A 50,736-nucleotide genomic window follows, 5' to 3' on the forward strand; every position below is an offset into this window, starting at 1 on the left:
AACACTCCCGCGCACAGGAGCGCGATCAGCATCAGGGTGGAGGCGAGCATCGTCGCGGTGCGGCGTGGCATGACACGACAGTACGGGACCGGGCTGTCGGCGCACCGTCAGGGCCGCCGCGGGGTCCGGTCAGGTGCCGGAGGTGGACCGCTCCATGGCCTCGCGGAACCGGGCGTAGCCGTCCAGTTCGGGCCCGTCGCTGCGGATTCTGCGGGTCCGGTTCGCCCAGCTCCCCCACAGCCCGGCGGCTATCCCCGCCACCACCGGTATCAGCAACCAGGCGAGTGCTCCCACGCCGACCTCCCTACCCCGATCGACCGATCCCGACCGACTGATCAGCAGATTAACCATCCGCACTGACAACGCTCGGGCCAGGGGGCCGGTTACGCAAGCGGGGCCGGGCGCGGGAGCGACGCCGGGGCCGAGGGGGTCTCCGGTTGCGGCGCTCCGGGCTCAGCAGGCGCCGACCCACTCCTCGGTGCCGTCGGAGAACCGCTGGTGCTTCCAGATCGGCACCTCGTGCTTGAGGTCGTCGATCAGCTTCCGGCAGGCGGCGAACGCCTCGGCGCGGTGCGGGCACGACACGCCGACGACCACGGCGAGGTCCCCGATCCCCAGATCGCCCACCCGGTGCACGGCGGCCAGGGCCCGCACCGGGTACTCGGCCACCACTTTCTCGGCGACGCGCCGGATCTCCTCCTCGGCGCTGGGGTGGCAGGAGTACCCCAGCCCGTCGACGTCGGCGCCCCCGTCGTGGTTGCGCACGGTCCCCACGAACAGCGCCGTCCCCCCGGCCGCCGCGTCGCCGAGCGCCCGGAAGACCTCGTCCAGGGAGAGCGCGGTGTCCCGGACGCCGATGAGCTTGATGGGGTCGTCGGCGGTGTACTCGCCGGGGTGATCGGTGGTGGGTGCCATGCTCTCCATCGTGCCGCACGCGCGCGAGGACGCGGAATAGCGTGATCGCCCGGCACGCGCGCGTGGAGGTTGGAGCCTCCTACGACCGGCCGACGGCCCGCCCGGCCGGGCGCGGGTCGCTCAGATGCGGCGGCGGGCCTTGCGTGCCCGCCGCACCACCGCCGCGGCGCCCAGCAGCGCGACCGTCGCGCCCGCGGCCCCGGCCGCCGTCGCGTCCTTGCGCCCGAGCCGCCGCCCGGCCACCGTGTGCCGCCCGGCGACCTCCTCCAGCAGCTCCGCGAGGACCTCCTCGTTGGTCCACTTCGGCCGCCATCCGGCGTCGTGCAGGCGGCTGCCGCTCACCACCCAGGGGTACATCGTGTACGCCAGGTCACCGGCCGGGGACGGGGTGAGCCCGATCCGGTGCAGCCGGGCCGCCGCGCCCAGCGCGACCGCCGACGGCAGCTCCATGCGCCGGATCCCGCTCAGCTCCTCGACCTCCTCCTGCTCCAGCCAGCCGTCACAGCCCACGGCCAGCTCGCCGTCGGCCTTCTCCAGCACGGCGTACTCCAGCGCGCTGCACAGGTCCTCGACATGGCAGAACTGCCAGGCCGGCCGGGACCCGGCCACCACCAGCAGCCGCGGCGACTCGAAGTACCTGGTCAGCGCGGTGTCGGTGCCGCCGACCAGGACGGCCGGGCGCATCACGGTCACATTGAGGCCGGGGTGCGCGCGGGGGGCGCGCCGGGCCAGCCGCTCGATCTCCAGCAGGTCGCCGACACCGGTGGCCTCGGCGGTCGCGCGCAGCTCGGCGTCCTCGGACAGCGGCAGCTCGTTCTCCGGCAGCGCCCCGTAGACCATCGCGGAGGTGCACAGCACCACCCGGTGCACCCCGGCCGCCGCAGCGGCCGTCAGCACCGTCTGCGTGCCCCGGACGTTGTAGGCGCTGCGGGCGGCGGGGTCGCTCTCCAGATCGAGGTCGAGCGCCAGGTGCACCACGACGTCGGCGCCGCGCAGCCGCTCCGCGATGGCGGGGTCGCGCACGTCCAGGACGTGCCACTGCGCCTGCGCGCACTCCCCGCGCCGTTCGTCGATGGCGATGACCTGCCGGACCTCGGCGGAGGCGGCCAGCCGCTCGGTGAGCAGGGCGCCGACACCGCTCGCGGCTCCGGTGACCGCGACGACGGGCCCGCGCGCGGCGGGCGTGTTCTCATGGTTTCGCGCTGCGCGAACCTGTGGATCTGGGGAACTCACCGGGCGTCTCCAGCGGTTGTCTTCCATACGGGCGCGAATGACGCGTACGTACCAGGTGGCATCCATCCTGCCGCAGGCGTTCTGTCGGCGAAGCACCGAGGCCCGAACCGCTCGCGGTGTCTAGGCTGGGTGGTGTTGTCGGGCAGCCGCGCCGCCGGAGAGAACCGGTGGCCTTACCAGCCGAGGAACCCCGTGAGTGACACCCCATTCGGATTCGGCCTTCCGCCGGAGGAGCCGGACGACGGCGACGAGGGCAAGAAGAAGGACCAGGAGAGCGGTGGTGGGCAGGGACCGGCCAACCCGTTCGGTTTCGGGCTGCCCGGAGCCGGAGGCTTTGGCGGGCCCGGCGCCGACAATCCGCTCGCGGCGATGTTCGGGTCGCTGAACCCCACCGACCTGGGCGCCGCCTTCCAGCAGCTCGGCCAGATGCTCTCCTACGAGGGCGGCCCGGTGAACTGGGACATGGCCAAGCAGATCGCCCGCCAGACGGTCGCCCAGGGCACGTCGGACGGCACCAAGGACGCCAGCGTCGGCCCCGCCGAGCGCACCGCCGTCCAGGAGGCCGTCCGCCTGGCCGACCTGTGGCTGGACGACGCCACCTCCCTGCCCTCCGGTGCCGCCTCCACGGTGGCCTGGTCCCGCGCGGAGTGGGTCGAGGCGACCCTCCCGGCGTGGCAGGAGCTGGTCGACCCGGTCGCCGAGCGCGTCGGCAACGCCATGGGCGAGGTGCTGCCCGAGGAGATGCAGGCCATGGCCGGTCCGCTGATCGGCATGATGCGCTCCATGGGCGGCGCCATGTTCGGTACGCAGATCGGGCAGGCCGTGGGCGTGCTGGCCGGCGAGGTCGTCGGCTCGACCGACATCGGTCTGCCGCTCGCCCCGGCCGGCAAGGCCGCGCTGCTCCCGGTGAACGTCGAGAAGTTCGGCAAGGACCTCGGCGTGCCCCAGGAGGAGGTGCGCCTGTACCTGGCGCTGCGCGAGGCCGCCCACCAGCGCCTGTTCGCGCACGTCCCGTGGCTGCGCTCGCACCTGTTCGGCGCGGTCGACGGGTACGCGCGCGGGATCAAGGTCGACACCGCCAAGCTGGAGGACGTGGTCGGCCAGTTCGACCCGCAGAACCCGGAGCAGTTGCAGGACGCCCTCCAGCAGGGCATGTTCCAGCCGGAGGACACGCCGGAGCAGAAGGCCGCCCTGGCGCGGCTGGAGACCGCTCTGGCGCTCGTGGAGGGCTGGGTGGACGCGGTGGTGCACGCCGCCGCCAAGCCCCGTCTGTCGTCCGCGGACGCGCTGCGCGAGACGCTGCGCCGCCGCCGCGCCTCGGGCGGCCCCGCCGAACAGACGTTCGCCACGCTGATCGGTCTCGAACTGCGTCCGCGCCGCCTGCGCGACGCCTCCCGCCTGTGGGCCTCGCTCACGGACGCGCGCGGGGTCGAGGGCCGGGACGCCCTGTGGGCCCACCCGGACATGCTCCCGACCGCCGCCGACCTGGACGACCCGGACGGCTTCGTCCACCGCGAGCAGCTGGACTTCTCCGAGCTGGACAAGATGCTCGGCGAGGCGGCGAGCGGCAAGCCCGACCTGCACAAGAAGGACCCGGGCGAGGGCAGGGCCCCCGAGGACGGCGACGGCGACGGCAAGGACGACGGCACCGAGTGAGCCTCTTCGACGACACGGTCCTCGTGCTGAAGGGCTACGAGGACCAGACGGAGCTGCGCCAGATCTATCTGGACCATCTGGCCGCTCACCCGGACGGCCTGTGGAAGGCGTGCGGGGACGGGCACATCACGGCGAGCGCGCTGGTGGTCGACCCCGGACGCGGCCGGGTGCTGCTGACCCTGCACAAGAAGCTGCGGATGTGGCTCCAGATGGGCGGCCACTGCGAGCCGGAGGACGCCACCCTGGCACAGGCCGCGCTGCGGGAGGGGACCGAGGAGTCGGGCATCCCGGGGCTCTCCCTGCTGCCCGGCGGCCCGGTCCGCCTGGACCGGCACCTCACCCCGTGCGCCTGGCACCTCGACGTGCAGTACGCCGCGATCGCCCCGCCCGGGGCCGTCGAGGCGATCAGCGAGGAATCGCTGGACCTGCGCTGGTTCGCCTACGACGAGGTGGGCGGCGTCGCGGACGATTCGGTCGTCCGGCTGCTGGAGGCCACGCGCGCCCGGCTCTGAGGCGGAGACGCAGGTAAGGGGCGACCACTAGGGTGGTCGCCCCTTACCTGCGTTCACTCTTCTGTCCGACGCTCGGGCTTGTCCGACGCTCGGGCCGGGCTCAGCTCCAGGCGTTGCCCTGGTTCTGCCCCCGGGCGCCCTGCTGCCCCATGCCGAACTGCGCGGCGAGGCCCTGCCCGATCGCCGCGTTCTGCGGCGGCAGCAGCTCACTGGGCTGGACGAGCGCGTAGCCGCTGCCCATGAAGCTCAGCTCCCAGCCCTCGCCGGTGTTGCCGCGGCGCCGCCACACCCCCGAGGAGTGCGTCTGGGCCTGCATCTGCACGCGCAGCCCGGTGGACCAGGCGACGATCGCGTCGGCGTCGCAGTTGACGTACTTGTCGGGCGTCACCTGCATCATCAGCGGCGCCCCGGAGGTCATCAGGGCCACCTTGCCGTGTCCGGTGATGTTGAGCTGGTACTTCCCGGAGCCGGAGATGCCGTACATGCTGTCGACGGCGATCACCTCGTGGTGCAGCGAGGAGTCCATCGCCAGGACATAGCTGCTGTCGACGGTGAGGCCGTCCTGCTCGATGTCCATGATGTGCACGTACTGGCCGAGATTGGCCAGGTAGACGGTGCCCTGCCCGTGGCAGCGCATCAGGTCGAGGCCCTCGCCCGTGTAGGCACGCGCGTGCCCCTGGTTGCTGCTCTGGTACTCGGCGTCGAACTCGACCATGCCCTGGTAGGCGACCATCGTGCCCTTGCGGGCGAGGATGTCGTCGTGGCCCTCCATGACGACACGCAGCATCTGCTTGTTCTGGAGGCCCCAGCGGTCCTGGGTCTGGACGTCGTTGAAGGCGAAAAGCGGGCTCTGCATTGTCCTTCTCTCCCCCTCAGCCCCGGACCCGGAGGCGGTCCGTGCTGTCCTCGCTGGGCTGCACGACGACGATGCCCTGCCCGGAGAACGCCATCTGGTACGCCTCACCGCTGCCCCGTCCGATCAGGGACTGCGCCTTGAAGCTGCGCTTGCCCTTCACCTTGAGGTTCGGCGACCAGGCGACCAGGGCGTCCGGGTCGACGTAGGTCTCGTTCTCCCCGCCGCCGCAGTCGACGACGATCGGCTTGCCCCGGGAGGTGAGCGCGACCCAGCCCTGCCCGGAGATCTTGGTGTTCCACAGGCCCTGTCCGGCGAACTTCGCCAGCCCCTTGACCCGCTCGACGCCCCACTGGAGGTGCGCGTCGAAGGCGAGCAGGTTGGTGGCGTTGACGGAGATCGCGTCGCCGCCCAGGTTGATGACGACGACGTCGGCGCCGTAGTCGGCGAGGTAGAGCAGACCGTCGCCGGTGCACTTCATCAGGGGCGCGCCCTCGCCGGTGATCCAGTCACGGGCGATCTGGCGCACGGCCGGCGGGTTGGGCTCGTACTGCACGAACCCCTCGTAGGCGACCATCGAGCCCACGCGCGCGAAGAGGTCGTTGCCGGTCTGCATGGCGACCTTCAGCATGTGGCTGCCGTGGTTCTCCATGCGGGCGGTGACGGGTGCGGGGGCGTAGCCCGCGAGCGGCTGGTTCATGACGGGCTCCCTCAGACCTCGTAGGGCTGGACGACGACGAAGTTGCCGGGCGCGGCCCGGAACTGGAGGTTGACGCCCTCCCCGGTGTGGCCCGGGTAGGCGTTGCGGCGCATGCGCACCTGGCTGGAGACGATCACCTGCGCAGCGGCGGACCAGGCGACGACGGCGTTGGAGTCGACGAACGTCGTCGGGGTGACCGGCAGGACGACCGGCGTGCCGTGCGTCTTGACGACCACGGTGCCGGTGCCCTGGAACTGCATGGTGAACAGGGCACCGCCGGGGATGCCGTGCCCTTCGATGCGGCGGACCTCGTACTGGAGGCTCTCGTCGAAGGCGAGGACGTTCTCCGCGGAGACGCAGATCGCGTCGCCCTGGAGCTCGACCGGGTGCAGATGGGCGGAGTTCTCGGCGAGGAACACCTGTCCCTGGCCGGTGCAGCGCATGAGCTGCATCTCCTGGCCGGTGGCGTTGCCGACGATACGGCCCGCGAAACCCGCGCCCTTGTAGCTGAAGTCGACCTTGCCCTGATAGAGGACCATGCTGCCCTGCCGGGCCAGGACGGGCTGGCCGCCCGTGCCGAGGTCGGCGCGGATCAGCTTGCCGTTCTGGAGGGTCCAGCGCTGGCCGGTGGGCGTCTCCTTGAACTGCTGGAGCGCGGCGGCCACCCCGGCGCCCTGCGGAGCCTGCGCGGCGGCCTGCGGTGCGCCGTAGGGCGCGGGCTGGCCGGGCACCTGCCCGAACGGCGGCTGCTGTCCGTAGGGGGGCTGCTGCCCGTAGCCGGGCGGCATCGGGGGCTGGCCGTATCCGGGCGGCGCGACCGGCGCGTGGGCGGCCGGGGGCTGGCCGTAGCCCGGGACCTGCTGGCCGTACGGCGGCTGCTGGCCGGGGTGCCCGTACGGCGCGGGGGCCGGGGCCGGCGGCGGGACAGTGCCTCCGGGCGGGGCCATGGGCGCGATGATGGTCGGCGCGGCGTGCACCGAGGGGGCGGGCGCCGGAGCCGGGGGGCCGGGGGGCGGCGGGGTCGAGCCCGGGGGCGGCGCGAAGCCCTGGGCGGCGGGCTGCGGCATGGGGGCCGGAGCGGGCGCGGGGGCCGGAGCGGGCGCGGGGGCCGGAGCGGGCGCCGGTGGGGCGGGTGCGGGCGCCGGTGCGGGAGCCGCGGGTGCCGGTGCCGCGCCGGGGGCTCCGAAGGCGGGCGGGGCGGCGGACTGGGCGGGCGGGGCGAAGCCCGGGGCCGCGGCCGGCGGTGCCTGCTGCGGGGCCGGTGCCGGGGCCGGGGCGGGTGCCTCTTCCTCCAGCACCTCACCGCCGAAGTTCTTCAGCAGCGCTTCCAGGCCGCCGTCGAACCCCTGTCCGACCGCGGCGAACCGCCAGACGTCCTTGAGGTAGATGTCGCCCAGCATCACGGCCCGCTCGGTGGAGAACTCGGCACCGGTGAAGGAGTACCGGCCCACCTCCTCGCCGCCCGCCACGATGCGCAGGTAACCGGGGGCCACCTGCGACATCTGCCCGGCGCCGTCGAGGGTCGCCGTGAAGGACAGCTTCTGGATCCCCGGCGGGATCCGGTCGAGCGTGACCCTGAAGGACTCCGTGTCACCGGCCTGCGCGCCCAGCAGCTGGATGGCCTCCTCCGGGGACTTCGGCTGGTTGAAGAAGACGAAGTACCGGTCGTCCGAGAGCCTCTCCTCGGCGTCGAGGCCGAAGCAGCTGATGTCGAAGGTCAGTCCGGGGCCGGAGATCTGTACGCCCACGTACAGATCCGTGCCCGCGGTCAGGTCACTGATCCTGGCCTTGTGGCCGCGTTGGAATTCCCTGGGCATACGTAACGACCGTCCCCCATCCCGAGTGCGAGTGCGTCGCGCCAGGCTAACGGCAAACTCCGACACCCGACCAAGCCGGTACAGACCCGGTACACAATCCCCGCCCGGCCGTGGCGCACGGTGCCGCGCCGCCCGGAGGGATCACGTGCCGCGCGCCCGACGGGGGCGGCCGGTCACTCGTCCCGGTCGCCCGGCGGGTGCGGCAGGCGGGCGGCCGCGGCGACCCCTTCGAGGTAGCCGCGCGCCCGCTCGGTGCGCGGATAGGCGTCCAGGAGCCGCCAGAAGTCGGGGCCGTGGCCCGGCACCAGCAGATGGGCCAGCTCGTGCAGCAGCACGTAGTCGACGACGTACTCGGGCATCCCCTGGAGGCGGTGCGAGAGCCGGATGCTGCCCTCCGCCGGGGTGCACGAGCCCCAGCGCGTGTTCTGGTTGGTGACCCAGCGGACCGAGACCGGCCGGGCCCGGCCGTCGTAGTACTGCGCCGAGAGCCGCCCGGCGCGCTCGGCCAGCTCGGTGTCGCCGAGCGAGCGGCGGCTCTCCTGGGCGGCCAGCTTGTCGAGCATGACGTTCACCCAGCGCCGCTCCTCCGCCTCGGACATCCGAGCGGGGATGAGCACGACGGTGCGGTCGCCCTCGCGGTACGCGGAGACGGTCCGGCGGCGGCGGGCGCTCCTGCGGACCTCGATCGGACTCGCCGCCGAGCCGCTCGGCGGCGGGCTCGTCTTGCTGCGCTGCGGCGCTCCGGCACGGTGCAGTGGGTCGGCGGACACGCCCCGACGTTACCGGGTGCGCACGGCGGAAGTCCCGGGTCCGGGACGGTTCCGCGCCGATCCCCCACCGACGGTCCGATTCGTATGACGAATACCCCCTGCCTGTGGACAACTTTCCGCACCGCCGGGCCGGACCGGGCATGCTGGCACTCGTCGGCGGAGCACCGACCGGCTCCACCGACCCGCCTGCTTTCTCCTCTCTCATCTCTCTCGTCGCACTCATCTCTCTCATCGCACTCGTTCACCTTTGTCCATCCGGTTTGTCCATCCGGCTACGGGGGCCGCTCATGCATCCGATGGTGAAACCCGCGCTGCGGCGCGGCTGGCGTGATCTCAACACCGTGCAGTTCGGGATGTCACCCGCGCACGCGCTGACCCTGGGGCCGGTCGACACCGCCACGGGCAGCTTCCTCGAACTGCTCAACGGCACCCGGGGGCTGCCGCTGCTCCGCGAGGAGGCCCACCGCATGGATCTGCCCGAGGGGCACGTCGACCTCCTCGTGCGGCGGCTGTCCCGCGCGGGCCTGCTGGACGACGCCCGGGGCGGCGGCGCGGCGGCAGCGGAGCTGCGGGCGAAGCAGGAGGTCATGGACCGGCTGGCACCCGATCTCGCCGCGCTGTCCGTGGTGGCCAGGGAGCCGGACGGGGCGATCGAGCGGCTGGCCGCCCGGCGCGGTATGCGGGTGCGGGTGCGCGGCGCCGGCCGGGTGGGCGCCGTGCTGGCCGCGCTGCTGTCCGGCGCGGGGGTCGGCGAGGTCGAGGTGCTGGACGGAGGATGCGTCGAGCCGTGGGACGTGGCCCCGGGCGGGCTGCCCGCCGAGGCCGTCGGCGAGCGCCGGGACGCCGCCGCCCGTCGTGCCGTGCGCCGCGCCGCCCCCGGCCGTCCGGAACGCCGCACCGCCGGGACGCCGTCCGGGGCGGACGAGGCCGGGCACGCGCTGGTCGTCATCGCCCCGCGCGACGACGTCGCCGTGCACGCGCCCGACCCAGCCGTGGCGGCTCCGCTGATCGCGTCGGGCACTCCCCATCTGTACGCCGGGATCGTGGAGGCCACGGGAGTCGTGGGCCCGCTGGTCCTGCCCGGACAGACCGGCTGCGCCGAGTGCCTGCACCACGGGCGCACCGACCGGGACGAGACCTGGCCGCGCCTGGTGGCGCAGTGGCGGTCCGGGCGGCAGCGCCGGGTGCGCCCCTGCGACCTGGCCCTCGCCGCCACCGTGGCCGGGCTGGCGGCGGCCCACGCGCTCGCCTTCCTGGACGGGGAGACACCCTCCAGCACCGGTGCCCGCTGGGAGGTGTCCGCGCCCGCGCTGAACTGGCACGGGCGCCCGGTGTGGCCGCATCCGGACTGTCCGTGCGGGGCGGCGCGGAAATCCGTGGTGGAAGACACCTCAAAGGAGGGCGGCGCACGCGCGACAATGGCTGAGCAACGGCCGTCGTCCGCACCTCGCCGTCAGGCGGAAGCGACGCGGCCTGCTGGGACTTGGAGGGCGCATGTCTGATCTTCCCCGGAAGGCGGTCACCCGGACCGCCAAGCTCGCCGCGCTCCCGCTCGGTTTCGCCGGGAGGGCGACCTGGGGACTCGGCAAACGGATCGTCGGCGAGTCCGCCGAGATCGTCGGCCGGGAGCTCCAGCAGCGCACCGCCGATCAGCTGTTCAAGGTGCTCGGGGAGCTGAAGGGCGGGGCGATGAAGTTCGGGCAGGCCCTGTCCGTCTTCGAGTCCGCCCTGCCCGAGGAGGTCGCGGGTCCCTACCGGGCGGCGCTGACCAAGCTCCAGGAAGCCGCCCCGCCGATGCCGACGCGCACCGTGCACGCGGTGCTGGAGGAGCGGCTCGGCACGGACTGGCGTGCGCTGTTCGAGGAGTTCGAGGACAAGCCGGCCGCTGCGGCGTCCATCGGGCAGGTGCACCGGGCGGTGTGGCACGACGGCCGCGAGGTGGCGGTCAAAGTGCAGTACCCGGGCGCGGGCGAGGCCCTCCTGTCCGACCTGGGCCAGCTGAGCAGGTTCGCCCGGCTGCTGGGACCGCTGATCCCCGGCATGGACATCAAGCCCCTGATCACCGAACTGCGCGACCGCGTCTCCGAGGAACTGGACTACGGCCTGGAGGCCCAGGCCCAGCAGGCGCACGCGGAGGAGTTCGCGCAGGATCCCGACGTCCTGGTCCCGGCGGTGATCCACCAGTGCGAGCAGGTCCTGGTCACCGAGTGGATCGACGGTGTCCCGCTGGCCGAGGTGATCGCGGACGGCACCCAGGAGCAGCGCGACCGCGCCGGGCAGTTGCTCGCCCGTTTCCTGTTCTCCGGCCCGGCCCGCACCGGACTGCTGCACGCCGACCCGCATCCGGGCAACTTCCGCCTGCTCCCCGGCGGCCCGGACGGTGCGGAGGACTGGCGGCTCGGCGTCCTGGACTTCGGCACCGTCGACCGGCTGCCCGGCGGCCTGCCGGAGCCGATCGGCGCCTCCCTGCGGATGACCCTGGACGGCGAGGCCGAGGCCGTCTACGACATGCTGCGCGCGGAGGGCTTCGTCAAGGAGACGGTCGACCTGGATCCGGACGCCGTGCTGGACTACCTGCTGCCGATCATCGAGCCGGCCCAGGCGGACGAGTTCACCTTCACCCACGGCTGGATGCGCAGCCAGGCGGCCCGTGTCGCCGACATCCGCTCGCCCGCCTACCAGTTGGGCAAGCGGCTCAATCTGCCCCCGTCCTACCTGCTGATCCACCGGGTGACGCTCAGCACGATCGGTGTGCTGTGCCAGCTGGGCGCCACCGTCCGGCTGCGGGACGAGCTGGAGGAGTGGCTGCCGGGCTTCGTCACCGCGATGGAGGACGAGGAGGCCGCCGCCGAGGTGTGACCGGTCAGGTCCCGGCGGGCCCGGGTCAGGTCCGCGCGGGAGGGCGGCCGGTGTCCGCGGTCACCACCGGGCGGAGTCGAGCCGTCCCTCGATCGACCTGAGGTGTGCGCGGGAGCAGGCGTCGCAGAAGTAGCGGCGGACACCGTCCTCGACGGAGCAGGTCCAGGTGGGAGGCGGTTCGTCCGCCGGGGTGCCGCAGTGCGCACAGCTCACGGACGGGCGCGGTGCGTGCCCGCCGCCGTGGTCGGGGTCTCCGGGAGGACGCGTCACCCGGCGACGATACCTCCGCTCCGGCAGAGCGCGGGGACAACGCACCGCGGGGGCCGGTCCGTACGGACGGACCGGCCCCCGCGGGCATCGAGCTCACCTCCCGGCCGGGAGGTCACCGCCGCGCGGTGTGGGCGGATCAGTGCATGACCGCCATGGCGAGCGCGCGACGGGCACGCCGTGAGGCGCGCTCGGCACGGCGCTGCATCCGGCGGGCGGCCACCACGCGCAGGGCGTGGCGCTCGCGGTCCGCCTCGTGCAGCCGCTCCTGCATATGCGCACGAGCCATGGCTTCTGGGATGAGTTGCATCTCGCGGGTCCTGTTCTGACGCGAGTCGTTCGCGCCGGTGGTGGTGACGTCTTCGGTGGCGGAGCCTGCGGGCTCGCTGGGGACGGACGGCTTCATCGGGGCCTGCTTCTGGGGGTCGTGCGTGAGGGGGCGATCGATCGTTCCTGGGATGTTCATGCCGCAACCGGGTTCTTGCGCGGACGGCCACGGGGCCGCTTCCGGGCGACGACAACGCCCTGGACGAACAGCTCTCCACCCCAGACGCCCCAGGGCTCGCGCCGCTCCTTGGCGCCCGCGAGGCAGGCTTCCATCAGCGGGCAGGTGCGGCACAGGGACTTGGCGTACTCCACGTCCGCCGGCGACTCGGCGAAGAAGACCTCCGGGTCGTAGGAGCGGCAGGGGACGGGCACGCCGAGGTTCTCGATGGCGTCGTCGAGCGCGGTGAGCGCGGTGAGGGGGATCAAGGCGGGGTCCTCCGTGAGACCAGGCTTGGGGATCGTGTCGGAAGGCGGTACGGACGGGGCGTGCGCTTCGAGTTGCACGGTTGGTGTTTCCTCGTCTGGTCGGTCCGGCCGGGTCGGCCGGGTGTCGGCTGGGTACCGGGTTCTTTTCTTGTCCCGAGGCCCCTTCGGTCCGTCGTCCCCGTTCGGGGAAAACAGAAGGGCCGCGGATCCCGGGTGGGGTTCCGCGGCCCTGAAGGCGCCGGCCTGATCGACGATCAGGCTGGATCACTCCAGGGTTCTGGCCCACGGAAGGCCCACATCTGGTGGTGGTGCGTCGTCTGCTTCCGGATACCGGCACCGGCCGCCGTAAAGGCATAGGCGCGGGCCTGTGCCACTACTGCTTCCAGTGCCTCGGTCGGTCGCTCATTGCCCTCGCGGACAGGGAGACCCGCGAGAGACAGGGAGGACGCCGGACGCGCGGCGCGAACGCCGGACACACCGGTGCCCTGGTCCGAGACGCCGAGCATGCACAGGGAAGCGACCGAGCGATCGGTCATTTTGGCGGTGCTGAAGAAGCTGCTCTTGATGCTGATCACTGGACTCGCCTCCTCTCGGCGTCTGGGGGACTGGGGTGAACCAGCCCGTACGGATATGCAAGTACAACACGGAATCAGGGCCTCAGGAAGGCCGCTGTCCCCGTGACCAAGAACCTATGGGGATTGCCGGGGCATGCGCAAACTATTTTTCCGACGAGTTCGTATCAGTTGTCGATCTCTTCGTCCGTGGGCTCCTGGCCTGCGCAGATGGCGAGAACATCGGCCCCGTGGCGGCGCAGCTTGCGCGTCCCCACACCGGGGATGCGTGCCAGCTCGCGCGCGTCCTCGGGCGCGGTCTCGGCGATCGCCATCAGCGTCCGGTCGGTGAAGACGCAGAAGGCGGGCTGCCCGCTGAGCCGCGCCTGCTCCTCCCGCCACTCGCGCAGCCGCTCGTACAGGCCCTCGTCCATGTCGGAGGGGCAGTCGTCGCAGCGCATCAGCTTCATCTCACCGGCGTCGGTGAGGGTGCGGCCGCAGACCCGGCAGCGGGCCGGGACGCGCTGGGTGCGCCGGGGGACGGCGCCCGCCGCACGGGCCGCCCCCGCGGCCGGGGCGGTCCCGCGCTCGATCCCCCCGACGGCGCCCGCGGCGCCCTGCCCGGTCGCGCCGGCCGTGCCCGGACGCAGTCCGTCCAGGAAGCGGCTCGGGCGGCGGTTGGGGCGGCCGCCGGGCGTGCGGGTCAGCGACCAGGAGACGAACAGCCGCGCACGGGCGCGGGTGACGCCCACGTAGAGCAGGCGGCGCTCCTCCTCGATCTGCTCGTCGGTCCTGGCGTGGGTGATCGGCATCATGCCCTCGGCGACGCCGACCAGGAAGACGACGTCCCACTCCAGGCCCTTGGCCGAGTGCAGGGAGGCCAGGGTGACGCCCTCGACGGTGGGGGCGTGCTGGGCGCTGGCACGCTCGTCCAGCTCGGCCACCAGGTCGCTCAGGGTGGCACCGGGGCGAGCCGCGGCGAAGTCCCGCGCGAGGTTCACCAGCGCGGCCAGCGACTCCCAGCTCTCCCTGACGGCGCCCGAACCCGCCGGGGGCTGCGGGGTCCAGCCCTCCCCGGACAGCACGGCCCGCACCTGCGAGGGCAGGTCGACGGTGTCGTCGAGGAGGGCGTCGTTGCCGCCGAAGCGGGCGGCGGCCCGCAGGGCGATACCGGCCTTGCGGACCTCGGGGCGGTCGAAGAAGCGCTCGGCGCCGCGCAGCTGGTAGGGCACCCCGACGTCCGCGAGAGCCTGCTCATAGGTCTCCGACTGGGCGTTCGTACGGAAGAGGATCGCGACCCCGCTCGCCGGGACGCCGGAGGCGATGAGGTCACGGATGCGGCGGGCCGCGCCCTCGGCCTCGGCGGGCTCGTCCGCGTACGCGGTGTACTCCGGCTCGGGGCCCGCAGGGCGCTGTGAGACCAGTTCCAGCCGGTGGTCGGCGGCGCGGCCCCGGGCCAGGGCGAGCAGTCCGTTGGCGAGGTGAACCACCTGAGGGGTGGAGCGGTAGTCGCGGACCAGCTTGACGACGGTGGCGCCGGGATGGCGGGCGCGGAAGTCGAGCAGGTGGTCGGGGGTTGCTCCCGTGAACGAATAAATCGTCTGGCTGGCGTCGCCGACGACGCACAGGCTGTCCCGCTCCCCCAGCCACAGCTCCAGCAGTCGCTGCTGGAGCGGGCTGACGTCCTGGTACTCGTCCACCACGAAGTGCTGGTACTGGGCGCGGATCTGTTCGGCGACGTCACGCCGGTCCTGGAGGATGGCGACGGTGAGCAGCAGGACGTCCTCGAAGTCGATGACCGAGCGGTCGCGCTTGAGGTCCTCGTAGACGGAGTACAGCTGGGCGAGCTCGGCGGCGTCGCGCGGGGTGTCGCGGCCGGCCTTCGCGGCTGCGAGGGCGTAGTCGGCCGGGACGGTCTGGGTGACCTTGGCCCATTCGATCTCCGCGGCGGCGTCGCGCAGTTCGCCCCGGTCCAGCCGGACACGGCAGGCGGCGGCCGCGTCCGCGACGAGCTGGATCTTGCGGTCGACGAGGCGGGGCATGCTGCCGCCGACCGCTTTCGGCCAGAAGTACTGCAACTGCCGCAGAGCGGCGGAGTGGAAGGTGCGGGCCTGGACGCCCTGGGCGCCGAGCTGGCGCAGCCGGCCGCGCATCTCGCCCGCGGCGCGGTTGGTGAAGGTGACGGCGAGCACGGTCGAGGGCTGGAGGATGCCGGCGCGCACCCCGTAGGCGATCCGGTGGGTGATCGCCCGGGTCTTTCCGGTGCCGGCGCCCGCCAGTACGCACACCGGACCGTGCAGCGCGGTGGCCACCTCGCGCTGCTCGGGGTCGAGCCCTTCGAGCACCGCGTCGGCAGAGTCCGGTACCTGCGGGAAGAGGGTGGAGTGCGTTGCTGCTGTCACACCGCCATGCTGCCAGGTCGCGGGAGACAGGTGAGCCGGTTGTCCACAGGCAGCCCCTCGCAGTCGTACTGATACGACCGGTGTCACGCCTGCGACCGGTGTCACGCCGATGCGACCCATGTCACGCCGAGGCGCTGTGCGCTCCGCCCCCGATACCCCCGGTGGGAATGCCCGGTGTGCGGCGCGCGTTCCCCCACTGCGACGATGACGTCCCCGACCCGCCGAAGGAGCACAAGAGACATGCCGGGCACTGTGACGATGTACAGCACCACGTGGTGCGGCTACTGCCGCCGCCTGAAGGGCCAGATGGACCGCGAAGGCATCGCGTACACCGAGATCAACATCGAGCACGACCCGGAGTCCGCGGCCTTCGTCGAGAAGGCGAACGGCGGCAACCAGACGGTGCCGACCGTGCTCTTCCAGGACGGCTCGACGCTGACGAACCCGTCGCTGGCGCAGGTCAAGCAGAAGATCGGCGTCTGAGCCCGGTCGTTGTCGCCGCGTCCGCCGGACGCGGAGCCGGACCGCGTCGGAAGGCGGCCCCCGAGTTCGCCGGGGGCCGCCTTCTCGTGTTTCTCGTGTTTCCTGCGGTGCTCGCGGTCAGACGACACTCCTGGTCGGCAGGGGCTTGCCGTACCAGAGTTCGATGAGGCGGGCCGCGATGGAGATGCCGTAGGGCGGCAGGACCTCGCCGGACTCGAAGGCCGTGCGCAGCTCTTCGCGGGAGAACCAGCGGGCCTCGTGGATCTCCTCGCCGTCGACGTCGATCTCGGTCGAGGTGGCATGGGCCATGAAGCCCAGCATGAGGCTGGAGGGGAAGGGCCACGGCTGGCTGGCGACGTACTCGACCTGGCCGACGGCGACGCCGACCTCCTCGTGGACCTCGCGGCGCACCGACTGCTCGATGGACTCGCCGGGCTCGACGAACCCGGCGAGCGTCGAGAAGCGCCCCTCGGGCCAGTGCACCTGGCGGCCGAGGAGGATGCGGTCCTCGTCGTCGGTGACCGCCATGATCACCGCCGGGTCGGTGCGCGGGTAGTGCTCGGCGCCGCAGGCCGGGCAGCGGCGGATGTGGCCGGCCGCGGCGATCACGGTGCGCTCCCCGCAGCGGGAGCAGAAGCGGTGCAGCCGCTGCCAGTTCTCCAGGGCCACGGCGTGCACCAGCAGGCCCGCGTCCCGGGGTGACAGCAGCAGGCCGGCCTCGCGCAGGCCCGCCGGGCGCGCGGACTGGTCCATGCGGCCGGGCAGCGAGTCCTTCTGGAGGGCGAAGTAGCTGACGCCGTCCTCGTCGGTGCCGAGGAAGTAGCGGTGCGCCTCGGTGAGGGGGGCCTCGAAGGACGGGGTCATCACCAGCTCGGTGCGGCCGTCGGGCGTCTCGTCGATCAGCGCCTGACCGCCGGAGACCACGAAGCAGCGGGTCGTGGGGTGGCTCCACGCCGCGGCGAGCCATGCCTCGTCGAGCCGGTGGTGGGCGGCCCGGTCGATGCCGCTGGGCGCGGTGAGCGAGACGGGTCGGTCTGCGGTGTGGTCGGTCCAGGTGGTCACGGGTGCTTCCAACTCCCCCGGTGCAACGGTTGATTCGGCGGCGGTTCAGCGGGACGGGCGGCAGGAGGGGACCGGTCCGAACGGGGTCCTCGCGGCGCGGGGCGGCGCTTCCAGTGTGCCCCGCGCGCGGCGGTGTCCCGGACGGCGGCGGCAGGTCAGGGCACCTCGCGCCCGTGCTCGGCGAGGTCGCCCCACAGATACGCGCTGGTCTCGACGCCCTTGAACAGAAGATCGAGCTCGACCTTCTCGTCGGGGGCGTGCCAGCCGTCGGAGGGGACGGAGATGCCCAGGAAGAGGACAGGTGCGCCGAGCACCTCCTGGAGGTCGGCGGCCGGTCCCGAGCCGCCCTCGCGGGTGAAGCGGACCGGGGTGCCGAAGGCACGCTCCATGGCACGGACGACGGACCTCAGGGCCGGGTGGTCCAGCGGGGTCAGACAGGGACGCGTGGCCGCGCCGAACTCCGTCTCGTGCCGGATCCCCTCGGGCACCTGTGCGTCGATCCAGGCGCGGACCGCCTTCTCGACGTGGTCGGGGTCCTGCCCGGCGACCAGACGGAACGACAGCTTCACCATCGCGTCGGACGGGATGACCGTCTTGCTGCCGGGGCCCTGATAGCCGCCGCCGATGCCGTTGACCTCGGCGGTGGGGCGGGCCCAGATGCGCTCCAGCGTGGTGTGCCCGGCCTCGCCGTGGGTGGCGTACGACTTCGCGGTGCGCAGCCACCGCTCCTCGTCGAAGGGCAGCTCGGCGAAGAGTTCGCGTTCGCGGTCGGTCAGCTCGACCACGCCGTCGTAGAAGCCGGGGACGGCCACGCGCGCGTGCTCGTCGTGCAGGGCGGCCACGAGACGGGCGGCGGCGGTCGCCGGGTTGGGCACGGCGCCGCCGAAGGAGCCGGAGTGGATGTCCTGGTCCGGGCCGGACAGCCGGATCTCGCACTCGGCGAGCCCGCGCATGCCGGTGCACACCGTGGGGGTGTCCTCGGACCACATGCCGGTGTCGGAGACGATCACGGTGTCGGCGGCGAGCCGGTCGGCCCGCTCCTCGACCAGTGCCCGGAAGTGCGGGGAGCCGGACTCCTCCTCGCCCTCGATCAGCAGCTTGAGGTGGACGGCCGGGGCGGTGGCGCCGGTGGCCGCGAGGTGGGCGCGCACCCCGAGTGTGTGGAAGAACACCTGGCCCTTGTCGTCGGCCGCCCCGCGCGCGTAGAGCCGGTTGTCCCGGACGACCGGCTCGAAGGGCTCGCTGTGCCAGCCGTCCTCGCGGGCGGCGGGCTGTACGTCGTGGTGTCCGTAGACCAGGACCGTGGGGGCGCCCGGGTCGGCGGCGGGCCACTCGGCGAAGACGGCCGGGGCGCCCGGTGTCGGCCAGACCTCGGCGGTGGGGAAGCCGGTGTCCCGGAGCTTGGCGGCGAGCCAGTCGGCGCTGCGCCGTACATCGGGCGCATGGTCGGGCTGGGCCGACACGGAGGGGATGCGCAGCCACTCGGCGAGGTCGTCGAGGAAGGCGGCGCGGTGCTGCTCGATGTACGTACGGACGACGCTGTCCGGGGTCTGGCTCATGCTCCCGAGCCTATCGGCACTCGGTGCCATCCCGTTCGGGCGGTTCGTCACACTGCGCCGGGACCCCGGTGCCGGTCCGGCTGCCCGTCCGCGGGGCCGCCGCCCGCAGAGCCCTACCCGTCCTCGGGCTCGTCCAGCAGGAGACGTTCCAGCGCGGCCCGGTCCGGCAGGTTCCGCGGTCTGACCACCTCGCCGCTGCGGACGTACACGAACGCGGCTCCGACCCGCTCCAGGGGCAGTCCGTGCCGCTCGGCCCAGGCCAGCCGGTACACGGCGAGCTGGAGCGGGTCCGCGGTGTGCGAGTGGTGCGTCTTCCAGTCCACGATCTCGTACGCCGTCGCCTCGCCGTCGCCCTCCTTGTAGACGGCGTCGATCCGGCCGCGGACGACCCGGCCCGCGATCTCCAGCTGGAAGGGTGCCTCGACACGATGAGGGGTGCGGTGGGCGTACTCGGTGCGCTCGAAGGCCTCCTTGAGGGCTTCCAGGTCGCGTTCGTCGGCGATCTCGGTCTCCTCCGCGCCGGGCAGCTCCTCGGGCTCCAGCAGGGGCAGCGTGAGCGCCTCGAAGCGGGTCTCGATCCAGGCGTGGAAGCGGGTGCCCCGGCGTGCGGCGGGTTGCGGGGGGCGCGGCATGGGGCGCGCGAGTTCCGCCGCGAAGGCGTCCGGGTCGGCCGCCAGGCGCAGCAGTTGTGTGGCGGTCAGGGTGGTCGGCAGGAGGACGTCGGTGACGCTCTGCCGGGAACGCCGCAGCTCTCCGGCGAGCGCGTCGAGGTCGCGGTCCCAGGAGGTGACGGTGCGGGCCTCTTCCGGGGTGAGGCGCCGGGGCTGCGAGGGGCTTCCCTGGCCCGGGAGGGTTTCGGGGGCCGGTGCGGCGGCCGGGTGCGGGGGCGGCAGCGGTGCGGCGATGTGGCCGTCCACCGGTGTGACCTGGTGCGGGACGGTGGGGCGGTCCGTGTTCCAGGAGTCCCGGTCACCGGTGTCGCCGGGGTCACCGATTTCACCGGCGACACCGGGATCGCCGGGGTCCCCGGGCAGCCCGTGGCCGCCGGGGGCGTCCGCCGCGGGCACGTCCTCGTCGTAGGGCACGTCCTCGTCGTAGGGCGGTTCGTCGTCGTAGAGCGGTTCCTCGTCGTAGGGCGGCTCGTCGTCCTCCGGGGGCGGGGGCCAGTCCGGGTCGTCCCGGGAGTCCGGGTCGTGTACGGCGGCGGCCGGGTGGGCCGGGCCAGCCCCGTGGGCGGCGTCCGCGCGGGGGCCGTCCGCGGCGGCGGAACCGGCGAGGCCGGCAAGGCTGTCCAAGTGAGCCAGTACCGTCGCCGCGGCGGCCCGGCGGCGGGCCAGGGCCGTCTCGTCCAGCGGCAGGGGCCACGCCTGGTCGGCGGCACCCTGGAGCAGCGCGGGGTTCTCCTCGTCCTCCCCCGGCTTCTCCGCCCAGACCTCGATCTCGCCGTGCCCGGCCGCGCAGTGGTCGTACAGCGCCTCCAGGAACGCGGAGGGGCCGCGGGGCTTCTTCTGGCTCGGGCCCCACCAGTGGCCGGATCCGAGCAGCAGGGAGCGCGGCCGCGTGAAGGTGACGTAGCCGAGGCGCAGCTCCTCGGTGTGCTGGTGGTCCTTCATGGCCTCGTGGAAGGACTTCATGGACCGCGCGTCCCAGTCGTCCACGTCGGGCAGGGTGGCGGCGTCGCCGCGCAGGGCGTGCGGCAGCACCTTGCCCTGGCTGGTCCACTTCTCCCGGCCCTGGCTGCTGGGGAAGGCGCCGGTGACCAGGCCGGGGACCGCCACGACGTCCCACTCCAGGCCCTTGGACCGGTGGGCGGTGAGCACTTTGACGGTGTTCTCGCCGCCGGGCAGCGTGTTGTCGAGGCCCTTCTCGTACTGGGCGGCGGTGCGCAGGAAGCCGAGGAAGGCCAGCAGGGTGGCCTCGCTCTCCTGCGCGGCGAAGGAGGCGGCGACGTCCAGGAAGTTCGAGAGGGTCTCGCGGCGGCGGGCGGCCAGCGCGTGCGGGGACGCCGAGAGCTCCACCTCCAGGCCGGTGACGGCCAGCACCCGGTGCAGGACGTCCATCAGCGGGTCGGACAGGGAACGGCGCAGGTCGCGCAGTTCGGCGGCGAGCCGGGCGAAGCGCACGCGCGCGTCAGGCGAGAACGGCAGCCCGTCGTCCTGGCCGTCCGGGGAGCCCTCCAGGAACGTGTCGAGCGCGTCGGCCAGGGAGACCACCTCGGCCGGGTCGACGCCTTCGACCGCCTCGGCGAGCCTGCGGTCCGGGTCGTCGTCGGCGTCCCCGCGCGCGTGGGCGACGAGCAGCCGCGCCCGGCGGCCGAGGAGGGCGAGATCGCGCGGGCCGATCCGCCAGCGCGGGCCGGTCAGCAGCCGCACCAGGGAGGCGTTGGCCCCCGGGTCCTGGAGGACTTCGCACACGGCGACGAGGTCGGCGATCTCGGGCAGGTGGAGCAGCCCGGACAGGCCGACCACCTCGACCGGGACGTCACGGGCGACCAGGGCGCCCTGGATCTCGGCGAAGTCGGTGGCCGTACGGCACAGGACGGCGATCTCGCCGGGTGCCTTGCCGGTGCGCACCAGATGGGCGATCGAGTCGGCGAGCCAGGCGATCTCCTCGGCGTGGGTGGCCAGCAGGGCGCAGCGGACCAGGCCGTCGCGCTCGGCGCCGGGGGCCGGGCGGAGGGCTTCCACGCCCGCGTGCATGGCGCGCAGGGGCGCGGCGAGGCCGTTGGCGAGGTCGAGGAGGCGTCCGCCGCTGCGCCGGTTCTCGCTGAGGGCCTGCCGGGCGGCGGGCCGGCCGTCGGCGCGGGTGAAGTGCTCGGGGAAGTCGTCGAGGTTGGCGACGGAGGCTCCGCGCCAGCCGTAGATCGCCTGGCAGGGGTCGCCGACGGCGGTCACGGGGTGGCCGGTGCCCTCGCCGAACAGGCCGGCCAGCAGGATGCGCTGGGCGACCGAGGTGTCCTGGTACTCGTCCAGGAGGACCACCCGGAACTCCTCGCGCAGGGCCCGGCCGACCTCCGGGAGACCGGCGAGCCGTGCGGCCAGGGCGATCTGGTCGCCGAAGTCGAGCAGGTCGCGTTCGCGTTTGGCGGCCCGGTAGCGCCCCACCAGTTCGGCCAGATCACGGCGGGCCGCGGCGGTCTCGGGCACCTTGCGCAGGTCGGCGTTGGTGAGCCTGGTGTCCTGGAGGGTGTGCAGCAGCTCCGCGTCCCAGGCGCGCAGGTCCTCGGGGCGTACGAGGTGTTCGGCCAGCTCGCCGTCGAGGGTGAGGAGGTCTCCCACCAGGTCGGGGAAGGAGCGGGTCAGGGCCGGGTAGGGGCCGGACGCCTCGCGCAGCACCCGGGCGGCGAGCTGGTAGCGGCCGGCGTCGGCGAGCAGGCGTGTGGTGGGCTCCAGGCCGATGCGCAGGCCGTGGTCGGTCAGGAGGCGGCCCGCGAAGGCGTGGTACGTGGAGATCACCGGTTCGCCCGGCGGGTGGTCCGGGTCGATGGCGTCGGGGTCGGTGACACCGGCGCGGACGAGTGCCTTGCGGACGCGCTCGGCCAGCTCACCGGCGGCCTTGTTGGTGAAGGTGAGGCCGAGCACCTGCTCGGGGGCGACCTGGCCGGTGCCCACCAGCCAGACCACGCGGGCCGCCATCACGGTGGTCTTGCCCGATCCGGCTCCGGCCACGATCACCTGCGGGGCGGGCGGCGCCACGATGCAGGCCGTCTGCTCCGGGGTGAAGGGGACCCCGAGGAGTTCCTTGAGCTGCTCGGGATCGGTGATACGGGCGGGCACGTCGAAGAGGCTAGCGGCGACCACTGACAACCGTGACCGCGGCCGCCCTCAGGGTCGGGGAAGCCGCAGGTCAGGCCGGGTGGTGCGATACGTCACCCGGGCACGGAGGACGCCCCGGACGGGCGGGGTGCGCCGGACGGGCGGGGTGCGCCGGACGGGCCGGGTGCGCCGGGCAGGCGGAGCGCACCGGGCAGGCGGGCGGATCGTCCCGTTCACTCGACGACGTGCCGGCCCTCCGGGCGGGCGCTGCACGAGGCCCGGAAGGCGCAGTGCGCGCAGTGCTGGCCGGTCGTCGGGGTGAAGCGCTCGTCGAGCACCTTCCCGGCGGCGGTGGCCAGCAGGTCGCCGACCCACTCCCCCTCCAGCGGCTCCTGGGCCTGCACCTTGGGCAGGGTCTCGCCGCCGTCCCGCTTGGCCGCGCCCTGGCGGAGCTGGACCAGTTCGGCGCCGCCGGGCTCGGGCCGGGTGCCGTCGAAGGCGTCGTCCACGGCGCCCTCGCGGACGGCGAGCTGGTAGACGGCGAGCTGGGGGTGGCGGGCCACCTCGGCTCCGGTGGGCGCCTGCTTGCCGGTCTTGAAGTCGACGACGTAGGCACGGCCGTCCCGGTCGGCCTCCACCCGGTCCATGGAGCCGCGGATGCGCACCTGGTGGTCGCCCGCACCGAGCGTCACGTCGAAACCGTGCTCGCTGGCCACCGGGGTGCGTCCGGCACGGTCCAGGACATGCCACTTCAGGAAGCGTTCGAGCGCCACGCGCGCGTTGTCCCGTTCCTGCCGCGACTTCCAGGGGGCGTCGAAGGCGAGGGCGTTCCAGACGGTCTCCAGGCGTTCCATCAGGACGGCGAGGTCGGCGGGGGTCCGGCCGGAGGCCACCTCGTCGGCCAGGACGTGCACGACGTTGCCGAATCCCTGGGCGGCGCTGGCCGGCGCGTCGGCCTTCACCTCGCGGCCCAGGAACCACTGGAGGGCGCAGGTGTTGGCGAGCTGGTCGAGGGCGCTGCCGGAGAGCACGACGGGCTGGTCGCGGTCGCGCAGCGGCACCTTGCTCGCGGTCGGCTCGGCCATGCCCCACCAGCGGTAGGGGTGCGCGGAGGGGACCAGGGGGCGGCCGTCCTCGTCGCTGAGGGCGGCGAGCCGGGCCAGCCGGTGCGCGGCGGCCTCCCTGAGGGCGTCGGACACGCGCGGGTCGACGGTGGTGGCGCGCAGTTCGGCGACCAGGGCCGCCACGGACAGGGGGCGGCGGGGGCGGCCGGTGACGTCCTTGGGTTCCACGCCGAGCTCGGTCAGGAAGCGCGAGGGCTGGTCGCCGTCGTCGGCGGGGGCCTTCACCGCGGTCACCACCAGCCGTTCACGCGCGCGCGTGGCGGCCACGTAGAAGAGGCGGCGCTCCTCCGCCAGCAGGGCGCCCGGGGGGAGCGGCGCGGCGAGGCCGTCACGTCCGATGCGGTCGGCCTCCAGCAGGGAGCCGCGGCGCCGCAGGTCAGGCCACAGCCCCTCCTGGACGCCCGCGACGACGACCAGGCGCCACTGGAGGCCCTTGGAGCGGTGCGCCGTCATCAGACGCACCGCGTCGGGTCGTACGGCACGCCGGGTCAGCGTGTCGGCGGCGATGTCCTGGGCGTCGATCTCCTCCAGGAAGTTCAGCGCGCCCCGGCCGCCGGTGCGCTCCTCCGCGCGCGCGGCGGTCGCGAACAGCGCGCAGACGGCGTCCAGGTCCCGGTCGGCGTTGCGTCCCGCGGCGCCGCCGCGCCGGGCGGCCCGCTCCAGCCGCGTGGGCCACGGTGTGCCCTCCCACAGGTCCCACAGGGCCTCCTCGGCGGTGCCGCCGCCCGCGAGGCGCTCCCTGGCCTTCCTGAGCAGCGCGCCCAGACGCTGGGCGCCACGCGCGTACACGGGGTCGTGCGTCACCAGGCGCTCCGGTGCGGCCAGGGCGCGGGCGAGCAGTTCGTCCGAGGGCGGCGGCAGATGGTGTCCCGCGGCCCGCTCCTCGTCGCGCAGCGCGCGGCCGAGGCGGCGCAGGTCGGCGGTGTCCATACCGGCGAGCGGCGAGGCGAGCAGGGTCAGCGCGGTCTCGGTGTCCAGCCAGCAGGGCTCCGGGCCGTCCTCGTCCTGACCGCCGTCCGCCCGGCTCCGCCCGCCGTCCCGGTCCCGGCCGTGCTCCGCTGCCGAATCCGGTACGGACCCCCGTCGGGCCGGGTCCGGGCGCGCCGCCGCTTCGGCCGCCGCCACCGCGCGCAGTGCGGTGAGCAGCGGGGCGACCGCCGGTTCATGGCGCAGCGGCAGGTCGTCGCCGTCGATGTCCAGGGGCACCCCGGCGGCCGTCAGGGCACGGCGCAGGGTCGGTATGGCGCGGGCACCGGCGCGGACCAGTACGGCCATGTCGCTCCACGGGACGCCGTCCTCCAGGTGGGCGCGGCGCAGGATGTCGGCGATGTTGTCCACCTCGGTGCCCGCGGTCGGGTACGTGTGGACCTCGACGCGCCCGCCCTCGTGGACGGGGACCAGTTCCCGGTGGGCGCGGACCTTGTCGGCCGGGAGCCGGGTGAGGGGCATACGGCGGGTGAGCAGGCGGGTCGCGGTGAGCAGCGCGTCGGCGGAGCGGCGGGAGGTGCGCAGCACGGCGACGGGCGCCGGGCTGCCGTCCGCGCGCGGGAAGGTGTCCGGGAAGTCGAGGATGCCGTTCACGTCGGCCCCGCGGAACGCGTAGATCGACTGGTCGGGGTCGCCGAAGGCGAGCAGGGTGCGGCCGCCCCCCGCCAGGGCGTGCAGCAGCCGCACCTGGGCCGGGTCGGTGTCCTGGTACTCGTCGACGTAGACGATGTCGTACTGGCCGGCGAGCTGCCCGGCGACCTCGGGGCGGGCGGCGAGGAGGACCGCGCGGTGGACGAGTTCGGCGTAGTCGAGGACGCCCTGGAGGTCGAGGACGTCGAGGTACTCGGCGAGGAAGGCGGCCGCGGCCTGCCAGTCGGGGCGGCCGGTGCGGCGCGCGAACGCCGCCAGGGCGTCGGGGCCGAGGCCCAGTTCGCGGCTGCGGGCGAGGACGGCGCGGACCTCGTCGGCGAAGCCGCGGGTGGTCAGGCAGGCGCGCAGTGCGTCGGGCCAGCGCACATGGGCCAGGCCCAGCCGCTCCAGGTCGACCTGCCCGGCCAGGAGGTCGCGGACGGTCACGTCCTGCTCGGGTCCGGACAGCAGCCGCAGCGGCTCGGCGAACAGATCGCTGTCCTGGTGGGCGCGGACGAGGGCGTAGCAGAACGAGTGGAAGGTGGTGGCCCGGGGCGCGCGGGCGGCTCCGGTGCGCTGCGCCATGCGGTCGCGCAGTTCCACGGCGGCCTTGCGGCTGAAGGTCAGGACCAGGACGCGTTCGGGGTCCTGGCCGCGGGCGATCCGCGCGGCGACGGACTCGACCAGGGTGGTGGTCTTGCCGGTGCCCGGACCGGCGAGGACGAGCAGCGGACCGCTCCGGTGGTCAACCACGGCACGCTGGGCGGCGTCCAGACGAGGGGGATCCGGTCGGGTGGGCGGGGTACGCACCAGTCGGTGAGCGCCACGGTTCCCCTGCCGCACCTGGGGGTGCGGCAGGCGCCTGGTGGAGGAAGAGGAGCTCACGTGGTTCGCCGGTCCTGGTGGGTGTGCTGGGTGGTGTCACGGACGGCGCGGGGCGCCGTGGCCGCGGGTGCGGCCCGCCGGTCGTGGCGGGCGGTGGCCTCGGGGTGAGGGGGACGCGCTGGGGCGACGCTACGCCCGCCACCGCCCTGGAGGCCGGGCTTCCGTTTCTTCCCGTACGCCTCACCGGGCACCGCGGGCACCGCCGTCACGGGTGTCCCCCACTGCACGAACGTACGGCATTGCCCGCCGGTGCCCGGATTCGCCCGTACGGGTTCCGGGCTCCCCACGGGCCCGCCGGATGGCGGAAGCTGTCAGGTGTGACCCTGCGCACGTCCGCCGCTGTCGCCGTCCCAGCGGGCCCGCCTCATGTCGAGCCGGGGCAGGTGGCCCTCGGCCGCCCGGCCCGCCTCCCGCAGCGGTGTGCCCTCGGAGCGGTAGTGGGCGAGCGCGCGCAGTTCGTGGCCCGGGAGCAGGGTGCCGTCCGCGCGGACGACCCGCCACCAGGGGACGGCGCCGCCGTAGAGCGCCATGACGCGCCCCACCTGGCGGGGTCCGCCCTCCTCCAGCCACTCGGCGACGTCCCCGTACGTCATGACCCGGCCCGCCGGGATCCCCTCGGCGACCTCCAGGACCCGCTCGGCGTACTCGGGCAGCTCCTGCGGGCCGCCGGGCCCCTCGCCGCCGGGAAAGCTCACTTCGCTCATCCCAGCCATCCTGCCGCACACCACCGACAGCGCGGCGGGGTCCCCGCGAACCGGCCGCCTCGCTCGCGGGCGGCGCGTGGGGCAGACTGTCGGACCCGCATATGCACCCTGATGCCCCCGTGTGTCGGCGGGGCATGCCACCATCGTGCGGGCGGTGACCGGTGATACGAGACCAAGAAGAGACGATGAAACAGCAGGGTGTGCACCCCGACGACGCGGAGGGCACCTCTGGGGTCTCGTCGCGCCCGGACCCCGACCGCGCCGACCATGCCGACCGTGCCGACCCCGTCAGCCGTGCCGCACATGCCGACCCCGCCGACCCCGCCGGTCACAAGGACTCCGCCGAGGACCCCGCGAAGGGGACGGACGCGGCGCAGGACCGGCCCGACGAGAGTGCCGACGTGGCCCACATCGACGAACTGGAGGGTGACGAGCCGCTGCTCCCCGCGCGCGTGCACCGTCCTTCGGACCTGATGCGGCTGCTCGTGGGCGTGCTCGCCATCGCCGTCCTGCTCGCCGTCGCCGCGTTCGCGCACGGCACCACCTCCGGCCTCGAACAGGACATCAACAAGGGCACGGGGCAGGCCCCCGACCTGCTCATCAAGATCGCCGGGCTGGTGTCCAGCATCGCGATCCTGCTGGTCCCGGTCGCCTTCGCGATCGAACGGCTGATCAAACGCGACGGACTGCGGATCGCGGACGGTGTCCTCGCGGCGGTCCTGGCACACGGGGTGACGCTCGCCACCGACCTGTGGGTGGCCAAGGCCGCCCCGGGCTCGATCCAGGACGCCCTCACCCAGCCCTCCCCCGGCAATCTGCACGCGCTGACCGACCCGGTCCACGGCTATCTCGCCCCGGTCATCGCGTACATGACGGCGGTCGGCATGTCCCGCAGGCCGCGCTGGCGTTCGGTGCTGTGGATCGTGCTGCTGCTCGACGCCTTCTCCATGCTGGTCACCGGGTACACGACACCGTTCTCGATCATCCTGACGGTGCTGATCGGCTGGTCCATCGCCTACGGCACCCTGTACGCGGTCGGCTCACCGAACGTCCGCCCCACCGGACGGACCCTGATGGCGGGGCTCCAGACCGTCGGCTTCCACCCGGTGAGCGCGGCCCGCCAGGAGGCCGCGGAGACCACCGCGGACAACGGCGACCGCGGCCGGCGCTACTTCGTCACCCTGGAGGACGGCCCGCCGCTGGACGTCACGGTCGTCGACCGCGAACAGCAGGCGCAGGGCTTCTTCTACCGGCTGTGGCGCAACATCACCCTGCGCGGATTCGCGACCCGCAGCAGCCTCCAGTCGCTGCGCCAGGCGCTGGAGCAGGAGGCGCTCCTCGCCTACGCGGCCATCGCGGCCGGTGCCAACGCGCCCAAGCTGATCGCCACCTCCGAGCTGGGCCCCGACGCCGTGATGCTCGTCTACGAGCACACCGGCGGGCGCACCCTCGACTCGCTGCCCGACGAGGAGATCACCGACGAGCTGCTGCGCCTCGCCTGGCAGCAGGTGCGGGCTCTGCAGTCCCGGCGCATCGCGCACCGCAGGCTGTCGGGTGACGCGATCGTGGTGGATCGTTCCGGCAAGGTGATCCTGACCGATCTGCGCGGCGGGGAGATCGCCGCGGGCGATCTGCTGCTGCGCATGGACGTCGCCCAGCTGGTGACGACGCTCGGCCTGCGGGTGGGCGCCGAACGCGCCGTCGCCTCCGCGGTGGACGTGCTGGGGCCGGACGCGGTCGCCGACTGCCTGCCCATGCTCCAGCCCATCGCCCTGACCCGCTCCACCCGTGCCACCTTGCGCCGGCTCGCGCGGGAGCGCGCGCAGCGGGAGCGCGACGCGGTCCTGGAGGCGTCCCGGCAGGCCAAGCAGACCCGCCTGGAGCACGCCGCGCAGAGCGCCGACATCGGCGCTGACATCGGCGCCGACGCCGGTGCCCCGCCCGGCGTCGTCCTGGACAAGCCGGAGGCGGCGGACCGGAACAGGCCGGACAAGAAGCAGGACAAGCAGGGCAAGAAGGCCGAGCGTGCCGAGGCACGGGCGGAGAAGCGGGCCATCGAGGAGGCCATAGACGGGGCCCGCGAGGACGATCTGCTGACCCAGATCCGCCACCAGGTGCTGCGGATCAGGCCGCAGGCCCCGGTGGAGCCGGCCCGGCTGGAGCGCGTACGGCCGCGCACCCTGATCAGCTTCATCGCCGGTGCCATCGGCGCGTACTACCTGCTGACGCAGCTCACGCACATCGAGTTCAACACGCTCTTCGCGCACGCCCAGTGGGGCTGGCTGGCGGCGGCGGTGGCGTTCTCGGCGCTCAGCTATGTGGCGGCGGCGATGGCGCTGCTGGGGTTCGTGCCGGAGCGCGTGCCGTTCGTGCGGACGGTGGCCGCCCAGGTCGCCGGGTCGTTCGTGAAGATCGTGGCACCGGCCGCGGTGGGCGGTGTGGCCCTGAACACGCGCTTCTTGCAGCGCGCGGGCGTACGCCCGGGGCTCGCGGTGGCGAGTGTGGGCGCGTCCCAGCTGTTCGGGCTCGGCTGCCACATCCTGATGCTGCTGTCCTTCGGCTATCTGACCGGTACGGAGAAGACGCCGTCGCTGTCGCCGTCCCGGACGGTGATCGCCGGGCTGCTGACGGTCGCGGTGCTCGTGCTGGTGGTCACCTCGGTGCCGTTCCTGCGGAAGTTCGTGGTCACGCGCGTGCGGTCGCTCTTCGCGGGGGTCGTGCCGCGCATGCTGGACGTGCTCCAGCGCCCGCAGAAGCTCGTCACCGGCATCGGCGGCATGCTGCTGCTCACCGCCTGCTTCGTGATGTGCCTGGACGCCTCCATCCGGGCGTTCGGCGACGAGTCGACCTCGCTCAGCATCGCGAGCGTGGCCGTGGTCTTCCTCGCCGGCAACGCCCTCGGCTCGGCCGCCCCGACGCCCGGCGGGGTGGGCGCGGTCGAGGCCACGCTCACCGTCGGTCTGATCGCGGTGGGGCTGCCCAAGGAGGTGGCCGCACCGGCGGTGCTGATGTTCCGGCTGCTGACGCTCTGGCTGCCGGTGCTGCCGGGGTGGCTGGCCTTCAACCATCTGACGCGCAAGGGCGCCCTGTAGGGACGACACGCAGAGGCGCCCTGTAGGGACACGGCGGGCTCGCGGCCTCAGGGGTGTACGGCGGCGGCGGTATGGCGGGGCCCGGAGAAAGGTACGGCGGGGACTCGGCAGAAGTGTGGGTTCCGCCATCGCGGAAGGACGTCTTCCGGTGTGCGGGCCGCACATACCCCGGACGGCACACGCCCCGCGCGGGAGTGCGCCCGCGGCATGAGGATGGAGCCATGCCGAACCCGCGCGGGCCGCGTGCTGCCGCCCTGACCGCAACCGCCGTGCTGCTGGCCGCCCTGCTGGCGGGATGCGGCGACGAGAGACCCGGGAGCGGGGACCTGACCGCCCAGAAGCTCGACTGGACGGACTGTCCGGCCCCGGCCGTGTCCGAGGGCGGCGGCACGACACCCTCCCCGCTGCCGGACGGCGGCACCTGGCAGTGCGCCACCATGAAGGCACCGCTGGACTGGAGCAGGCCCCGGGGGGACACCATCGGCATCGCGCTGATCCGCGCGCGGGCGGCCGGACCGGGCGAGCGCATCGGCTCACTGATCTTCAACTTCGGCGGCCCCGGCGGCTCCGGGGTGAGCACCCTGCCCTCGTTCGCGCAGGACTACGCCCCCCTGCGCACGCGATACGACCTGGTCAGCTTCGATCCGCGCGGGGTGGGGCGCAGCGCGGGTGTCCGATGCGAGAGCGACGCCCAGCTCGACCGGTACTTCCAGCAGGACGCGACACCGGACGACGCCGCCGAGCGCGCCACGTTCCTGAAGAACACCGAGCAGTTCAACGCGGCGTGCGAGAAGAACTCCGCGCGGGTCCTCCCCCATGTGCGCACGACCGACGCGGCCCGCGACATGGACCTCATGCGGCAGGTCCTGGGCGACGCCCGGCTGCACTACTTCGGCATCTCCTACGGCACCGAACTGGGCGGCGTCTACGCCCACCTCTTCCCCGGGCACGTGGGCCGGGCCGTCCTCGACGCGGTCGTCGACCCGACGCAGACGCCCGAGCAGAGTTCGCTCGGGCAGGCCAAGGGGTTCCAGCTGGCCATGGACAACTTCGCGCACGACTGCGTCACGAAGTCCAAGTGCCCCGTCGGCACCACCGCCCAGGACGTCGAGAACCGCGTCGCCGCCCTGCTCAAGAAGCTCGACGCCAAGCCGATCCCCGGCATCTTCCCGCGGCTGCTGACCCAGACGGCCGCGACCAACGGCATCGCCCAGGCCCTGTACTCCAAAGATCTGTGGGGGCCGCTCACCGAGGGCCTGGAGCAGGCCTACGCCGGTGACGGCAGGATCCTCATGCTGCTGTCCGACGCGATGAACGGCCGCACCGAGAACGGCGAGTACAGCAATCTCACCGCGGCGAACGTGGCCATCAACTGCTCCGACGAGAAGCAGCGCTACGACACGGCGTACGTGCAGCGCAAGCTGCCCGAGTTCCGGGCCGCCTCCCCGCTGTTCGGGGACTTCCTGGCCTGGGGCATGCTCAGTTGCGCCGACTGGCCGGTGCCCGGCGCCGCCGATCACCCGGACGTGAGCGCGCCCGGCTCGGCGCCGATCCTGGTCGTGGGCAACACCGGCGACCCGGCCACGCCGTACGAGGGCGCGCGGAAGATGGTGGAGGCGCTGGGGCGGGGCGTCGGCGTGGAACTGACCTACAAGGGCCAGGGCCACGGCGCCTACAACAGCGGCGACAAGTGCGTGCAGAGCGCGGTGAACGGCTACCTGCTCGACGGCAGGGTACCGGCGGCCGGGACGGTCTGCGCCTAGCCGCCACCCTCGTCCCCGGACCGGAGAATCCCGGACCATCAAGCCATAAAACCCCAGGTCAGAGCGTTATCCACAGGCTTCCCCCGGTTGATCTCGATCCGCCTACCATGGCCTGACTGCTTCCCGCGGGCCGATCCGCGGAAGTGCGTGGGAGCGCGTGGGTGCGCATGAGGGGGGATGCGGCATGGGACGTCTGGCACGGTGGGCGGCGGCGGCCGCCGCCACGGCGCTGCTGGCCGGGTGCGGTGGACCGGACGGCACGGGCGGGGACCCGGGCAAGGAACGGCCGGATCCACGAACCGGCGCCTCGTCACCGGCCGACGCGTCGTCGCCGGGCGCCTCCTCGGCAACAGGCGCGGGCGGGGCCGGGGACGCCTCGGCGCTGCCCTCCTCCCTGACGTCCCAGCGGCTCGTCTGGGGGCGCTGCGAGCCCACCGCCGGTTCCCCGGCGCCGGGCCGTGACTGGCAGTGCGCCACGCTCAGGGCGCCGCTGGACTGGTCCCGTCCCGGCGGCGAGACCATCGGCCTCGCCCTGATCCGCGCCGGGGCCACCGGCGAGCGCACCGGCTCCCTGCTGTTCAACTTCGGCGGCCCCGGCGGCTCGGGCGTACAGACGCTCCCGGCGTACGCCTCCGCGGTGAGCACCCTCCGCCGGCGGTACGACCTGGTGAGCTGGGACCCGCGCGGCGTCGGCGCCAGCGAGGGCGTCCGCTGCCGCGCCGACCGCGGGATCCAGGCCGCCGAGGCCATCGACACGACGCCCGACACCCCGGCCGAGGAACGGGCGTTCCTGCGGGACGCGGCCGACTTCGCCCGGGGCTGCGCCAAGGCGGCCGGAAAGCTCCTCGCGCATGTCTCGACGACCGACACGGCCCGCGACATGGACCTGATGCGCCAGGTCCTCGGCGACCGCCGGATGCACTACTTCGGCATCTCCTACGGCACCGAGCTGGGCGGCGTCTACGCCCACCTCTTCCCCGGGCACGTCGGGCGGATCGTGCTGGACGCGGTGGTCGACCCGACGGCCGACACGGTGGGCCACGCGCTGAACCAGACCCGGGGCTTCCAGCGGGCGCTGGAGGACTATCTGAAGTCCACCGGCCAGGACCCCGCGCGGGGATCACGCCGGATCGCGGACCTGCTGGCGCGGATCGACGCGAAGCCGCTGCCCACCGCCTCGGGACGGAAGCTGACGCAGACGCTCGCCCTGACCGGCATCGTCCTGCCGCTGTACAGCAGGGACAGCTGGCCGAGGCTGACCGCTGCGCTGGCCGCCGCGCAGCGGGGCGACGGGACGGGACTGCTGGCGTCGGCCGACTCCTACAACGACCGCGACGCCTCGGGGCACTACGGCACGACGACCCATGCGCAACGGGTCATATCGTGCCTGGACGACAGGCAGCGGCCCACGCCGGAGGAGGCGAAGCGGCGGCTGCCCGAGTTCGAGCGGATCTCCCCCGTGTTCGGTGCCTTCATGAGCTGGGACACGGCGGGCTGGTGCCACGACTGGCCGGTGGCCGGGCAGTACGACACCCCGCGGGTCGGTGCGCCGGGCGCGGCGCCGATCCTCGTGGTCGGCAACACCGGCGACCCGGCGACCCCCTACGAGGGCGCCCGCAAGATGGCGGACGGACTCGGCAAGGGCGTCGGCGTGGAGCTGACCTGGAAGGGCGAGGGCCACGGCGCGTACGGCAGTGGCAGCGACTGCGTGGACTCGACGGTCGACGCCTATCTGCTGGAGGGCACGGTGCCGAGGGACGGCACGGTCTGCTCCTGACCGCCCGGCCCGCCGCGCGGTCCGGGCGGGCGGCGGGATGTGCGGCGGGGCGGGGAGCCGGGTGGAACGACACGCGCCCATGGCGCCCGCCGTGGGCGGGGGCCATGGGCTCGTACTGCCGGTCCGGTCGCCCGGAGTCCGGCTCAGTAGACCGGCTTGCTCGGTTCGATCTGGTTGACCCAGCCGATCACGCCGCCGCCGACGTGCACGGCGTCCGAGAAGCCCGCGGACTTCAGCACCGCGAGGACTTCCGCACTGCGGACACCCGTCTTGCAGTTCAGAACGATCTTCTTGTCCTGCGGCAGGCCCTCCAGGGCGGTGCCCATGAGGAACTCGTTCTTCGGGATCAGCCGGGCGCCGGGGATGGAGACGATCTCGAACTCGTTCGGCTCGCGCACATCGATGATCTCGATGTTCTCGCCGTCGTCGATCCACTCCTTGAGCTGCTTGGGAGTGATCGTGGAGTCGGCCGCCGCCGCCTGGGCCTCCTCGGAGACGACGCCGCAGAAGGCCTCGTAGTCGATGAGTTCCGTGACGGTCGGGTTCTCGCCGCAGACCGCGCAGTCGGGGTCCTTGCGGACCTTGACCTGGCGGTACTGCATCTCCAGGGCGTCGTAGATCATCAGCCGGCCGACCAGCGGCTCGCCGATGCCGGCGAGGAGCTTGATGGCCTCGTTGACCTGGATGGAGCCGATGGACGCGCACAGCACGCCCAGCACGCCGCCCTCGGCGCAGGAGGGGACCATGCCGGGGGGCGGGGGCTCCGGGTAGAGGCAGCGGTAGCAGGGACCGTGCTCGGACCAGAACACCGAGGCCTGGCCGTCGAAGCGGTAGATCGAGCCCCACACGTACGGCTTGTTGAGCAGCACGCACGCGTCGTTGACCAGGTAGCGGGTCGCGAAGTTGTCCGTGCCGTCGACGATCAGGTCGTACTGGCTGAAGATGTCCATCACGTTGTCGGCCTCGAGCCGCTCCTGGTGAAGGACCACGTTCACGTAAGGGTTGATGCCCTTGACGGTGTCACGCGCGGACTCGGCCTTGGAGCGGCCGATGTCGGCCTGGCTGTGGATGACCTGGCGTTGCAGGTTCGACTCGTCGACCTCGTCGAACTCCACGATGCCGAGCGTGCCGACGCCCGCGGCGGCCATGTACATCAGCGCCGGCGAGCCCAGGCCGCCGGCGCCCACACAGAGCACCTTGGCGTTCTTCAGCCGCTTCTGCCCGTCCATCCCCACATCGGGGATGATCAGGTGGCGGGAGTACCTGCGGACCTCGTCTACGGTGAGCTCAGGAGCTGGCTCGACCAGGGGTGGCAGCGACACGGGGACTCCGTTGGTCGGTCAATCACTACGGTTGTTCTCCCCGTAACACTGCCACGGCCTTCTTCATTCCGAGACACCTGTTCCGACCAGCGAGACAATATCGTCCCAGTAGCCGGGCAGGCCCTCCCAGGGGGCCCGTCGGCCGCCGTGATCCGTGCGGTCGGTGAACCAGATCGTGGCCGCGCCCTGCCAGCGGGCGACGCGCAGTGCCTCGTCCAGATGACCGCGCGGAACACCGTGCACCAAGTGGCAGAAACGCTCGGGCGGATGGTCCGCGGTCCACTCGGCGGTCTGCGAGAAGCGGTAGTCGCTCCACGGCCCGTCGAAGGTCACCAACTGCTCGGCGTACTCGGCGTATCCGGGGTACGGAGGGGTGCCGTGCCCGAGGACGAGGTGGGCGTCGGCGCGCAGGGCCCGCAGCGAGGTGATCGTGCGGCGGGTCTCGGGCAGCCCCGCGCTGCTCGCGGGGCAGCGGTCCAGGAGGAAGCCGTCGACCTGGTACCACTCCAGGTACCGGTGCGCGTCGGCGATCAGTTCCCCCCGGGGCCGGGTGCCCCGAAGCAGGTCGAGGCGGCCGAGGACCCGGACGCCCGCGTTGCGCAGCCGCCCGGCCGCCTCCAGGCAGCGCGGGTCGGGCCGGACGCCGGGACCGTCGGCGACGTCGAGGACCGTCCAGTGCAGGGGCGTCCCGGGCCGGGTGAGCGCGTTCCACTCGGCGGGGGCGAGCAGGGGGTGCGCGCAGCCGGGGACGCCGAGTCCTGCGCGGACGGCGGTCCGGGAGCCGCCTGCCGCGGTGCCGGTCAGATACGGCATGCGGCCTCCATCCAGATGTCGGCCAGCGACTCCTCCAGGCTGATCCGGGGGCGCCAGCCGAGCCGGTCGCGCGCGGTGCGCACATCGGCCTGCTGCCAGCCGCCGCAGCCGTCGGGGTACGGGTACGCGACCGGCGCCGGGTGGTCGGGGTCGCTGCGCGGGTGGCCGATGGTGGGTCGCAGGTGGCCGCCGGGCGGGCCGTCGAGTTCGTGGAGGGCGCCGCCGTATCCGGCCACACGCGCCAGGACCGACGCGGCGTCCCGCAGCCGGACCGCGCGGCCGGAGCCGATGTTGATGACGCCCTGGGCGGCCGAGAGGGAGGCCGCGTGCACGGCGCGGGCCACGTCGCGGACGTCGACGAAGTCCCGCTGGGCGCCGAGGCCCGCGAGTTTGAGGTCGCCGTCGCCGGACTGCATGGCGCGGCGCATGGCCTCGGCGAGCCGGCCGAGCGGCGAGCCCGCCGGTGTGCCGGGACCGGCGGGCGAGAAGACGCGGAGCACGACGGCGTCCAGGCCGGAGCCGAGGACGAGTTCGGTCGCGGCGAGTTTGCTGACCCCGTACGGGCCGCCGGGGCGGGGGACGGCGTCCTCGGCGGTGGAGGAACCGGGCTGGCTGGGGCCGTACTCGGCGCCACAGCCGATCTGCACCAGACGGGCCCCGCACCCGCTGCGGCGCAGCGCCTCGCAGACGGTGGCGACCGCGACGGTGTTGTGCCGGGTGAGCTCGCGGGCACCGCCCCGGGTGGCACCGGCGCAGTTGACGACGACGCCCGGGTGGACGGCGTCCAGGAAGCGGGTGAGCGCTCCCGGGCTGCCCGTGGCGAGGTCGAAGCGGACGTCGGCGTCGTCGCCGCGGCCGAGTGCGGTGAGCTGGACGGCCGGGTCGGCGAGCAGGCGGTCGGCGACGAAGCGGCCGAGGTATCCGCCTGCTCCGATCAGCAGAACCCTCATCGGGCGGCTCCCGGGGTGTGCGCTCCGGTGGCTCCGGAAGCTCCGGACGCTCCGGATCGGGCGGTGGTCATCTGGTGTTCTCCTTCAGGGGGGTGGTGCGGTGGGCTCCGGCGGCGGGGCCGGACGCCCGTGGTCCGCGCGGGGCCGGATCCGCCTGCGGCTCCGGCCCGGTGCGGTCGCGTGTGGGGGTGCGCCGGTGGCGTACGGCGCCGATGTCCCGGCCACCGGGAGCGCGTCCGTCCGGGGACCGCTCGCCCGGCGACCGTGCGCCGGGCGCGGGACCGGCGGGCTTCCGTGCGCCGGGCGCGGCTTCACCGGGGCTCAGGTGGCCGTGGGAGGGCGAGGGCCGCCCGGCGGTCCGTGGCCCGGGGCGGCGGGTGTCCGTCACGGCTGCTTCTCCGCCTGCGCGTGGGCCGAGGCCCTGGTCAGGGTGCGGGCCGCGTGGATGAGGAGGGCGAGGGCGGCGGCTCCGCAGGCGAGGGCGGGGATGCTGCCCGGCCCCCAGGCGGTCACGAGGGTGTCGACCGGGACGGCGAGCGGGTCGCAGCCGGGGAGACGGGCGGCGAAGACGCTCGCCTGGGCCGTCGCCTCCACCGTGGCCGCGGTGGCGAGCGCGGCGGCCGGGGCGTGGGTGGAGCCGTGCGCGGTGAGCAGCCGGGCGAGCAGCAGCAGGGCGCCGAGCGCGAGGGTCTGGACGATTGCGGCGGGCTCGTGCAGGACCCTGCCGCAGGCGGTGAGCAGGGCGGCGAGAGCGCCCAGGAAGAGGGTGAACACGACGAGAAGCAGGGGCCGTACGGAGGCGGCGAACTCGTGCAGGCCGCGGCTGGCCGTCAGCGCGCGCCGGGCGCGCACCGCGAAGAGGTGCGCGGCCCAGCACGCCGGTGCGCAGGCGAGCGCGAGCGCCAGCACGGGGACGGTCGCCAGCGGCCAGGGGCCGGTCCGGGTGCCGTCGGGCAGTCCGTCGGGGCCGCCCGGGACCGCCGCGCCGAGCAGGCCGTCGCCGAGGACGGCGTAGGCGAGGAGCCAGTACGTCCAGGCGTGGGTGCCGGGGGTGCGCGGGCCGCCCCGGGGGTGTTCGCGTCTGCCGAGCGGGCCGCGGCGGAGCAGGACGTGCACGGCCAGGGCCAGGGCCGGCAGCCCGACCGCCGCCACCGCCGGACGGACCGGGCCCGTGGTCAGGCGCACTGCGGCGACCGTCGCCGCGCACAGGGCGCCGGGCAGCAGGGCGAGCAGGATCCAGCCCGCACGCGCGCGGGGCGCGGTGTCGTCCCGGGGCGGCGCGGACGCGGCGGTGTCGCGGGCGATACGGGCGTACATCTCCTCGGCCAGGGAGAAGACGTCGCGGTGGCGGTAGCGGGCGGCGGTGCGGTCGGTGACGCCGTGCGCCTCAAGACCGGCGGCGATCTCCAGTGGGTCGACCGCGCGTTCGCACAGTTCGCGGTGGCGGTGCAGCAGGGAGGTGACCGGGTCGGCCGCGCCTCGGCGCGGAGCGGCGGCGCGGGCCCGGTCGAGCACGGTGCCGTGTCCCCGCGCCCCGCCACGCCCGCCGGTGCCGTCGGCCGCCACCGGCCGCTCCGCCGGGCCCGCGCCCCAGGCGCCGGGGCTGGTCGGGGTCCTCGGGTGGTCGGATTCTCTCGGGGTGGTCATCGGGCGGCCTCCGTGGCCGGACGGCGGGTCGGGGTGCGGTCGGGGGCGGCGGCCGCCCAGCTGGGGGCGGTGCGGGCCGGTGCGGCGGCGGAACCCGGGGAGGCGGCGGTGCCCGGGTGCCGGGCGGCCGGGCCGGTCCGGCGGTCGGGCGGGCCGGGGAATCCGGGCGGCCCGGCGAGGTGGGACTCGGCCGGGGCGGCGAACGGAAGGGGCTCGCCGGAGTCGTCCAGGAGCACGCGCCGGACCGGGCACCGGGAGACGACCTCCAGGTAAATGCTGTGAAATGCCGCGATGTTCTGCTCGACGGTGAACAGTTCGAGCGCGCGGGCGCGGGCGGCGGCGCCCAGGCGCGCACGGCGCTCGGGGTCGCGCAGCAGCGCCACGCACGCCTCACCGAGCGCCCGCGGATTGCGCGGCGGCACGACGAGCCCCGTACCGCCGATGACCTCGACGACCGCGCCGACGTCCGTGGAGACGGTGGCGCACCCGGAGAACATCGCCTCCACCAGGCCGGACGGGAAGCCCTCGACGACGCTCGACAGGACGACCACGGCGCCCGAGGCGTAGGCGTCGGCGAGGGTCGGCGCCTCGGGGCCGCCCACCTCCTCGAAGGAGACCGGGTTCTCGCCGGCGGTGTGCGGGCCCTCGGCCTCGTCCGGGAAGAGCTGGGCGGCCAGTGCCTTGCAGTGGGCCAGGTAGTCGGCGGCCTCGGGACCGTCCGGCGCCGCCGTCGTGGCCACGATCCTCAGCCGCGCCCCCGGGTGCGCCCAGCGGACCTCGGTGAAGGCGTGCAGCAGGGACACCAGGTCCTTGGCCGGTTCGACGCGGCCGGTCCACACCAGCGTGTCCGCGCCGTGCGCCCGCGTGCGAGCCCCGGCGCCGCCGCTCCCGCCGGTCGCACCGGCACCGCCGGTCGCCCCCACCCCACCCGTCTCGCCCGCCTCGGCGAACGGCGTGGCGTCCATGCCGGGAGGGACGGTGCGCAGCCTGGCGCGGTCGGCGCCGCAGCGCTCCTGCCAGCGGCGGGTGTGGGCGTTGCCGTGGGTGATGACGGCGGCCTGCCGGTAGACCTCTGCGGCGAGCCGGGCGTGGAAGGCGGCCAGCAGGGACCGCACGGCCGGGGCGGTGCGGGCGGCGGTGGCGGCCAGGTGGTGCGCCCGCAGCGGCGCGCCGTACTCGGTCACCAGGAGGGGGACGTCACAGAAGTGGCGCGCGAGCAGTCCGGGCAGGGCCGCGGTGCCGCCGCCCGCAGTGTGGCAGAGGTCGGCGGCCCCGAGGCCGTCGTCCCCGTACCAGTCCAGGGTCAGGGGGCGCAGGGCGTGTTCCACGTGCACGGCCACGCCGAGGAGATCCGGTACGCGCGCCTCACGCGCCTCGCGGTGGGCGCCGGGCGCGCGGCAGGCGCGTTCCAGCGCGCGGACAGCGCTCTCCGAGCGCAGCGCGCCCGCGAGGCCGCCGCCCGTGTCGCGGGCGAGTTCCGCGAGGCCGTACAGCGCGTAGGCGAAACGGTCCGCCTCGTCGTCCGAGCGGCGTACCGGACCCGCGCCGTCCTGCCCGGCCCACGCCGCCCGGCCGTCCTGCCCGGCCCACGCCGCCCGGCCGTCCTGTCCGGCCCACGCCGCTCGGCCGCCCTGTCCACCCTGCCCGGCCCACGCGGTCTGCGCGGTCCGCCCGGTCCGTCCGGCCGCCCCCGTCGCGCACAGCACGGCCGCCAGTTCCCCGTAGTACTCGGCGAAGCGGCGGCGCGCCCGGCGTCCGTGGCGCGCGCCGGTGTCCTCGGTCCCCCACAGGGGCGCCGTACGGACCCGGCCGACCTGCCGGGGCAGCGGGACCCAGCCGTCGTCCTCCTGCCGGCGGCTGCGGCTGAGCGCGTAGAGGTCGAACTCGTGCTGCCCGAGCCCGCGTACGAGCCGTTCGCACCAGAGCGTGCCGTCCCCGCTCGCATACGGGTAGCCGCCCTCCGTCACCAGTCCGATGCGCACGCGTGCACCCCCGTTCTCTCCCGTGTGGAGAGCCGCCGTCGCACCGGCGGCTCGCAGCGGGAAGAACGTATGCGGACAGACCGGTGGCGCGACGGACGGTTGTCCGTCGCGCCACCGGAAGGGGTGAACGGGCGTAACTTTCCCGGGCCGACGGCGTTCCGTCGCACCGGGAGATCACGTGGCTACGCGGCGTCAGGCCATGGCCAGCTCCCGGCGGGCGGCGCGGCGCCGGGCGGCGGCCTCCGGGTCGAGCACCGGTACGGCGGCCAGGAGCTGCCTGGTGTAGGGGTCCCGGGGCGCGTCGTACACCTCGGCGGCCGGGCCCTCCTCGACGATCCGGCCCCGGCGCATCACCGCGACCCGGTCGCTGACCTGGCGCACCACCGCGAGGTCGTGGGCGACGAAGACCAGGGCGATGCCGAGGTCCCGCTGCAACTCGCCCAGCAGGGCCACCACCTGCGCCTGCGTGGTGACGTCGAGCGCCGAGACGGGCTCGTCGCAGACGATCACCCGCGGGTCGGCGGCGAGCGCCCGCGCGATGCCCACGCGCTGGCGCTGTCCGCCGCTGAACTCGTGCGGATAGCGGTCGTACTGCGCGCGTTCGAGCCCGACGCGCTCCAGCAGTCCGCCGACGCGCTCCCGGATGCGCTCCTCGCTCCGTTCGCCGCGTGCCCGCAGCGGGTCCGCGATGGACTCCCCCACGCTGCGGCGCGGATTGAGGGAGGAGACCGGGTCCTGGAAGACCATCTGCACGGCCGGGTCCACCCCGGCCCTGGCCCGGCCCTCGAAGCGCACCTCGCCCGCGGTCGGCTCCAGCAGTCCGACGAGCATCCGGCCCAGCGTGGTCTTGCCGCTGCCGCTCTCGCCCACGATCCCCAGGGTCTCGCCGCGCCGCACGGTCAGCGAGACACCGTCCACGGCCGCCAGCGCCCGTCGGCCGCGCCCGAACTCGCGCCGCAGCCCGGCCGCCTCCAGGACGACCTCGGCCTCGGCCCCGGCTCCGGCTCCGGTCCGCGAGGACCCGTGGCCCTCCGGTGCCTCTTCCCGCGCCTCCCGCACCGGCGCCTCAGGCGCGTCCGGCTGAGGCGCGTCCGGCGCCTCCGGCACGTCCCCGGACCCGTCGGTCACCGTCCGCAGGCGTTCCAGGCGCGGCACCGCCGCCAGCAGTTCCCTGGTGTACGCCGCGCCGGGGGCACCCAGCACGTCCGCGACGGGACCGTGTTCGACGGCGCGGCCGTGCCGCATGACCAGCACCTCGTCGACGCTCTCGGCGGCGACGCCCACGTCGTGGGTGACCAGCAGCAGCCCCATCCCGGTCTCCTCGCGCAGCGTGTGCAGCAGGTCGAGGATCTGGGCCTGGACGGTCACGTCGAGCGCGGTGGTCGGCTCGTCGGCGATCAGCAGGTCGGGCGCGCACGCGAGCGCCATGGCGATCAGGGCGCGCTGGCGCATGCCGCCGCTGAACTCGTGCGGCCGGGAGCGGGAGCGCCGGGCCGCGTCGGGGATCCCGACCCGGTCCAGCACCTCCACGGCACGCGCGCGTGCCGCCCGGCGCGAGGCACGCGTGTGCGTGCGGTACACCTCGGCGATCTGGTCGCCGACCGCGTAGTACGGGTCGAGGGAGGACAGCGGGTCCTGGAAGACCATGGCGGCCGTCCCGCCGCGCAGCCGCCGCAGTTCCTCCTCGGAGGCGGACCGCACATCGGTACCGGCTACCCGGACCGTGCCGCCCTCCCGCGCGCCGGTGCCGCGGTGCAGCCCCAGCAGGGCGGAGGCGACCGTGGACTTGCCCGAGCCGGACTCGCCGACCAGGGCGAGCGCGCCGCCGGGGGCGAGCCGGAAGGAGAGTCCGTCCACGGCGCGCAGCGCCCCGAACGCGACGGTCAGGTCCGCCACCTCGACGAGGCTCGCCTCGGCGGAACCGGTCGCCGCCGCGGCGGAACCGGTCGGATTCCGCAAGTTCTTCGGGCTCATGCGAGTACCACCCGTCGGTCGGCCACCGCGAACAGCACGTCCGCGACGGCGTTGGCGATGACCACGAAGAAGCCGATGACCAGGACCATGCCGACGACCACCGGCAGGTCCACGACGTTCACCGCGTGCACCAGTTCCTGGCCGATCCCGGGCAGGCCGAACAGGGTCTCGGTGAGGACCGCGCCGCCGACCGCCGAGCCGACGTTGTTGGCGTTCAGCGCGATGACGGGGGCGAGGGCGCCGCGCAGCGCGTGCCGCCCGACGATCGCCCGCTCCCCCACTCCGTACGCGCGGAAGGTGCGGATGTGGTCCTCGGCGAGGGTCTCCAGCATCGACGCCCTGGTCATCCGGGCGAAGGCGGCGGCCTCGATCAGGGCCAGCGAGAGCCACGGCAGGATCAGGTTCCACGCCCACTGCTCGGGGTCGTCGGTGAGGCTCACGTACTGCGGGAAGGGCAGCCACTGGAACTCGCCGCAGACGACGATCAGCAGGACCAGGCCGATGACGAACACCGGGGTGGCGGTGCCCGCGAGCGTGACGGCGGTGAGGACGCGTTCGGAGATCCGGCCGCGCCGCCAGGCGGAGAGCACGCCCGTGCCCACCCCGAGGATCAGCCAGAGCACCATCGCGCCGAACACCAGGGACAGGCTCACGGGGAGCTTGGTCAGGATGATGCTCAGGACCTGCCGCCCGGACTGGTAGGAGACCCCGAGGCAGGGCGCGGAGCAGTGCTCGACGGAGGTGCCGGTCGAGTAGTCCTGGCCGGCGACAAGTCCTTCGAGGAAGTGCCAGTAGCGCACGTACAGCGGTTCGTCCAGGCGCAGTTGCTGGGCCACCTGGTGCACCTGCTCCGGCGAGCAGCGCGGGCCGCAGCTGATCTGGGCGACGTTGCCGGGGGTGGCGTAGAAGACGACGTAGACGATCACCGAGATGGCGAGGAGGGTGATCAGGGCGCCGAAGGCACGGCGCAGCACGAACCCTCCGAGTCCGCCGAAGGCGTTCACGCGGTGGCCTCCTTGCGTGCTTCCTTGGCCTGGTCCTGGGACTGGGACGTCCCGTCGGCCGCCGCCGCACCGGTCTCCGGACCGGGCTCCACCCCGACCCCCGGACCGGACTCCACCCCGGTCTCCGGACCGGTCTCCGGACCGGTCTCCGGACCGGCTTCCGTACCGGTCCCGGCCGCCGACTCGCGCCTGCGGCCGGTGCCGATGCGCAGGCGGGAGGCGGCGCGCGGGTCGAGGGCGGTGCGGACGCCGTCGCCGAGGACGGTCAGGGCGACCACGGTCACGAAGAGGGCGCCCGCGGGCAGCATCAGGTACTGCGGCGCCGCCTGGTACCAGACGTCGGCCGCGGTGAGCATCTGCCCCCAGGACGGGGTGGGCGGCTTCACGCCGACGCCGAGGAAGGACAGCGCCGCCTCGACGGAGATGTTGGTGGGTACGAGCAGGGCGGCGTAGGTGATGACGGGGGCCGCGAGGCCGGGCAGCAGTTCGCGGCGGACGATGCGCACGGCGCCCCAGCCGCTGAGCCGGGCGGCGGCCACATGGTCGAGGCCCTTGAGGGTGAGGGTCTGGGCGCGCACGATCTTGGCGATGTTGCCCCAGGCGATCAGGCCGATGACCAGGGTGACCAGCACCGGGCGCGGGAAGCTCGACGGGACGATGGCCAGCAGCGCCAGGGCCATGATCATCAGCGGCATCGAGACGATGATGTCGGTGGCCCGGCTGAGCAGCTGGTCGACCCAGCGGTTGCCGAGCGCGGCGGCGACGCCGACCGCGACCCCGATGGCGACCTGGATGAGCGTGGCGGCGAGCGCCACGCCCAGCGAGACCCGGGCGCCGTAGACCAGGCGGGCGAACAGGTCACGGCCGGTCTGCGGTTCGACGCCCAGCCAGTGGTCGCCGCTCGCGCCGCCGAACGAGCCGATGGGCACACCGCCGCGCGCGGAGTCGACCAGGCCGGGGTGGTAGGTGGTGGGGTCCTGGCCCTCCAGCGCGGTGAGCAGCGGCGCGGCGAGCGCGATCAGGACGAGCAGCGCGACGACGGCCGCCGCGACGAGGGCGGCGCGCTGCGCACGCAGCCGCCGCCAGAACCGGTGGGCCCCCGCGGCCGCCGGGACGGGGATGTCCGTCCCGGCGGCCGGGGAGGCGGCAAGTGCCTCGCTCACGGCGTCACTTCACCGCGACCTGGGAGATGTCCAGCACACCGGTCCAGTCGCTGATCACGATGTTCTTGACGTCCTTGCCGTACAGGCGCTTGTAGACGGGGTGGAACAGCGGCACGGTCAGGGCCTGCTCGCCGATCTTCTTGTCCAGGGCGCCCCAGCGCGCGGCGGCGGCGTCGAGGTCGGTCAGCTTGTTGATCGCGTCGATCTCGTCGTTGACGGACGTGTCGTCGAGCTGGCCGCTGTTGAAGTTGGCGCCGTCCTGGACGATCTGGCGGCCGTCGAAGATCGGGGCCAGGAAGGGGCCGCCGGAGGGCCAGTCGGCACCCCAGTGGGCGAGGAAGAGGCCCGGCTCGGTCTTCACGTTCTGCGTCTTGTCGGAGTAGTCGTTCTTCTCCAGGCCCTGGAGCCTGACGGTGATGCCGGCCTTCTTGAGCGCGTCCTGGACGGCGGTGGCGATCTCCGGGCTGGTCTCGAAGTCCTTGCTGTTGGAGTGGGTCAGGGTGACGGTGATGCCGTCGGGGTGACCGGCCTGCTTCAGCAGTTCCCTGGCCTTGGCCGGGTCGCCCGAGGTGCCCGCCGGGAAGAGGTCGTAGGGGGTGTAGCCGAAGGACTTCTGGTTCGGCAGGAAGGTCGTGGCGGGCTCGGCGAGGGCGCTGCCGCCGGCCGCGTTGACGACCGAGGACCGGTCGATGGCGTAGGCGACGGCCTGGCGCACCTTGATGTCGTCGAACGGCTTCACCTTCGGGTTGAAGGCCAGGTAGTTGGTGTAGCCGAAGTGGCCGGTGCCCACGCGCGCGGCCAGTGCCTTGTCGCCGCTGACCTTGGCGAGTTCGGCCGGTCCGAGGTTGGTGTCCGTGGTGACGGCGGCGGCGTCGGGGCCCTGGGAGGCGGAGAGCCGCTGGTTGATGACGGACGAGTCGAGCCCGGACCGTACGTCGATCCGGTCCGGGTACGCCTTGCGCTCGGCGTCGGTGGCGGCGGACCAGTTCGGGTTGCGCTCCAGGACGAGGTGCTCGCCGTCGTTCTCGTTCTTGACGACCTTGTACGGGCCGGACGAGACCGGGTGCTCCTCGTACTTGGTGCCGGTGTCCTTGGCCTTGGGCACCGGCGTGAACTGGGTCTGCGTGGCCAGGTACGGGAACTCGCCCTCGGGCTTGTTCAGATGGAAGACGATCGTCCGGGCGTCCGGCGTCTCGATCGCGGCGAGGCCCTTCTTGTCCTTGTACGGCCCCTGGTAGCCGGCCGCGCCGACCAGCCAGTCCCGCAGGTAGGGGGCGCCGCCGGAGAGTTCGGGCGCGAAGGAGCGCTCGATGCCGTACTTGACGTCGGCCGAGGTGATCGGCGTGCCGTCCTCGTACTTCAGCCCCTCCTTGAGGGTGTACGTCCACACGGTCGCGTCCTTGCTGGGGCGCCCGGTGTCGGTGGCGAGGTCCGGGACGACCTTGGCACCGGCGGCGCCGTTCTCGCGGTTGCGGGTGGTGAGGGTGCGGAAGACGAGGGAGGGGACGTTGCCGCCGCCGGAGGTGTAGAGGCGCGCCGGGTCGAAGTCCTGCTGGGGCTGGGCGTTGAGGACGTTCAGGGTGCCGCCCTTGTGGGGCCGGGAGTCGCCGCCGGTGCTCTTGGCATCGTTGTCCTTCGGCCCGCAGGCGACGGCGCCCGCTGCCACGACCAGGCTGACGGATACCGCGGCCACGCGGCGGGCTGAGACGGACGGTTGGCGCATCGGAATGACGACCTCTCGGAAGGGATGTCCCGGACACGTCTCGGATCGCGAGACGGTCGGACGAGTGATGAGACGAATCTGAACAGACGTCTGCCTCGGCGACGGGTCGTCGGACCACCGGGGACCGTACTGCCGCGCGACGGCGCTCGGCGGGAGCGCACCAGGACGCGGAAGGTCAGGGCGAAGGGGAGAACGGAGCGACGCGCACGCCGGGGGCGGGCGTCAGCAACAGTGGATGTCGGCCACACAGAGGGCGGTCACGCCGAGGAGCGCCATCTCGATGGCGGCGCTGCTGACGGAGTGACGGGACCACATGCGCAGAAATATGAACGAACATTCGGCGCATTGTCAACATGATCGGAGGGCGGCGCGCGGCTCCTCCGCGGCCGCCCCGCACACCGTCCGTCAACTCTTCGGATAGGGCCAGGAGTTCGGCAGGCAGTGAATTCCGTCATGGTCGAGGAACTTCGTCTGCTGCTGCATGACCGGTGCCAGCTCCCCGTCCTTCTCGCAGGTGACGTGGTTGTGGCCGAGCCGGTGGCCGACCTCGTGGTTGATCAGCATCTGCCGGTACGGGTAGATCCGGTCGCCGTAGGTCCTGGCGCCCTGCGCCCAGCGGTAGGCGTTGATCATCACGCGCGGGGTGGCGGCCGAGTCGCACGAGACGTTGTCCTCGGTGGTGTCCAGACCCGACTTCTCGCACCACACGGCGGTGGTGCCGGGGCTGGCGAGCGTGATCACGAAGTCGCTCTCGCCGGAGGAGACCCGCTCGAAGGTGCGCGCACCGCCGTGGGCCCAGCTGCGGTCGTCGTTGAGCGTCTTCTGCACGGCGTCCGCGAAGAGCCGGCCGTCGAGCCCGAGGCCCTGCTCCACGTCGACCCGGTAGGTGAACTTGCGCCCGTGCCCCGGCGCCTTGGCGAAACCGGGGACCACGTCGAACCGGCCCGATCCCTTGAGCGCGGGGCTCAGCGGGTACTTCAGGTTCATCTTCTGCTCGTACGTCAGCGCGACCGCGCTGTGCGAGGGGGACGGGCTCGCCTGCACGCCCCCGCCCAGCGCGGTCCGGGCGCCCTCGTCCTGGCCGCCGGCCGTCTGCGCCGCGCCCGCCTCGGAGCGGTCGTCGGCGACCTGCCCGGCCACGACGACCGCGAGCACGGTGGTGACGGCCGCGGCGGCGATACCGGTGAAGGTGCGGCCCTTGGCGCCCTTGGTGCCCTTGGCGCTCTTGCCGCCGGGGGCCGCGTCGGCGGCGGGCGGCACGGAGCCGTCACCGCCGTCGCCGTCGTCCCCACGGCCGCCACCGCCACCGCTGCCCGCGCGCGGCCCGACGCCCGCGACCGGGCTCGTGCCGGTACCGGCGGCGGTGGGTCCCGTGGGCGGGGCGAACTGGACCGGCACCGGGCGGGGCAGCGTGCCCCGGGAGGCGCCGCGTGAGCGGGCGGTGGCGCCGGTCGCGCCGTCCCCGCCGCGCTCCGTACCGTCGCCGTCGCCGCTGTCGCCGCCCTCTTCCGCCGCTCCGTCCCGGAACGCGTCGAGGTAGTCCTGCCGGGGTCCGGACCCCGGGGCGGACCGCGCCCGCCGCTGCCGCGGGATGGGGACGCCGGGGCCCGCGGCACCGGTGGGCTCGACGGACCCCGCCGCCGCTCCTGCTCCTGCGTGTCCGGGCTTGGACCTGAACTCCCCCCAGCCGCCCCCGGCTTCCCGCTGCTCGGGATGAGCGCCACGCGCCTGCGGCACACCGTGCGCGGGGGTCCCGTCCGGGAAGCGGGGGACGCCATGGGCGGGCGTCCCGTCCGGCATACGCGGCACGCCGTGCGCGGGCGTCCCGTCGGGGAACCGCGGCACACCGTGCGCGGGTGTCCCGTTCGGCGCGGGCACGCGGGGGAACCCCTGTGCGGGAGTTCCGTCCGGGCCGGGACCGCGGCCCGGCGCGGCGGCGCCCGGACCCCGGCGCGGCTGCGGTGCCTGCGCCGGGCCCGTTCCGGGGCCGGGCGGCGCCATCGGCGCTGCGGGCTGACCGGGGGAACCGGGCTGACCGGCCGGCCGGCCGCCGGGGACCGGTCCGCCCGGCCCCTCGGAGCCGTCCCGGTGGCCCCTGCGGTCCCGGCCCTGCCGGGCCGCGTCCGTACTCGCTGTCGTGCCCGCTGTGCCCGCGCTGTCGCCCTTCGGGGCGGGTCCGCGGCGGCTGTGGCGTCCCACCTGGTCCGTCAGCCTCCCAATTCCGCGTCGCGGGCGCCCTCGTCGGCGACCGCACCCCGGGAGCCTACGGCCTTTCCGCCCGGCGCCGCCCACGCCCCCGACTCCCGCGTTTCGGCCAGGAGTTCACGGAACGCGGTCGCCACCGTCTCCGGGTACTCCATCATCGCCACATGGCCCGCGTCGGGCAGGGTGAGGAGCCGGGAGTCGCGGAAGGCCCGTTCCGCGCGCCGGGCCATGCGGTATCCGACGAGCTGGTCCCGGCCGCCGTAGACCAGCAGGGTGGGCGCGAGGACCCGTTCGGCCTGCCGCCACAGACCGTGCTGACCACCCAGGGTGTACGCGTCGACGATCCCGCGCGCGGAACGCGCCATCGCGTCCCAGAAGTACGGCAGCCGCAGCCGTCGCTCCATCTCCTGCACGGCGGCGTGGAAACCCTCGGGGGTGACCCGGCCGGGGTCGCCGTAGCAGAGGGCCATCACCCCGCGGACCCGCTGCTCGGCCGTCCACTCCCGGGTCAGCCGGGTGAAGAGCGCGCAGACGCCGGGCAGCGCGAGCAGCCCGGTCGGCAGGGCGCTGCGCTGCACCCGCAGTTCGGGCAGCGCGGGCGAGACCAGGGTGAGGGTGCGCACGAGGTCGGGGCGCAGCGCGGCCACGCGCGTGGAGACGGCGCCGCCCAGGGAGTTGCCGAGGAGGTGGACGGGGCCGCGGTCCGCCGTGTCCAGGTAGCGGATCACCGCGCGCGCGTGGGCGGTGACCGAGTAGTCGCCGTCGTCCGGCGGCGGGGAGTCCCCGAAGCCCGGCAGGTCGAGCGCCTCGCCGTCCACGTCGGTGTCCAGGAGGGCCATCAGCGGCGTCCAGTTCTGCGAGGAACCGCCGAGCCCGTGCACGTACAGCGCGCGCGGCAGGCCCTCGCGCGCGGGCGGCCGGGAACGCACCGTCAGCGTGATTCCCGGCAGTTCGACCGAGCGCAGCCGCTCCCCTTCCCCGGCCTCCCCGGCCCCGGACCCGGCGGGCGCCACCCTGGGCAGGACGTTCGCGGGCGGCACGGCGGGCAGGTCGGTCGAAGACATGCGGCAATGTTACGAGACGATCACGCCGCGATTCATGTGTTCGCCGTCACAGGATGAGGCGCGGGAGGCGTTGCGGCGGACGGCGCGGAGAGCCGTCCCGGATCGCATGGCGCGGGAATCGGGTGTCTCCTACGCTCGTAGCGAGGGCACCCGCGTACAGTCCCGGCTTCCGCCGGGCAGGTACACGGACGTACATGACGTACACAAGGACATCCGCGGGGATGTCCACCGAAGGGAGCCCAGCATGGCAATCGATCCCAGCGACCCCGGGACGTTCGAGGACGCCGAGGACGACGGCGCCGCCGAGGACGGCACGGAGATCGACGTCGAGGCGCCCGAGGACGACGCGGCCGAGCAGCAGGCCGACATCGCGCCGGAGGGCGACGATCCGCTGACGGACGCGGATCCCGGCCGCGCGAACGAGGCCGATCTCGCCGAGCAGGCACGGGTCGTCTCGCTCGACGAGGACGACTACCGGTGACGGTGACGGCGACGGACCGCCGCTGAGCAGCGGCGGCGCCCTCTTATGCCCGGACTGAGCCCGTTGGAAACCTTCTGTGCCGGTTTCCGCACCGTCCGGTCCGTGAAATTCTGCGCTCGCACCGCGCACAGTACGGTTACCGAAAAGTACGATGGCGGCGCGGCGCACACCGCACAGGGACGACTTTGGGAGGCGGCGTGACAGCCATCGAGCAGACAGAGGCAGCGCGCCCGCGGGGCACGCGCCTGCCGCGCCGTGCCCGGCGGAACCAGCTGCTGGGCGCCGCCCAGGAAGTCTTCGTGGCGCAGGGCTACCACGCGGCGGCCATGGACGACATCGCCGAGCGCGCCGGGGTCAGCAAGCCGGTGCTCTACCAGCACTTCCCCGGCAAGCTCGACCTCTATCTGGCCCTGCTCGACCAGCACTGCGAGGCGCTGATCCAGTCGGTGCGCAGCGCGCTGGCGTCGACCACCGACAACAAGCAGCGCGTCCGCGCCACCATGGACGCCTACTTCGCCTATGTCGAGGACGACGGCGGCGCCTTCCGGCTGGTCTTCGAGTCGGACCTGACCAACGAGCCCGCCGTGCGCGAGCGCGTGGACAAGGTCACCACCGAGTGCGCCGAGGCGATCTGCGAGGTCATCGCCGAGGACACCGGCCTCTCGCGCGCCGAGTCGATGCTGCTCGCCTCCGGCCTGGGCGGCCTCGCCCAGGTGGTGGCCCGCTCGTGGCTGCACAGCGACCGCAGCGTCCCGCGCGACCAGGCGGTCCAGCTGCTGACGTCGCTGGCCTGGCGCGGCATCGCCGGTTTCCCGCTGCACGGCAGCGAGCAGCACCACTGATCCGGTCACTTGTTCCCGTGTGCTGTTCGCTCCTGGCGTGCACCGGCGGAGCGTGTCCGTCCCCTCACCGGGCTAATGTGTGCGGAGTACGGCGCGGAAGGTCGCGCACTTCACTGACCGTCGGAGGGACATAGCCGTGGAGGTCAAGATCGGCGTGCAGCACGCGCCCCGCGAGATCGTTCTGGAGAGCGGTCAGAGCCCCGAGGAGGTCGAGCGGGCGGTGGCCGAGGCACTGGCCGGCAAGTCGCAGCTGCTGACCCTCGTGGACGAGCACGGTCGCAAGGTGCTGGTCCCGGCCGAGCGCCTCGCGTACGTCGAGCTGGGTGAGGCGGCCCCGCGCAAGGTGGGCTTCGGGGCCCTGTAGCAGGGCACGCACGAACGAGGAGTGGGCCCGGCGCCAGCGCGGTCACCCCGACGTACATGCCGTTGAGCGCGCCGAACTGGAGGGGGCTGAGGC

The 50,736-nt window shown here is 73.8% G+C and carries 41 protein-coding genes (1 of these 41 only partly in view); 11 read left to right on the top strand and 30 right to left on the bottom strand.

The annotated features are described in order from the left end of the window. From ACWDYF_RS23625 to ACWDYF_RS23640, 4 genes are all read right to left on the bottom strand, one after another. Positions 1 to 71, bottom strand: the beginning of a protein-coding gene (locus ACWDYF_RS23625; protein ID WP_389466274.1) for a YlbL family protein. It extends 1,027 nt beyond the left edge of the window; 71 of the gene's 1,098 nt are visible here — the first part of the coding sequence; it begins with the start codon at positions 69 to 71; its stop codon lies off the left edge, out of view. A 58-nt stretch (positions 72 to 129) separates the two neighbouring features. Continuing rightward, positions 130 to 294: a hypothetical protein gene (locus tag ACWDYF_RS23630; protein WP_381742474.1), complete on the bottom strand. Its 165-nt coding sequence runs from the start codon at positions 292 to 294 to the stop codon at positions 130 to 132. 159 nt (positions 295 to 453) lie between these two features. Beyond that, positions 454 to 915 carry a molybdenum cofactor biosynthesis protein MoaE gene (locus ACWDYF_RS23635; protein WP_381742472.1) on the bottom strand — a complete coding sequence of 154 codons (462 nt, stop codon included), beginning with the start codon at positions 913 to 915 and terminating at the stop codon, positions 454 to 456. A gap of 120 nt (positions 916 to 1,035) precedes the next feature. After that, positions 1,036 to 2,148 (bottom strand): SDR family oxidoreductase, encoded by a 1,113-nt coding sequence (locus ACWDYF_RS23640; RefSeq protein WP_064535184.1) that lies wholly within the window; start codon positions 2,146 to 2,148, stop codon positions 1,036 to 1,038. 192 nt (positions 2,149 to 2,340) lie between these two features. Between ACWDYF_RS23640 and ACWDYF_RS23645 the strand changes: the two genes are divergently transcribed. Both ACWDYF_RS23645 and ACWDYF_RS23650 read left to right on the top strand, forming a co-directional pair. Continuing rightward, positions 2,341 to 3,804: a zinc-dependent metalloprotease gene (locus ACWDYF_RS23645; RefSeq protein WP_381742470.1), complete on the top strand. Its 1,464-nt coding sequence runs from the start codon at positions 2,341 to 2,343 to the stop codon at positions 3,802 to 3,804. Beyond that, on the top strand, positions 3,801 to 4,316 hold the full coding sequence (locus ACWDYF_RS23650; protein WP_389466270.1) for an NUDIX hydrolase: 516 nt from the start codon (positions 3,801 to 3,803) through the stop codon (positions 4,314 to 4,316). Before ACWDYF_RS23645 ends, ACWDYF_RS23650 begins: the two co-directional genes overlap by 4 nt. A gap of 100 nt (positions 4,317 to 4,416) precedes the next feature. Here the strand turns inward: ACWDYF_RS23650 and ACWDYF_RS23655 are convergent, their stop codons facing one another. The 4 genes from ACWDYF_RS23655 to ACWDYF_RS23670 form a co-directional block, all read right to left on the bottom strand. Then, the gene (locus tag ACWDYF_RS23655; protein ID WP_018571310.1) at positions 4,417 to 5,172 is read right to left on the bottom strand and encodes an AIM24 family protein; all 756 of its coding nucleotides are present in this window, start codon (positions 5,170 to 5,172) and stop codon (positions 4,417 to 4,419) included. A gap of 16 nt (positions 5,173 to 5,188) precedes the next feature. After that, on the bottom strand, positions 5,189 to 5,869 hold the full coding sequence (locus ACWDYF_RS23660; RefSeq protein WP_018571309.1) for an AIM24 family protein: 681 nt from the start codon (positions 5,867 to 5,869) through the stop codon (positions 5,189 to 5,191). A gap of 11 nt (positions 5,870 to 5,880) precedes the next feature. After that, complete coding sequence (locus ACWDYF_RS23665) at positions 5,881 to 7,686, bottom strand: TerD family protein (protein ID WP_389466265.1); 1,806 nt, start codon at positions 7,684 to 7,686, stop codon at positions 5,881 to 5,883. 173 nt (positions 7,687 to 7,859) lie between these two features. Then, positions 7,860 to 8,456 (bottom strand): M48 metallopeptidase family protein, encoded by a 597-nt coding sequence (locus ACWDYF_RS23670; protein ID WP_381742464.1) that lies wholly within the window; start codon positions 8,454 to 8,456, stop codon positions 7,860 to 7,862. Between the two features lie 287 nt (positions 8,457 to 8,743). On the opposite strand from ACWDYF_RS23670, the gene ACWDYF_RS23675 reads away from it, so the two are divergent. Together ACWDYF_RS23675 and ACWDYF_RS23680 are read left to right on the top strand one after the other, a co-directional pair. After that, positions 8,744 to 9,958 carry a TOMM precursor leader peptide-binding protein gene (locus ACWDYF_RS23675; protein WP_389466262.1) on the top strand — a complete coding sequence of 405 codons (1,215 nt, stop codon included), beginning with the start codon at positions 8,744 to 8,746 and terminating at the stop codon, positions 9,956 to 9,958. Next, a complete protein-coding gene (locus tag ACWDYF_RS23680) occupies positions 9,951 to 11,315 on the top strand; it encodes an ABC1 kinase family protein (RefSeq protein ID WP_451584302.1) in 1,365 nt (454 codons plus the stop codon). The genes ACWDYF_RS23675 and ACWDYF_RS23680 overlap by 8 nt, the downstream gene beginning before the upstream one ends. Before the next feature lie 60 nt (positions 11,316 to 11,375). Here the strand turns inward: ACWDYF_RS23680 and ACWDYF_RS23685 are convergent, their stop codons facing one another. From ACWDYF_RS23685 to ACWDYF_RS23705, 5 genes are all read right to left on the bottom strand, one after another. Continuing rightward, positions 11,376 to 11,585 (bottom strand): hypothetical protein, encoded by a 210-nt coding sequence (locus tag ACWDYF_RS23685; RefSeq protein WP_381742460.1) that lies wholly within the window; start codon positions 11,583 to 11,585, stop codon positions 11,376 to 11,378. A gap of 136 nt (positions 11,586 to 11,721) precedes the next feature. After that, positions 11,722 to 12,048: a hypothetical protein gene (locus ACWDYF_RS23690; protein WP_018571304.1), complete on the bottom strand. Its 327-nt coding sequence runs from the start codon at positions 12,046 to 12,048 to the stop codon at positions 11,722 to 11,724. Further along, complete coding sequence (locus tag ACWDYF_RS23695; RefSeq protein ID WP_026253134.1) at positions 12,045 to 12,413, bottom strand: WhiB family transcriptional regulator; 369 nt, start codon at positions 12,411 to 12,413, stop codon at positions 12,045 to 12,047. Before ACWDYF_RS23695 ends, ACWDYF_RS23690 begins: the two co-directional genes overlap by 4 nt. Before the next feature lie 176 nt (positions 12,414 to 12,589). After that, positions 12,590 to 12,910, bottom strand: a complete 321-nt coding sequence (locus ACWDYF_RS23700; RefSeq protein WP_018571302.1) for a hypothetical protein — start codon at positions 12,908 to 12,910, stop codon at positions 12,590 to 12,592. Positions 12,911 to 13,074: 164 nt separating this feature from the next. Next, positions 13,075 to 15,408 carry an ATP-dependent DNA helicase UvrD2 gene (locus ACWDYF_RS23705; RefSeq protein ID WP_389466254.1) on the bottom strand — a complete coding sequence of 778 codons (2,334 nt, stop codon included), beginning with the start codon at positions 15,406 to 15,408 and terminating at the stop codon, positions 13,075 to 13,077. Between the two features lie 120 nt (positions 15,409 to 15,528). Here ACWDYF_RS23705 and ACWDYF_RS23710 point away from each other — a divergent pair, with 120 nt between their 5' ends. Continuing rightward, complete coding sequence (locus ACWDYF_RS23710) at positions 15,529 to 15,771, top strand: mycoredoxin (protein WP_018571300.1); 243 nt, start codon at positions 15,529 to 15,531, stop codon at positions 15,769 to 15,771. 117 nt (positions 15,772 to 15,888) lie between these two features. Here ACWDYF_RS23710 and nudC read toward each other — a convergent pair whose 3' ends face one another. The 5 genes from nudC to ACWDYF_RS23735 form a co-directional block, all read right to left on the bottom strand. Beyond that, positions 15,889 to 16,833 carry an NAD(+) diphosphatase gene (gene nudC / locus ACWDYF_RS23715; RefSeq protein WP_018571299.1) on the bottom strand — a complete coding sequence of 315 codons (945 nt, stop codon included), beginning with the start codon at positions 16,831 to 16,833 and terminating at the stop codon, positions 15,889 to 15,891. A 155-nt stretch (positions 16,834 to 16,988) separates the two neighbouring features. Further along, the gene (locus ACWDYF_RS23720; protein WP_389466250.1) at positions 16,989 to 18,392 is read right to left on the bottom strand and encodes a dipeptidase; all 1,404 of its coding nucleotides are present in this window, start codon (positions 18,390 to 18,392) and stop codon (positions 16,989 to 16,991) included. 113 nt (positions 18,393 to 18,505) lie between these two features. Continuing rightward, a complete protein-coding gene (locus ACWDYF_RS23725) occupies positions 18,506 to 22,168 on the bottom strand; it encodes a UvrD-helicase domain-containing protein (RefSeq protein WP_389466247.1) in 3,663 nt (1,220 codons plus the stop codon). Positions 22,169 to 22,380: 212 nt separating this feature from the next. Further along, complete coding sequence (locus tag ACWDYF_RS23730; protein WP_389466244.1) at positions 22,381 to 25,773, bottom strand: ATP-dependent helicase; 3,393 nt, start codon at positions 25,771 to 25,773, stop codon at positions 22,381 to 22,383. Between the two features lie 311 nt (positions 25,774 to 26,084). Continuing rightward, positions 26,085 to 26,477 (bottom strand): MGMT family protein, encoded by a 393-nt coding sequence (locus ACWDYF_RS23735; protein WP_018571295.1) that lies wholly within the window; start codon positions 26,475 to 26,477, stop codon positions 26,085 to 26,087. A 185-nt stretch (positions 26,478 to 26,662) separates the two neighbouring features. Between ACWDYF_RS23735 and ACWDYF_RS23740 the strand changes: the two genes are divergently transcribed. The 3 genes from ACWDYF_RS23740 to ACWDYF_RS23750 all read left to right on the top strand — a co-directional run bounded on the left by ACWDYF_RS23740 (position 26,663) and on the right by ACWDYF_RS23750 (position 33,109). Beyond that, positions 26,663 to 29,569, top strand: a complete 2,907-nt coding sequence (locus ACWDYF_RS23740) for a lysylphosphatidylglycerol synthase transmembrane domain-containing protein (RefSeq protein WP_389466240.1) — start codon at positions 26,663 to 26,665, stop codon at positions 29,567 to 29,569. A 221-nt stretch (positions 29,570 to 29,790) separates the two neighbouring features. Next, the gene (locus ACWDYF_RS23745) at positions 29,791 to 31,332 is read left to right on the top strand and encodes an alpha/beta hydrolase (RefSeq protein ID WP_381742449.1); all 1,542 of its coding nucleotides are present in this window, start codon (positions 29,791 to 29,793) and stop codon (positions 31,330 to 31,332) included. 184 nt (positions 31,333 to 31,516) lie between these two features. Continuing rightward, a complete protein-coding gene (locus ACWDYF_RS23750) occupies positions 31,517 to 33,109 on the top strand; it encodes an alpha/beta fold hydrolase (protein WP_389466236.1) in 1,593 nt (530 codons plus the stop codon). Between the two features lie 143 nt (positions 33,110 to 33,252). Here the strand turns inward: ACWDYF_RS23750 and moeZ are convergent, their stop codons facing one another. The 12 genes from moeZ to ACWDYF_RS23810 form a co-directional block, all read right to left on the bottom strand. Next, on the bottom strand, positions 33,253 to 34,431 hold the full coding sequence (moeZ, locus tag ACWDYF_RS23755) for an adenylyltransferase/sulfurtransferase MoeZ (protein WP_037888165.1): 1,179 nt from the start codon (positions 34,429 to 34,431) through the stop codon (positions 33,253 to 33,255). A gap of 63 nt (positions 34,432 to 34,494) precedes the next feature. After that, positions 34,495 to 35,244: a spherulation-specific family 4 protein gene (locus ACWDYF_RS23760; RefSeq protein ID WP_389466232.1), complete on the bottom strand. Its 750-nt coding sequence runs from the start codon at positions 35,242 to 35,244 to the stop codon at positions 34,495 to 34,497. After that, on the bottom strand, positions 35,232 to 36,194 hold the full coding sequence (locus ACWDYF_RS23765) for an NAD-dependent epimerase/dehydratase family protein (RefSeq protein WP_018571289.1): 963 nt from the start codon (positions 36,192 to 36,194) through the stop codon (positions 35,232 to 35,234). Before ACWDYF_RS23765 ends, ACWDYF_RS23760 begins: the two co-directional genes overlap by 13 nt. A gap of 384 nt (positions 36,195 to 36,578) precedes the next feature. Further along, a complete protein-coding gene (locus ACWDYF_RS23770) occupies positions 36,579 to 37,841 on the bottom strand; it encodes a hypothetical protein (protein WP_389466228.1) in 1,263 nt (420 codons plus the stop codon). Then, on the bottom strand, positions 37,838 to 39,823 hold the full coding sequence (locus ACWDYF_RS23775; protein ID WP_389466225.1) for a DUF3492 domain-containing protein: 1,986 nt from the start codon (positions 39,821 to 39,823) through the stop codon (positions 37,838 to 37,840). Before ACWDYF_RS23775 ends, ACWDYF_RS23770 begins: the two co-directional genes overlap by 4 nt. 192 nt (positions 39,824 to 40,015) lie before the next feature. Further along, on the bottom strand, positions 40,016 to 41,797 hold the full coding sequence (locus ACWDYF_RS23780) for a dipeptide ABC transporter ATP-binding protein (RefSeq protein WP_389474629.1): 1,782 nt from the start codon (positions 41,795 to 41,797) through the stop codon (positions 40,016 to 40,018). Beyond that, positions 41,794 to 42,801 carry an ABC transporter permease gene (locus ACWDYF_RS23785; RefSeq protein WP_389474627.1) on the bottom strand — a complete coding sequence of 336 codons (1,008 nt, stop codon included), beginning with the start codon at positions 42,799 to 42,801 and terminating at the stop codon, positions 41,794 to 41,796. Before ACWDYF_RS23785 ends, ACWDYF_RS23780 begins: the two co-directional genes overlap by 4 nt. After that, positions 42,798 to 43,964, bottom strand: coding sequence for an ABC transporter permease (locus ACWDYF_RS23790; protein WP_389474625.1), 1,167 nt, complete (start codon positions 43,962 to 43,964; stop codon positions 42,798 to 42,800). Before ACWDYF_RS23790 ends, ACWDYF_RS23785 begins: the two co-directional genes overlap by 4 nt. Positions 43,965 to 43,968: 4 nt before the next feature. Beyond that, positions 43,969 to 45,687 carry an ABC transporter substrate-binding protein gene (locus tag ACWDYF_RS23795; protein WP_381742433.1) on the bottom strand — a complete coding sequence of 573 codons (1,719 nt, stop codon included), beginning with the start codon at positions 45,685 to 45,687 and terminating at the stop codon, positions 43,969 to 43,971. Positions 45,688 to 45,909: 222 nt separating this feature from the next. Then, the gene (locus ACWDYF_RS23800; RefSeq protein ID WP_018571282.1) at positions 45,910 to 46,002 is read right to left on the bottom strand and encodes an Ms4533A family Cys-rich leader peptide; all 93 of its coding nucleotides are present in this window, start codon (positions 46,000 to 46,002) and stop codon (positions 45,910 to 45,912) included. Between the two features lie 90 nt (positions 46,003 to 46,092). Beyond that, complete coding sequence (locus ACWDYF_RS23805; RefSeq protein ID WP_389474622.1) at positions 46,093 to 47,886, bottom strand: DUF3152 domain-containing protein; 1,794 nt, start codon at positions 47,884 to 47,886, stop codon at positions 46,093 to 46,095. Positions 47,887 to 47,894: 8 nt separating this feature from the next. Continuing rightward, positions 47,895 to 48,956, bottom strand: a complete 1,062-nt coding sequence (locus ACWDYF_RS23810) for an alpha/beta fold hydrolase (protein ID WP_389474620.1) — start codon at positions 48,954 to 48,956, stop codon at positions 47,895 to 47,897. 244 nt (positions 48,957 to 49,200) lie between these two features. Here ACWDYF_RS23810 and ACWDYF_RS23815 point away from each other — a divergent pair, with 244 nt between their 5' ends. The 3 genes from ACWDYF_RS23815 to ACWDYF_RS23825 all read left to right on the top strand — a co-directional run bounded on the left by ACWDYF_RS23815 (position 49,201) and on the right by ACWDYF_RS23825 (position 50,643). Next, complete coding sequence (locus ACWDYF_RS23815) at positions 49,201 to 49,437, top strand: hypothetical protein (RefSeq protein ID WP_018571279.1); 237 nt, start codon at positions 49,201 to 49,203, stop codon at positions 49,435 to 49,437. Positions 49,438 to 49,634: 197 nt separating this feature from the next. Further along, the gene (locus ACWDYF_RS23820) at positions 49,635 to 50,279 is read left to right on the top strand and encodes a TetR/AcrR family transcriptional regulator (protein ID WP_018571278.1); all 645 of its coding nucleotides are present in this window, start codon (positions 49,635 to 49,637) and stop codon (positions 50,277 to 50,279) included. Between the two features lie 136 nt (positions 50,280 to 50,415). Continuing rightward, complete coding sequence (locus ACWDYF_RS23825; protein WP_018571277.1) at positions 50,416 to 50,643, top strand: DUF3107 domain-containing protein; 228 nt, start codon at positions 50,416 to 50,418, stop codon at positions 50,641 to 50,643. The last annotated feature ends 93 nt before the right edge of the window (positions 50,644 to 50,736 follow it).

It is taken from the genome of Streptomyces sp. NPDC003284, from assembly GCF_053589675.1.

Bases quoted from the DNA above. Each gene is read 5' to 3' on its own strand.
- ACWDYF_RS23680 (WP_451584302.1), top strand. From the start codon at position 9,951: ATGTCTGATCTTCCCCGGAAGGCGGTCACCCGGACCGCCAAGCTCGCC.
- ACWDYF_RS23660 (WP_018571309.1), bottom strand. From the start codon at position 5,869: ATGAACCAGCCGCTCGCGGGCTACGCCCCCGCACCCGTCACCGCCCGC.
- ACWDYF_RS23690 (WP_018571304.1), bottom strand. From the start codon at position 12,048: ATGAACATCCCAGGAACGATCGATCGCCCCCTCACGCACGACCCCCAG.
- ACWDYF_RS23705 (WP_389466254.1), bottom strand. From the start codon at position 15,408: ATGGGTCGCATCGGCGTGACACCGGTCGCAGGCGTGACACCGGTCGTA.
- ACWDYF_RS23760 (WP_389466232.1), bottom strand. From the start codon at position 35,244: ATGCCGTATCTGACCGGCACCGCGGCAGGCGGCTCCCGGACCGCCGTC.
- ACWDYF_RS23770 (WP_389466228.1), bottom strand. From the start codon at position 37,841: ATGACCACCCCGAGAGAATCCGACCACCCGAGGACCCCGACCAGCCCC.
- ACWDYF_RS23795 (WP_381742433.1), bottom strand. From the start codon at position 45,687: ATGCGCCAACCGTCCGTCTCAGCCCGCCGCGTGGCCGCGGTATCCGTC.
- ACWDYF_RS23750 (WP_389466236.1), top strand. From the start codon at position 31,517: ATGGGACGTCTGGCACGGTGGGCGGCGGCGGCCGCCGCCACGGCGCTG.
- ACWDYF_RS23780 (WP_389474629.1), bottom strand. From the start codon at position 41,797: ATGAGCCCGAAGAACTTGCGGAATCCGACCGGTTCCGCCGCGGCGGCG.
- ACWDYF_RS23740 (WP_389466240.1), top strand. From the start codon at position 26,663: ATGAAACAGCAGGGTGTGCACCCCGACGACGCGGAGGGCACCTCTGGG.
- ACWDYF_RS23720 (WP_389466250.1), bottom strand. From the start codon at position 18,392: ATGAGCCAGACCCCGGACAGCGTCGTCCGTACGTACATCGAGCAGCAC.
- ACWDYF_RS23815 (WP_018571279.1), top strand. From the start codon at position 49,201: ATGGCAATCGATCCCAGCGACCCCGGGACGTTCGAGGACGCCGAGGAC.
- ACWDYF_RS23810 (WP_389474620.1), bottom strand. From the start codon at position 48,956: ATGTCTTCGACCGACCTGCCCGCCGTGCCGCCCGCGAACGTCCTGCCC.
- ACWDYF_RS23765 (WP_018571289.1), bottom strand. From the start codon at position 36,194: ATGAGGGTTCTGCTGATCGGAGCAGGCGGATACCTCGGCCGCTTCGTC.
- ACWDYF_RS23800 (WP_018571282.1), bottom strand. From the start codon at position 46,002: ATGTGGTCCCGTCACTCCGTCAGCAGCGCCGCCATCGAGATGGCGCTC.
- ACWDYF_RS23665 (WP_389466265.1), bottom strand. From the start codon at position 7,686: ATGCCCAGGGAATTCCAACGCGGCCACAAGGCCAGGATCAGTGACCTG.
- ACWDYF_RS23655 (WP_018571310.1), bottom strand. From the start codon at position 5,172: ATGCAGAGCCCGCTTTTCGCCTTCAACGACGTCCAGACCCAGGACCGC.
- ACWDYF_RS23710 (WP_018571300.1), top strand. From the start codon at position 15,529: ATGCCGGGCACTGTGACGATGTACAGCACCACGTGGTGCGGCTACTGC.
- ACWDYF_RS23745 (WP_381742449.1), top strand. From the start codon at position 29,791: ATGCCGAACCCGCGCGGGCCGCGTGCTGCCGCCCTGACCGCAACCGCC.
- ACWDYF_RS23675 (WP_389466262.1), top strand. From the start codon at position 8,744: ATGCATCCGATGGTGAAACCCGCGCTGCGGCGCGGCTGGCGTGATCTC.
- ACWDYF_RS23635 (WP_381742472.1), bottom strand. From the start codon at position 915: ATGGCACCCACCACCGATCACCCCGGCGAGTACACCGCCGACGACCCC.
- ACWDYF_RS23735 (WP_018571295.1), bottom strand. From the start codon at position 26,477: ATGAGCGAAGTGAGCTTTCCCGGCGGCGAGGGGCCCGGCGGCCCGCAG.